60 protein-coding genes (2 of these 60 cut by a window edge) are annotated in these 57,671 nt (G+C 30.7%); 36 read left to right on the forward strand and 24 right to left on the reverse strand.

The genetic code is table 11. The annotated features are described in order from the left end of the window. On the forward strand, positions 1-218 hold the end of the coding sequence (locus Q0945_RS00275; protein WP_299429607.1) for a carboxymuconolactone decarboxylase family protein. 235 nt of this gene lie to the left of the window's left edge; 218 of the gene's 453 nt are visible here — the last part of the coding sequence; its start codon lies off the left edge, out of view; the stop codon is at positions 216-218. A 54-nt stretch (positions 219-272) separates the two neighbouring features. On the opposite strand, the gene Q0945_RS00280 is transcribed toward Q0945_RS00275, so the two are convergent. Then, positions 273-482, reverse strand: a complete 210-nt coding sequence (locus Q0945_RS00280) for a hypothetical protein (protein ID WP_299429609.1) — start codon at positions 480-482, stop codon at positions 273-275. A gap of 277 nt (positions 483-759) precedes the next feature. On the opposite strand from Q0945_RS00280, the gene Q0945_RS00285 reads away from it, so the two are divergent. Together Q0945_RS00285 and Q0945_RS00290 are read left to right on the forward strand one after the other, a co-directional pair. Continuing rightward, a complete protein-coding gene (locus Q0945_RS00285) occupies positions 760-1,434 on the forward strand; it encodes a DUF2490 domain-containing protein (RefSeq protein WP_299429611.1) in 675 nt (224 codons plus the stop codon). A gap of 11 nt (positions 1,435-1,445) precedes the next feature. Beyond that, complete coding sequence (locus Q0945_RS00290) at positions 1,446-1,937, forward strand: GyrI-like domain-containing protein (RefSeq protein WP_299429613.1); 492 nt, start codon at positions 1,446-1,448, stop codon at positions 1,935-1,937. On the opposite strand, the gene Q0945_RS00295 is transcribed toward Q0945_RS00290, so the two are convergent. Next, the gene (locus Q0945_RS00295; RefSeq protein WP_299429615.1) at positions 1,929-2,150 is read right to left on the reverse strand and encodes a hypothetical protein; all 222 of its coding nucleotides are present in this window, start codon (positions 2,148-2,150) and stop codon (positions 1,929-1,931) included. The two genes, Q0945_RS00290 and Q0945_RS00295, sit on opposite strands and share 9 nt — an antisense overlap. Positions 2,151-2,378: 228 nt before the next feature. Here Q0945_RS00295 and Q0945_RS00300 point away from each other — a divergent pair, with 228 nt between their 5' ends. Continuing rightward, positions 2,379-2,948 carry a Crp/Fnr family transcriptional regulator gene (locus Q0945_RS00300; RefSeq protein WP_299429617.1) on the forward strand — a complete coding sequence of 190 codons (570 nt, stop codon included), beginning with the start codon at positions 2,379-2,381 and terminating at the stop codon, positions 2,946-2,948. 68 nt (positions 2,949-3,016) lie between these two features. Next, positions 3,017-3,610, forward strand: a complete 594-nt coding sequence (locus Q0945_RS00305; RefSeq protein ID WP_299429619.1) for a hypothetical protein — start codon at positions 3,017-3,019, stop codon at positions 3,608-3,610. 137 nt (positions 3,611-3,747) lie between these two features. Here the strand turns inward: Q0945_RS00305 and Q0945_RS00310 are convergent, their stop codons facing one another. Both Q0945_RS00310 and Q0945_RS00315 read right to left on the reverse strand, forming a co-directional pair. Continuing rightward, a complete protein-coding gene (locus Q0945_RS00310) occupies positions 3,748-3,969 on the reverse strand; it encodes a hypothetical protein (protein WP_299429621.1) in 222 nt (73 codons plus the stop codon). 178 nt (positions 3,970-4,147) lie between these two features. Next, positions 4,148-4,834, reverse strand: coding sequence for a peptidoglycan DD-metalloendopeptidase family protein (locus Q0945_RS00315; RefSeq protein ID WP_299429623.1), 687 nt, complete (start codon positions 4,832-4,834; stop codon positions 4,148-4,150). A 121-nt stretch (positions 4,835-4,955) separates the two neighbouring features. Here Q0945_RS00315 and msrA point away from each other — a divergent pair, with 121 nt between their 5' ends. From msrA to Q0945_RS00335, 4 genes are all read left to right on the forward strand, one after another. Then, positions 4,956-5,642: a peptide-methionine (S)-S-oxide reductase MsrA gene (gene msrA, locus Q0945_RS00320; protein ID WP_299429625.1), complete on the forward strand. Its 687-nt coding sequence runs from the start codon at positions 4,956-4,958 to the stop codon at positions 5,640-5,642. Positions 5,643-5,864: 222 nt separating this feature from the next. Further along, positions 5,865-7,250 (forward strand): DUF1080 domain-containing protein, encoded by a 1,386-nt coding sequence (locus tag Q0945_RS00325; RefSeq protein WP_299429627.1) that lies wholly within the window; start codon positions 5,865-5,867, stop codon positions 7,248-7,250. A 3-nt stretch (positions 7,251-7,253) separates the two neighbouring features. Beyond that, positions 7,254-8,582 (forward strand): Gfo/Idh/MocA family oxidoreductase, encoded by a 1,329-nt coding sequence (locus Q0945_RS00330; RefSeq protein ID WP_299429629.1) that lies wholly within the window; start codon positions 7,254-7,256, stop codon positions 8,580-8,582. 3 nt (positions 8,583-8,585) lie between these two features. Next, the gene (locus tag Q0945_RS00335) at positions 8,586-9,773 is read left to right on the forward strand and encodes a Gfo/Idh/MocA family oxidoreductase (RefSeq protein ID WP_299429631.1); all 1,188 of its coding nucleotides are present in this window, start codon (positions 8,586-8,588) and stop codon (positions 9,771-9,773) included. Positions 9,774-9,776: 3 nt separating this feature from the next. Here Q0945_RS00335 and Q0945_RS00340 read toward each other — a convergent pair whose 3' ends face one another. Genes Q0945_RS00340 through Q0945_RS00350 form a run of 3 tightly spaced genes read right to left on the reverse strand, consistent with a single transcriptional unit; the run spans position 9,777 to position 12,247 of the window. Then, entirely contained in the window at positions 9,777-11,168 is a 1,392-nt protein-coding gene (locus Q0945_RS00340; protein WP_299429633.1) for a hypothetical protein, read from the reverse strand. Then, positions 11,152-11,721, reverse strand: a complete 570-nt coding sequence (locus tag Q0945_RS00345) for a hypothetical protein (protein WP_299429635.1) — start codon at positions 11,719-11,721, stop codon at positions 11,152-11,154. The genes Q0945_RS00340 and Q0945_RS00345 overlap by 17 nt, the downstream gene beginning before the upstream one ends. Then, positions 11,705-12,247 (reverse strand): RNA polymerase sigma factor, encoded by a 543-nt coding sequence (locus Q0945_RS00350; RefSeq protein ID WP_299429637.1) that lies wholly within the window; start codon positions 12,245-12,247, stop codon positions 11,705-11,707. Before Q0945_RS00350 ends, Q0945_RS00345 begins: the two co-directional genes overlap by 17 nt. Before the next feature lie 109 nt (positions 12,248-12,356). Here Q0945_RS00350 and Q0945_RS00355 point away from each other — a divergent pair, with 109 nt between their 5' ends. The 4 genes from Q0945_RS00355 to Q0945_RS00370 all read left to right on the forward strand — a co-directional run bounded on the left by Q0945_RS00355 (position 12,357) and on the right by Q0945_RS00370 (position 15,737). Further along, entirely contained in the window at positions 12,357-13,265 is a 909-nt protein-coding gene (locus Q0945_RS00355; protein ID WP_299429639.1) for an aldose epimerase family protein, read from the forward strand. A 20-nt stretch (positions 13,266-13,285) separates the two neighbouring features. Beyond that, positions 13,286-13,843, forward strand: a complete 558-nt coding sequence (locus tag Q0945_RS00360; RefSeq protein ID WP_299429641.1) for a DUF2911 domain-containing protein — start codon at positions 13,286-13,288, stop codon at positions 13,841-13,843. Between the two features lie 78 nt (positions 13,844-13,921). After that, the gene (locus Q0945_RS00365) at positions 13,922-14,881 is read left to right on the forward strand and encodes a glycosyltransferase family 2 protein (RefSeq protein WP_299429643.1); all 960 of its coding nucleotides are present in this window, start codon (positions 13,922-13,924) and stop codon (positions 14,879-14,881) included. Next, entirely contained in the window at positions 14,865-15,737 is an 873-nt protein-coding gene (locus Q0945_RS00370; RefSeq protein ID WP_299429644.1) for a lysylphosphatidylglycerol synthase transmembrane domain-containing protein, read from the forward strand. The genes Q0945_RS00365 and Q0945_RS00370 overlap by 17 nt, the downstream gene beginning before the upstream one ends. Here the strand turns inward: Q0945_RS00370 and Q0945_RS00375 are convergent. The 5 genes from Q0945_RS00375 to mazG form a co-directional block, all read right to left on the reverse strand. Further along, entirely contained in the window at positions 15,734-17,392 is a 1,659-nt protein-coding gene (locus tag Q0945_RS00375; protein WP_299429646.1) for a glycosyltransferase family 39 protein, read from the reverse strand. The genes Q0945_RS00370 and Q0945_RS00375 overlap by 4 nt on opposite strands. Further along, complete coding sequence (locus tag Q0945_RS00380) at positions 17,389-17,958, reverse strand: phosphatase PAP2 family protein (RefSeq protein ID WP_299429648.1); 570 nt, start codon at positions 17,956-17,958, stop codon at positions 17,389-17,391. The genes Q0945_RS00375 and Q0945_RS00380 overlap by 4 nt, the downstream gene beginning before the upstream one ends. 5 nt (positions 17,959-17,963) lie before the next feature. Beyond that, the gene (locus Q0945_RS00385) at positions 17,964-18,191 is read right to left on the reverse strand and encodes a hypothetical protein (protein WP_299429650.1); all 228 of its coding nucleotides are present in this window, start codon (positions 18,189-18,191) and stop codon (positions 17,964-17,966) included. 30 nt (positions 18,192-18,221) lie between these two features. Next, complete coding sequence (locus tag Q0945_RS00390) at positions 18,222-19,598, reverse strand: MATE family efflux transporter (protein ID WP_299429652.1); 1,377 nt, start codon at positions 19,596-19,598, stop codon at positions 18,222-18,224. Between the two features lie 66 nt (positions 19,599-19,664). Further along, complete coding sequence (gene mazG, locus Q0945_RS00395) at positions 19,665-20,438, reverse strand: nucleoside triphosphate pyrophosphohydrolase (protein ID WP_299429654.1); 774 nt, start codon at positions 20,436-20,438, stop codon at positions 19,665-19,667. 78 nt (positions 20,439-20,516) lie between these two features. Here mazG and Q0945_RS00400 point away from each other — a divergent pair, with 78 nt between their 5' ends. Beyond that, a complete protein-coding gene (locus Q0945_RS00400; RefSeq protein ID WP_299429656.1) occupies positions 20,517-21,413 on the forward strand; it encodes an SMP-30/gluconolactonase/LRE family protein in 897 nt (298 codons plus the stop codon). A gap of 54 nt (positions 21,414-21,467) precedes the next feature. Here the strand turns inward: Q0945_RS00400 and Q0945_RS00405 are convergent, their stop codons facing one another. Next, on the reverse strand, positions 21,468-21,800 hold the full coding sequence (locus Q0945_RS00405; RefSeq protein WP_299429658.1) for a DUF2853 family protein: 333 nt from the start codon (positions 21,798-21,800) through the stop codon (positions 21,468-21,470). 166 nt (positions 21,801-21,966) lie between these two features. On the opposite strand from Q0945_RS00405, the gene Q0945_RS00410 reads away from it, so the two are divergent. Beyond that, entirely contained in the window at positions 21,967-22,614 is a 648-nt protein-coding gene (locus tag Q0945_RS00410) for a GDSL-type esterase/lipase family protein (RefSeq protein WP_299429660.1), read from the forward strand. Positions 22,615-22,620: 6 nt separating this feature from the next. Next, positions 22,621-24,237 carry a family 20 glycosylhydrolase gene (locus tag Q0945_RS00415; RefSeq protein ID WP_299429662.1) on the forward strand — a complete coding sequence of 539 codons (1,617 nt, stop codon included), beginning with the start codon at positions 22,621-22,623 and terminating at the stop codon, positions 24,235-24,237. 65 nt (positions 24,238-24,302) lie between these two features. Here the strand turns inward: Q0945_RS00415 and Q0945_RS00420 are convergent, their stop codons facing one another. The 3 genes from Q0945_RS00420 to ruvX are packed head-to-tail and all read right to left on the reverse strand — an operon-like array spanning position 24,303 to position 25,786. After that, entirely contained in the window at positions 24,303-24,725 is a 423-nt protein-coding gene (locus Q0945_RS00420; RefSeq protein WP_299429663.1) for a DUF5606 domain-containing protein, read from the reverse strand. 60 nt (positions 24,726-24,785) lie between these two features. After that, complete coding sequence (gene def, locus Q0945_RS00425) at positions 24,786-25,376, reverse strand: peptide deformylase (RefSeq protein WP_299429666.1); 591 nt, start codon at positions 25,374-25,376, stop codon at positions 24,786-24,788. Next, complete coding sequence (ruvX, locus tag Q0945_RS00430; RefSeq protein ID WP_299429668.1) at positions 25,376-25,786, reverse strand: Holliday junction resolvase RuvX; 411 nt, start codon at positions 25,784-25,786, stop codon at positions 25,376-25,378. Before ruvX ends, def begins: the two co-directional genes overlap by 1 nt. A gap of 101 nt (positions 25,787-25,887) precedes the next feature. Between ruvX and Q0945_RS00435 the strand changes: the two genes are divergently transcribed. Continuing rightward, positions 25,888-26,703, forward strand: a complete 816-nt coding sequence (locus tag Q0945_RS00435) for a 2,3,4,5-tetrahydropyridine-2,6-dicarboxylate N-succinyltransferase (protein WP_299429670.1) — start codon at positions 25,888-25,890, stop codon at positions 26,701-26,703. 88 nt (positions 26,704-26,791) lie between these two features. On the opposite strand, the gene Q0945_RS00440 is transcribed toward Q0945_RS00435, so the two are convergent. After that, entirely contained in the window at positions 26,792-27,754 is a 963-nt protein-coding gene (locus Q0945_RS00440) for a hypothetical protein (RefSeq protein ID WP_299429672.1), read from the reverse strand. 281 nt (positions 27,755-28,035) lie between these two features. On the opposite strand from Q0945_RS00440, the gene Q0945_RS00445 reads away from it, so the two are divergent. From Q0945_RS00445 to Q0945_RS00495, 11 genes are all read left to right on the forward strand, one after another. After that, positions 28,036-28,839: a glycosyltransferase family 2 protein gene (locus Q0945_RS00445; protein WP_299429674.1), complete on the forward strand. Its 804-nt coding sequence runs from the start codon at positions 28,036-28,038 to the stop codon at positions 28,837-28,839. 109 nt (positions 28,840-28,948) lie between these two features. Then, the gene (locus tag Q0945_RS00450; RefSeq protein WP_299429675.1) at positions 28,949-29,989 is read left to right on the forward strand and encodes a hypothetical protein; all 1,041 of its coding nucleotides are present in this window, start codon (positions 28,949-28,951) and stop codon (positions 29,987-29,989) included. 55 nt (positions 29,990-30,044) lie between these two features. Beyond that, on the forward strand, positions 30,045-31,163 hold the full coding sequence (locus Q0945_RS00455; RefSeq protein WP_299429678.1) for a glycosyltransferase family 1 protein: 1,119 nt from the start codon (positions 30,045-30,047) through the stop codon (positions 31,161-31,163). Continuing rightward, on the forward strand, positions 31,156-32,247 hold the full coding sequence (locus Q0945_RS00460; protein WP_299429680.1) for a glycosyltransferase: 1,092 nt from the start codon (positions 31,156-31,158) through the stop codon (positions 32,245-32,247). Before Q0945_RS00455 ends, Q0945_RS00460 begins: the two co-directional genes overlap by 8 nt. Beyond that, positions 32,240-33,010 (forward strand): glycosyltransferase family 2 protein, encoded by a 771-nt coding sequence (locus tag Q0945_RS00465; RefSeq protein WP_299429682.1) that lies wholly within the window; start codon positions 32,240-32,242, stop codon positions 33,008-33,010. The genes Q0945_RS00460 and Q0945_RS00465 overlap by 8 nt, the downstream gene beginning before the upstream one ends. A 9-nt stretch (positions 33,011-33,019) precedes the next feature. Next, a complete protein-coding gene (locus Q0945_RS00470) occupies positions 33,020-33,589 on the forward strand; it encodes an L-threonylcarbamoyladenylate synthase (protein ID WP_299429684.1) in 570 nt (189 codons plus the stop codon). A gap of 1 nt (position 33,590) precedes the next feature. Then, positions 33,591-35,015 (forward strand): HD domain-containing protein, encoded by a 1,425-nt coding sequence (locus Q0945_RS00475; protein ID WP_299429686.1) that lies wholly within the window; start codon positions 33,591-33,593, stop codon positions 35,013-35,015. Positions 35,016-35,329: 314 nt separating this feature from the next. Further along, positions 35,330-35,500 carry a hypothetical protein gene (locus tag Q0945_RS00480; protein WP_299430314.1) on the forward strand — a complete coding sequence of 57 codons (171 nt, stop codon included), beginning with the start codon at positions 35,330-35,332 and terminating at the stop codon, positions 35,498-35,500. Between the two features lie 154 nt (positions 35,501-35,654). Further along, on the forward strand, positions 35,655-36,668 hold the full coding sequence (locus Q0945_RS00485) for a COX15/CtaA family protein (RefSeq protein WP_299429688.1): 1,014 nt from the start codon (positions 35,655-35,657) through the stop codon (positions 36,666-36,668). Between the two features lie 43 nt (positions 36,669-36,711). Further along, complete coding sequence (locus tag Q0945_RS00490) at positions 36,712-37,215, forward strand: hypothetical protein (protein WP_299429690.1); 504 nt, start codon at positions 36,712-36,714, stop codon at positions 37,213-37,215. 66 nt (positions 37,216-37,281) lie between these two features. Then, complete coding sequence (locus tag Q0945_RS00495; RefSeq protein ID WP_298487684.1) at positions 37,282-38,340, forward strand: nucleoid-associated protein; 1,059 nt, start codon at positions 37,282-37,284, stop codon at positions 38,338-38,340. A 55-nt stretch (positions 38,341-38,395) separates the two neighbouring features. Here Q0945_RS00495 and Q0945_RS00500 read toward each other — a convergent pair whose 3' ends face one another. Further along, positions 38,396-39,472: a hypothetical protein gene (locus Q0945_RS00500; protein WP_299429692.1), complete on the reverse strand. Its 1,077-nt coding sequence runs from the start codon at positions 39,470-39,472 to the stop codon at positions 38,396-38,398. 172 nt (positions 39,473-39,644) lie between these two features. Here Q0945_RS00500 and Q0945_RS00505 point away from each other — a divergent pair, with 172 nt between their 5' ends. From Q0945_RS00505 to uvrB, 5 genes are all read left to right on the forward strand, one after another. Further along, the gene (locus Q0945_RS00505; protein ID WP_299429694.1) at positions 39,645-40,547 is read left to right on the forward strand and encodes an ABC transporter ATP-binding protein; all 903 of its coding nucleotides are present in this window, start codon (positions 39,645-39,647) and stop codon (positions 40,545-40,547) included. A 24-nt stretch (positions 40,548-40,571) separates the two neighbouring features. Next, on the forward strand, positions 40,572-41,405 hold the full coding sequence (locus Q0945_RS00510; protein WP_299429697.1) for an ABC transporter permease subunit: 834 nt from the start codon (positions 40,572-40,574) through the stop codon (positions 41,403-41,405). Positions 41,406-41,604: 199 nt separating this feature from the next. Continuing rightward, a complete protein-coding gene (locus tag Q0945_RS00515) occupies positions 41,605-46,758 on the forward strand; it encodes a T9SS type B sorting domain-containing protein (protein ID WP_299429699.1) in 5,154 nt (1,717 codons plus the stop codon). A 170-nt stretch (positions 46,759-46,928) separates the two neighbouring features. After that, on the forward strand, positions 46,929-47,696 hold the full coding sequence (locus Q0945_RS00520; RefSeq protein WP_299429701.1) for a M48 family metallopeptidase: 768 nt from the start codon (positions 46,929-46,931) through the stop codon (positions 47,694-47,696). A 143-nt stretch (positions 47,697-47,839) separates the two neighbouring features. Further along, positions 47,840-49,828: an excinuclease ABC subunit UvrB gene (uvrB, locus tag Q0945_RS00525; RefSeq protein WP_299429703.1), complete on the forward strand. Its 1,989-nt coding sequence runs from the start codon at positions 47,840-47,842 to the stop codon at positions 49,826-49,828. Positions 49,829-50,085: 257 nt separating this feature from the next. Here uvrB and Q0945_RS00530 read toward each other — a convergent pair whose 3' ends face one another. Continuing rightward, positions 50,086-50,523, reverse strand: a complete 438-nt coding sequence (locus Q0945_RS00530) for an Hsp20/alpha crystallin family protein (RefSeq protein ID WP_299429705.1) — start codon at positions 50,521-50,523, stop codon at positions 50,086-50,088. A gap of 223 nt (positions 50,524-50,746) precedes the next feature. Between Q0945_RS00530 and Q0945_RS00535 the strand changes: the two genes are divergently transcribed. Continuing rightward, entirely contained in the window at positions 50,747-51,124 is a 378-nt protein-coding gene (locus Q0945_RS00535) for a DUF1456 family protein (protein WP_299429707.1), read from the forward strand. A gap of 32 nt (positions 51,125-51,156) precedes the next feature. Here Q0945_RS00535 and Q0945_RS00540 read toward each other — a convergent pair whose 3' ends face one another. From Q0945_RS00540 to Q0945_RS00550, 3 genes are all read right to left on the reverse strand, one after another. Then, on the reverse strand, positions 51,157-51,477 hold the full coding sequence (locus tag Q0945_RS00540) for a hypothetical protein (protein ID WP_299429709.1): 321 nt from the start codon (positions 51,475-51,477) through the stop codon (positions 51,157-51,159). Positions 51,478-51,867: 390 nt separating this feature from the next. Then, complete coding sequence (gene sucC, locus Q0945_RS00545; RefSeq protein ID WP_298487700.1) at positions 51,868-53,061, reverse strand: ADP-forming succinate--CoA ligase subunit beta; 1,194 nt, start codon at positions 53,059-53,061, stop codon at positions 51,868-51,870. Positions 53,062-53,140: 79 nt separating this feature from the next. Beyond that, positions 53,141-53,779, reverse strand: coding sequence for an LON peptidase substrate-binding domain-containing protein (locus Q0945_RS00550; protein WP_299429712.1), 639 nt, complete (start codon positions 53,777-53,779; stop codon positions 53,141-53,143). Positions 53,780-53,944: 165 nt separating this feature from the next. Between Q0945_RS00550 and lysA the strand changes: the two genes are divergently transcribed. Both lysA and Q0945_RS00560 read left to right on the forward strand, forming a co-directional pair. Next, the gene (gene lysA / locus Q0945_RS00555; protein ID WP_299429713.1) at positions 53,945-55,195 is read left to right on the forward strand and encodes a diaminopimelate decarboxylase; all 1,251 of its coding nucleotides are present in this window, start codon (positions 53,945-53,947) and stop codon (positions 55,193-55,195) included. A 203-nt stretch (positions 55,196-55,398) separates the two neighbouring features. Continuing rightward, the gene (locus tag Q0945_RS00560; RefSeq protein WP_299429715.1) at positions 55,399-55,926 is read left to right on the forward strand and encodes a DUF255 domain-containing protein; all 528 of its coding nucleotides are present in this window, start codon (positions 55,399-55,401) and stop codon (positions 55,924-55,926) included. Between the two features lie 67 nt (positions 55,927-55,993). On the opposite strand, the gene guaB is transcribed toward Q0945_RS00560, so the two are convergent. Together guaB and Q0945_RS00570 are read right to left on the reverse strand one after the other, a co-directional pair. Next, positions 55,994-57,466, reverse strand: coding sequence for an IMP dehydrogenase (gene guaB, locus Q0945_RS00565; protein WP_299429717.1), 1,473 nt, complete (start codon positions 57,464-57,466; stop codon positions 55,994-55,996). Positions 57,467-57,584: 118 nt separating this feature from the next. Then, a protein-coding gene (locus Q0945_RS00570) for a hypothetical protein (RefSeq protein WP_299429719.1) crosses the window boundary here: on the reverse strand, positions 57,585-57,671 show its end. It continues 411 nt past the right edge of the window; 87 of the gene's 498 nt are visible here — the last part of the coding sequence; its start codon lies beyond the right edge, outside the window; the stop codon is at positions 57,585-57,587.

Here is a 57,671-nt window from a genome sequence, read left to right on the forward strand (position 1 = left end):
ATTTTTCAGAAAAAGAAAGGGCTGTTTTAAATTTTTCGGAAACTTTAACGCAAATAGACAATACACCTATTAATAATGAAATTTATAAAACCTTAGAAGATTATTTTTCTAAATCTGAAATATGCTATATAACACTTGCTATTACGCAAATAAATACTTGGAATAGACTTATGAAAACTTTTTTATTTACTCCAGGTAATTATAAAGTTTCATTGTAATCGTAGTATTTTAAGAAAACAACATGTAATAGAAACTAAAATACTAAAATTAGATTAAGCCAATTTAGCTTTGTTTCTTTTAGTAGTAAAAGTTAAAGCCTTTTTTACTTTAGCATTTGTTCTTTTATATAAACGTGCAACCTCTGTAGTTTCTGTTACAATTGTTTTTTCTATAGTAACCACTTTAACTTCTTGCGTGTTGTTTTGCGCTTGTGCAGCTACTGTAATAAAAAGAACAAAAATTAAAGTTAAGATAGTTTTCATGACTTGCGTTTTATATATAATTAAAACGCCCAAAGCCGTATACAGCTAGGTTACAAAACGCTGAAAACCCCTTATTTTTCGGTAATCGACACTAATACAGATAAAGTGTAAAAAATGCTCGATAAACGTACACACACCTAAAAACCTCTTATCGAAAGAAAGTGTTTTTAAACGACATTTATAGATTGGATTTTACTTACTTGTTGTATAAAAAAGAATACAGAAATATAATTTTCCTTATCATGTTACTATATTTGCTTGCCAAAAAAACTATACTATGAACTATCAGTATTTAAAAAATAAAATCCCTGCATTACTATTATTAGTAACTCTTACATTCCCGGCTTATGTACAAAGTCAGGAAAGTAATTTTGGAAATTGGCTTATCTATATTGGAAATAAAAAATTAAATAGTAAATGGAATCTTCATAACGAAGTACAACTAAGAAGCTATAATGCTATAGGAGATTTAGAACAATTACTACTAAGAACAGGCTTAGGCTACTCGCTTAATGAAAACAAAAATAATATCTTATTAGGCTATGGCTATATTACTTCTGAAAACTACATAGCTAATACAAATGATAAGTTTACCGTAAATGAGCATCGAATTTTTCAGCAATTTACATCTAAACAAAGTATAGGAATTGTTTCAGTTAACCATAGATATAGATTTGAACAGCGTTTTGTTGCTAACGATTTTAAAATGCGTTTCCGATATTTCTTAGCTATTAATGTACCGTTAAGTAAAGAAAAGGATAAATACTACTTTTCTGCTTATAATGAGATTTTCTTAAATACTAAAACTTCTATTTTTGATAGAAATAGAGTTTATGCAGGTCTTGGATATAAAATAAACAAAAACATACGTCTAGAAGCTGGTTACATGAATCAGTTTTTTGAAACTACTAGCCGCGATCAGTTTAATATTATAAGCTTTGTTAATTTTTAAGAATAGTACGTTTGATTCCAAGAATAGAAATTAGTAAAGACAAGAAACTAATTGGCAAACAATTAAAAATGTCTTTGGTAGATAATAAAACCCCTACACTATGGAAAAGTTTTATGCAGCAAAGAAAAGAGATTTCTAATATAGTAAACGCTGCTTTATATTCTATTCAGGTTTATGATGCCTCATTAGATTTTAAAAACTTTAATCCGCATACAGTTTTTACCAAATGGGCTGCTGCCGAAGTAACAGATTATAATGCTATACCAAATGCAATGGAATCTTTTATTTTACCAGGAGGTATGTATGCCGTTTTTATTCATAAAGGAAAAACAAGCGACTTTCCTAAAACCATGCAATACATATTTGGTACTTGGCTACCGCAATCTAAATATAATTTAGACCAAAGACCACATTTTGAAATACTATGCGAAAAGTACAAAAACAATTCTGAGGATTCTGAAGAAGAAGTTTGGATACCTATTAAAGATAAAGTCTTAAGCTAATTTTGCTTTGTTTCTTTTAGTAGTAAAAGTTAACGCCTTTTTTACTTTAGAATTTGTTCTTTTATATAAACGTGCAACTTCCGTTTTCTTAACTGTAGTTTCTTTTACAATTGTCTTTTCTATAGTAACTACTTTAACTTCTTGCGTGTTGTTTTGTGCTTGTGCAGCTACTCCGATAAAAAGAACAAAAATTAAAGTTAAGATAGTTTTCATGACTTGCGTTTTATATATAATTAAAACGCCCAAAGCCGTATGTAGCTAGGTCATAAAACGCTGAAAACCCCTTATTTTTCGGTAATCGACACAATTACAGATAAAGTGTAAAAAATGCTCGATAAACGTACACACACCTAAAAACCTCTTACCGAAAGAAAGTGCTTTTAATCGGAAAATAAGATGCTTTTCTTTTGTGAAAGAAGATAAGATTACTACCTTAAAAAAATGAAAGACAAGATTACTCCTATTATTCACTCCGTAACTCCCCTACCTATTTCATCTTTAGAGAAAATAAATAAACTGGTTACCTATAGTTTTTTAAAAAAAGGAGAACCAATAACTAAGGTTGGTCAAACTAATAACTCAGAGTACTTTTTAATTAAAGGTATTTGCAAGAGTTTCCTTTATACACCAGAAGGAGAAGATATAACAATTTCCTTCTTTATGTCTGGCTCTATCTTATCACCAAACACAACAAGAAGTTTAGAAGGAAAATCTATATTAAATATAAGTACATTAACAGATGTAGAAATTGCAACAATTGATGCCGACAAGTTAGAAAGATTAATGATTGAAGATCTAGAAATTAGACATTTTGCAAATACCGTATTAAGGAAAGAACTAATGACAAAAGTTCAAAAAGAAATAGGATTAGCCTCTCTTAAAGGCAAAGACCGATTAGAACGTCTAAGAAAACAATTTCCTAATATTGAGAATCTTATACCACATACAGATATTGCTTCTTATTTAGGAATAACAACTATTTCTTTAAGCAGACTAAGAACACAATCGTAACTCTTATCATTTGTTAATGGACACAATTAATTTAAGGATCACTTTTGTTGTGTAATAAAACAAACTTTATGTCATTTTTAAACTCCATTCTTTTAAAAACTTCGTCTGTTAAAAAAATAGGTGTCACATTTGTCGCAAGTCACTTTATCTTATTAATAATGATGGTATATACTTTTCCCGTAATTAATAGCCAAATTGGAACTAAAGCATTTGACCTTCAAAATTTAGGTTATTCTTTATCTACAGCAGAATTAATAATAAGTAAGCTTAATAATGAAACCACCAATCTTTACCTATTTCCACAATTAACCCTCTTAGATGTATTTTATCCTTTTCTTTTAGCTTTATTTTTAAGTAGTTTTTTATTTCGTCTTATTAAAATTACAAATAGCAGTACTAGAATAACATTTCCTCTTTTGCTCCTTCCTTTTTTAGCTATGGTGTTTGATTATTCTGAAAACATATGCATTATCTTAATGATTACAAAGTCTGTGGAAATATCTAAATCTTTTGTTTTACTATCTAGCACACTTACCATCTTAAAAAGCTTACTAACTACTTTTTCATGGATAGCTATTTTAATATATGCCATGATGTGGATTAGAATAAAAATCTTGAATAGAAAAGCTAAAACACCTATGGGTAAAACGCAATCTACTTAAACAAGGGTTATATATTATCCAAATTACTAATAGGGAGTAAATAATCTAGAGACAATCCCACTAGGCATTAGAAGAAAAATTAGCATTGATTTAGACGAAAGCGTCGGAGCATTTAAATCTCGATTATCGAGTAAAGATTAAGCCAATTTAGCTTTGTTTCTTTTTGTAGTAAATTTTATTGCTTTCTTTACTCTAGCATTAGAACGCTTATACAAACGTGCAACCTCTGTAGTTTTAACTGTAGTTTCTGTTACAATTGTCTTTTCTATAGTAACTACTTTAACTTCTTGCGTGTTGTTTTGTGCTTGTGCAGCTACTGTAATAAAAAGAACAAAAATTAAAGTTAAGATAGTTTTCATGACTTGCGTTTTATATATAATTAAAACGCCCAAAGCCGTATGCAGCTAGGTTACAAAACGCTGAAAACCCCTTATTTTTCGGTAACTGACACAAATATGGATAAAGTGTAAAAAATGCTCGATAAACGTACACACATCCAAAAACACCTTATCGAAAGAAAGTGTTTTTAATCGGATTCTAAACACCTATAGAAAGTAGTAAATTAGGGTTAGGACAATTCTTAGAATAATACTCTACATCTGCCTTAGAAGATACACCTGGATAATCTCCAAAATTCCCTTGTAAATCTTTTATAATTTGAAAATGTAAATGAGGAGCATAGTTAACATTAATCTCTGGTGCTCCCATTTCAGCAAGAATTTCGCCCTGTTTAAATTCTTTTCCTGTATATAATTCTTCTATGGAAGAAATGGACAAATGTCCATATAAGGTATAAAAGACCTCATTATTTACAGAATGTTCTAAAATTATAGTTGGTCCATAATCACCTGGGGTAGTATTATTTTTAAAACTGTGTACTTTACCATCAATAGGAGTTACTATAAGTGTACCTATTGGTGCCCAAACATCTAATCCTAAGTGAATATTTCTAACAAAATCAGATGCACTATTAAAACTAGGTGTATTAGAATATAAATTTCTTTGCTCCAAGTAACCACCATAAGCAACTTTTGCTTTCGAAGCAGCTAAAACCGTATCTATATATTCTTGACATCCTGCTGGTGTGGTAATATTGTGGTGTTCAAGACTAGTATTTGAAACAGATAAATCTAAAGGAGTATATACATCTAAAGAAAATTTAGAATCAATAATAGGTATAGGTTTTTTAGGAATAGTAACTAATATCTTTTCTAAATCTGTCATATTGTAAACTTAAAACAAGAATAGGTATGTATTAAATTTGATATTAATTTTTAATTAACAACTTTTTAACCCAATACTATTGTAAGGTATTTTATCTTTTGAGTACTAAAACAGAAAAAATATGTCCTTTATAAAATTACTACTAGTATCAACTTCATTTCTTTTTACACTTGGATGCCAATCTAAAATAAAAAAAGAAATTCCTGTTACACAAGAAATGCAAGAAGTAACAGAAGTAAAACTAACACCCCAAGAATTAAGCGACTATGAAACTGCTTATTTTGCTAGCGGATGTTTTTGGTGTGTAGAAGCTATTTTTGAAAGTGTAAAAGGAGTTAAAGAAGTAGTATCTGGGTATTCTGGAGGAAAAGAAAAAAACCCAACCTATGAAGATGTAGGTTATGGAAAAACAACCCATGCAGAAACAGTTGAAATTTTTTATGACCCAAACGTAATTTCTTTTACCGCTTTAGTTCAAGTATTCTTTGGTTCTCATGACCCAACTACACTAAACCGTCAAGGGCCAGATAAAGGAACACAATATAGATCTATAGCTTTTTATAAAAATGAAAAAGAGAAAGAAATTATTACCTCTTATATAAAAGCTTTAAAAGACCAAAATGTATATGATGGTTTACCTATAACAACGGAAGTAACTGCTTTTTCTAAATTTTACAAAGCAGAAGAATACCATCAAGATTATGAAAAAAGGAATCCTAATAACTCTTATATAAAAAATGTATCTATCCCAAGGCTAAATAGATTTAAAAAGAATTTTGGTGATTTTTTAAAAGATAATTCACATTAAACTGAATTTTAAAAGTTTTTATAAACGCTCCTTTATTATCTAATCTAATAAAGGAGCGTTTTTTTATGAACCTATTTAAAAATAAGATTAATACAACTACAAGATGTACTTTATAGATAAAATGTAAAAATTACGCTAATAATTTGTACTTTAGACTAATTAATGTGTACGAACACGGTAAAACTAAAAACGCTTAAAATAATCAAACAAATTATCTATTTTATGAAAACAGTATTAAAATCACGTTCCATAATTTATCTACTATTATGTGTAATAACAGTTATTGGGTGTACAGAACAAAAGAAAGACACTACACCTTGGGTTTCTATTTTTGATGGAGAAACATTAAACGGCTGGACACAAAAAGGTGGTATTGCTACATACACCGTAAGAGATGGCTCTATAGTAGGAACTACAGTAAAAAATACCCCTAATTCTTTCTTAACATCAGATAAAATGTATGGCGATTTTATTCTTGAGTTAGATTATAAGGTAGATTCTAGCATGAACTCTGGTATACAAATACGAAGTAATAGTTTTCCTTACTATAAAGATGGTAGAGTTCACGGTTACCAAATAGAAATAGACCCTTCTCCACGTGCATGGAGTGCTGGGATTTTTGATGAGGCTCGTAGAGGTTGGCTAAACCCATTAAATAAAAACCCTGAAGCCCAAAAAGCTTTTAAACAAAACGACTGGAATCACTATAGAATTGAAGCTATTGGAGATACTTTAAAAACGTGGATTAATGATGTTCCTGCTGCTTATTTAATAGATGATAAAACAGCAAGTGGTTTTATTGCGTTACAAGTACATAGTATAAATGAAAAAAAGAAAGAAGGAACAGAGATAATATGGAAAAACATTAATATCCTTACAGATAACTTAGCTAAATATTCCAAAAAATCTCCTTTAACTCCTATCAACACAAAAAATAAACTTACTGTAAACGAAAAAAAAGCTGGTTGGGAAATGTTATGGGATGGCAAAACTACAAAAGGTTGGAAAGGTGCTAAATTAGAAGGGTTTCCTGAAAATGGGTGGGAAATAGAAAATGGAGAATTAACCGTAGTAGCTTCTGATGGTGCTGAATCTGCTGCTGGCGGAGATATTGTTACTAAAGAATTATTTGCAAATTTTGAATTATCTGTAGATTTTAAACTAACTCCTGGTGCAAATAGTGGTATTAAATACTATGTAGATACTAATCTAAATAAAGGAGCAGGCTCTTCTATTGGCTTAGAATATCAAATTTTAGATGACACTTTACATCCAGATGCTAAAAGAGGAAATCATGAAGGAAGTAGAACAGTATGCTCTTTGTATGATTTGATTAAAGCTGACCCAAACAAACCTGTAAATCCAATAGGAGAATGGAATACAGCATATATTTCTTCTATAGACAATCATGTAGAACACTGGATAAACGGCGTAAAAGTTTTAGAATATGAAAGAAAAAGTCCAGAATATTTAAAATTAGTCTCTGAAAGTAAATATAATAAGTGGCCAAATTTTGGAGAACTTGAAAAAGGCCAATTATTATTACAAGATCACGGAAATAAAGTTTCCTTTAAAAATATAAAGGTTAACAAATCTCCTAAAAAATAAAACATGAATTCAAGAAGGGATTTTATAAAAAAAACTACTGCGGGAACTGCAGCAGTAACTATAGGAGGCTTGGTATTACCTAGTTCTAGTTACGCAGGAATACTTGGTGCAAACGATAAAATAAATTGTGCAATTATAGGTGTTCGCAGTAGAGCTAAGGCTCATGTATTAGCTATAAACAAAGATAAAAATGCCAAAATACTATATAACTGTGATGTAGATGATACTATTATAGAAGAGCATAATATATGGTGCAAAAACAATATTGGGTATGTACCTAAAGTAGAGAAAGACTTTAGAAAAGTATTAGAAGACAAAAGGGTAGATGCCGTTTTTATTGCAACTCCAGAACACTGGCATGCACCAATGGCTATAATGGCTTTACAAGCAGGAAAACATGTTTATGTAGAAAAACCATGTAGCCATAACCCATATGAAAATGACTTACTAGTTGAAGCACAAAAGAAGTACGGTAAAAAAGTACAGATGGGAAACCAACAGCGCTCTGCTAAAAGCTCTATTCTTGCTATAAAAGAAATAAGAGAAGGTATTATTGGAGACGTTTATAAAGGCGAAGCTTATTACTCTAACAACAGAGGTTCTATTGGAGTAGGAAACGTTATAGACGTTCCAAAAACATTAGACTGGGAGTTATGGCAAGGTCCAGCACCAAGAAAAGAGTACAAAGATAATATTCACCCATATAACTGGCATTGGTTTCATAACTGGGGAACAGGAGAAATTCATAATAACGGAACCCATGAAATAGATATTTGCCGTTGGGCTTTAGGAGTAAATTTACCAGAAAGTGTTACTTCTTTTGGAGGTAAATATACATATGAAGATGACTGGGAATTTGTAGATAACCAACAAGTAACTTACAAGTTTAAAGACGATAAATTCTTAACATGGACTGGTCATAGTCGTGGAAAAATACAACCTAAACAACCTGGAAGAGGTGCTACAATATATGGTAGCAAAGGTTCTATTACTCTAAGTAGAAATGCTTATAATTTATATGCTTTAGATGGCTCTCTTATAAAAACAGAAAAGGAAGCAGGACAAAGCGCTACAACAAACACCAGAGGTGAAGGTAGTTTAGACGTGTCTCATGTTGGAAATTTCTTTGACGCTATTCGCGAAGATAAGAGTTTACATTCAGACATTCAGGACGCAAGTATATCTACAATGTTATGCCACTTAGGAAATATGGCGCAAGACGCTGGAGAAACCTTGAAAATTGATACCTTAACAGGAAAAGTAACCAACAATGCAAAAGCTATGGAAAGCTGGAAAAGAGAATATGCCGCAGGTTGGGAACCTAAATTATAACACATGAAAAGAAGAGATTTTGTATTAAAAGGAGCTTTAGCAACCGCAGGTATTGCTACCTCAACAAATGTTGTGGCCAATATTCTTAGTTCTAAAAACACTCTAGATAAAGTAACTATTGGAGTAATTGGCACAGGAAATCGTGGCAGCGGGTTAATCCCTTTAATAAATGAAATTAAAAATTTTGATGTTATAGCCTGTTGTGATACGTTACCCTTTAGATTAGAAAAAGGATTAAGTAACACAGCTAAAAAAGCTAAAGGATATTCGGATTATAGAAAACTATTAGATAATCCAGATATTGACGCTGTTTTAATTTCTACTCCTTTTAATACCCATTCTAAAATTGCTATTGATGCTTTAGAAACAGGAAAACACGTTTACTGTGAAAAAACAATGGCAAAAGGTTTAGATGGTATTCAAAACCTAATAAATAAAACAAAAATATCTAATACTGTATTTCAAACAGGGCACCAATACCATAGTTCTCGTTTATATACCCATGTAGTAAATTTACTAAAAGACGGGAAAGTTGGTAAAATAACTTCTTTTGAATGCCAATGGAATAGAAACGGAAACTGGAGAAGACCAGTACCAAAACCCGAATTAGAACGTGCAATTAACTGGAGAATGTATAAAGAGTTTTCTGGTGGCTTAGTTGCTGAACTATGCTCACATCAAATAGATTTTGTGAATTGGGTACTAGGTGCTACTCCAAACAAAGTAATGGGTATTGGCGGTATAGATTATTGGAAAGATGGTAGAGAAACATATGATAATGTAAATTTACTATATGATTATCCTAACGGAGTAAAAGCCAAATTTACTTGCTTAACAAGTAATTCTAAAGATGGTTATCAAATAAAAGTAAAAGGAGACAAAGGAACTATTATTATGGGGCCTAGAAATGCTTGGTTTTATCCTGAAGGAACAAAAAACAAAAAACTAGGAATCGTAGATGGTGTTGCAGGAGCTACTGTTACTTTTGATAAAAATAAAGGGTATCCAATAAAAGTAGAACATTTAAACCCAAGTAAGCAGGCACTACAAGATTTTAGAGATAGTATTACTCTAGATTCTTCTCCTATATCTAATATAACAACAGGAGCCAATACAGCTATTGCTGTGCAAATGGGGTTAGAAGCTATGTATACAGAAAGCATTGTAAAATGGCCTTATAAAATAAGTTAGCAATTATTTTAAAACAACTTCGCTAAATTTAGCATCCACAGTAATATTTTTTTTAGAGGAGTTGTTTTTATGATAACCATTTATCATCGTAGTATTAGAATTACAGTCTTTTTTTACATGTACACTTTCCGGATAAGAAATTTCCGAAGCATACATAAGACCTTCTAAATTACATGCCGAATTTGGTAAATTACACTCTAGCTCTGCATTTTGCATAGTTATACTTATATCTTTAAAATCACTATCAACATAATTAATTTTAAGAGGGCCAAACTTATTATTAATAACTACTTTTTTAAATATTTTATTTATTGTAACATCTGAAGAAGTTGTGTTAAGGTTTAAAAATAACACTTCGTTTAAGGTTATATAATCTGAGTAATCCGCCTTTAAACTTCCATAATTCCATTTTTGAATAACCACTGGAGAATACGATGCATTTACCATTGTATTATTACCCTCTATAATGTTGCCAGATAAATTAGAATATGACAAAGTTGCCCTTAAATTAAACGTTTGTTGGGCAAGTTTAACCTCACCGTGTCTAATATTTAGATACATTTTGATAGATTTTGGCACCTTAATTTTTAATTTCTTCTTTATATTAAAATTCTTTGCCTTACCGTCTTTAGTTAAAAAAACTTTTCTTTTGGCGGCAGCATCATTTCTATGACGCTCCTCCTCTAGCCTATGTTCATGCTCTATCTCCTTATGAAGCCTTTCTATTTCTAAATGTACAGCTTCCATTTTCTCATGCGCCTTCTCTCTTTTAATTTCTGCTTTTTCCATCTTAGCTTCCATTTTTTCGCTCCAAGCTTCTATTTTTTCTTGATAATCCTTATCAAAATTTTTATCAAAATCTTTCTGCCATTTTTTTAAATATGCATCCCCCTCTTCTTCATACGCTTTGTAATCAAATTTAAAAGCAGAAACTGAAGACAATGGTGGCATTTCTGGTAGCTCTGGCAACTTAGGCATTTCTGGTAACTCAGGAAGTTCAACAACAATATGTTCTATAGCATTAACCTCTGGCATATTAAAACTAAAATCGTCCATATTATAATGGCCACTGCTAAATGCGGAAAGGCCTTTGTTATTAGATGTCACAACTATTCTTTTACTACTTCCTAGTATTTGTATAGGATCATCCTTAAAGTACATAGCTGCATCTTCCTCTGTTGCTCCTTCCAAAATAACTGTTGCTTCTATAGATACTTCGTTCTTGTCCCAAGTATCAAATTCTATATCTGCATAGCTTGTTTTTATATCTAGAATAGCACTATCTACTACTTTAAAAGTCTCTTTATATACCTTATTATTTTTTTGTCCGCTACATATAAACACAGACAATACTATAATTAATAATAAATACTTTGTTTTATATAATTTGGTCATTTTCTTCTATTTTTAATTGATCTAATTTCCTTTTCAGCTTTTGTAACAACTGTAATCTTAATTGCAAATTTTTAATTAATGCATTAATAGTATGGTTATTAGGTCCAGATTCATTTAATTCTTTGGTTAAAATTTCATATTCAGAATTTAACTTTGTAAGCTGTTCCATATAACCATCTACAAGCATTTTATTTTTATCAGAAACCTGCAAATTAGATAGTGATACGTTTATTGTTGCTGTATAATAATCTTCTACTTTTTTTAAATCTGGAGAAAGGTCTCCTAATGAAATTGGTTCTTTATTAACTGGCGTTTTAGTAACTACAATTGTCTCTATTGTTTCCTGTTTGTTATATTCTTTATACCCAAAAACACCTGCAGTTATTAGTAATAAAATTGTGGCTGCTATTTTTAATAAACTATAACTTTTCTTTTTTTCTTTAAAAACAACATTATCTAACCGCTTTAAAAAACGTTCTTCATGACCATCTTTTAGTTTTGATTTATGTGCTTGCTGTTCTTTTTTAAATAATTCTCTAAGATCCTGTTTCATAATCTTTTCCTTTTAAAATTTCTTTTAAATATCCTTTCCCTCGTAATAACCTAGTTCTACAGGTACTATGCGTAATATTTAAAACTTCAGATATTTCTAGATGATCATAACCTTCTATCAAAAACATCATTACTACATATTTATAATTTTCTGGCAACTGATCTATTGCTTTGCGTACATCATTAATTGTATACTCTGGAGCAATACTCCAATCTTCATCTTCTACAATATGTACATAGCTTTCATCTAGAGCTACTATTTTTTCTTGCTTCTTTTTTAAAAAATCTATACTCTTATTTACTACTATTCTCTTTAACCACGCACCAAACGTTACTTCTCCTTTAAATTGCTCTATTTTCTGAAAAGCTTTAATAAATGACTCTTGCAAAACATCTTCTGCATCATCTGCATTTTTCACAAAACGCATGGCTATACAGTACATACCATCACAATATTGCCTATACAATTTTACCTGAGCTTTACGGTTATTTTGCTTACACTGTTCTACTACATCTATTTGAAACATTGGCCAGTTTCTGTCTTTTTTGGTTGCTTTGTTAAACTAAGGACGAAAGAATTATACCGATGTTGCAGAAAACGATTATTTTTATATCGATTTTTAAAATTTTGTCCTTTTGAAACAAGTTACTATTAATAATAGTTTTATCACATTAATTGTATTAGACTATGGCGCAGTTATACAAAAAATATTGGTAAAAGATAAAAACGGGGTATCTACAAATGTTGTTGTTGGCTATGATTATCCCAATAAATACTTAAAAGACGAGTTTTTTCTTGGAGCTTGCATTGGCAGATATGCCGGAAGAATTTCTAATGGAGGGTTTGAGCTAGATAGAGAACAATTTCATTTACATTCTAATAATGGCGTACACTTACATGGAGGTAAAAATAGTTTTAGTAAACAGTATTGGAAAATTATTGAAGTTAATTATAAAGAAGACCCATTTGTTAAACTACAATACCATAGTAAACATTTAGAAGAAGGGTACCCAGGAAACCTAACAGCCACAGTAACTTATAAACTGGTAGATAATGCTTTACATGTTATTCATGAAGCAACTACAGACCGTACAACGGTAGTAAACTTAACAAATCATTCTTATTTTAGATTAGATGATGAAACGTTTATTGATGATTATAAGCTACAACTTAATTGTCCTGAAATGTTAGAAACAACAGAGCAGTTAATTCCAACGGGAGTATCTAAATCTGTTAGAGGAAGTGAGTATGACTTTGTTAAACAACGTAGAATTGGCAGCACAAGATTAGATACTCCTTTTGCGATAGATTTAAGTAATGATAAAGCTGCAGAGGTAAGCTCTAAAAAAACAGGAATTGGAATGAAAGTTTACACCAACCAACCAGCAGTTGTAGTGTATACACCAGATGGGTTTCCTGCTATTTGTTTTGAAACTCAAAACTATCCTGACGCACCAAACAAGAAACATTTTCCTAGTAGTGTTTTAAAACCGGGAGAAAAGTACCATAACATTGCGATTTTTAAGTTTGATTTAGTACTTTAGAACATCCTTAAACATTGATTATGAAAAAGTTAAAATGGATTTTAATCGTATTTATTGGTATTGCATTACTTATGAAATTTATTGCAATGCCATATATGCAAAAGCAAACAAAAAAACATAGTCCAGAACAGACTGCAAACTATCATAAAAACAATAAAGATTTAAAGGTGATATATTCTAGTCCGTCCAAAAAAGGAAGAGTATTATTTGGAGAATTAATTCCTTATAATCATGTATGGCGTACAGGTGCAAATGAGCCAACTTCTTTTATAACAGAAACAGATATTAAAATAGTAGATAAAAACTTACCTGCAGGTATATATTCTTTATGGACCATACCAAATAAAGAAAAATGGAATGTTATTTTTAATAGTGAAGTTCCAGAATGGGGGGTTACTATCTTAAGTGGCGGAAAAGAAACTACTAGAAACCCAGAAAATGACGTGGTAAACATAACTGTCCCTACCGAAAAGTTATCTAAAGTAACCGAAAAATTTACTATAGATTTTGATGATTCTAATGAACTTGCACTATTTCTTGCTTGGGACACTACTAGAGTAAATATCCCTATTAATTAACACGAAATTTTCATTACAAAATTGTTAAGCTCACTTGCAATAAAAAACATAACTTTGCCCCGATTTTAAATTAAATAAATGGAGCCTGTTACTACTTCTTTATTATCTATTGTTGTTCCCTTATATAATGAGGAGGACAATGTTGTTTTATTAACACAAAAAATACATGAAAGCTTGGTTGGTTATACCTACCAGATTATTTATGTAGATGATTTTTCTACGGATAAAACAAGAAAGATTGTAAAAGACATGCAGGATGACACAGTTCATTTTATAGAATTAAAAAAGAATTATGGTCAAAGTTTAGCTCTTGCTGCTGGTTTAGATTACGCAGAAGGAGAATATATTATTACTATGGATGGCGATTTACAAAACGATCCTAGCGATATTCCTCAAATGTTAACCTACGCCGTTTCTGGAGAATATGACCTTATTACAGGAATTAGACAAAAAAGAAAAGATTCTCTAGTTAAAAAAATACCTTCTAAGATAGCTAATTTTCTAGTTAGGAGGGTTACAAAATTAGATATAAAAGATAATGGTTGTGCTTTAAAAGTATTTAGCAAAGATATTGCTAAGGAACTTAATTTATATGGCGAAATGCACCGATTTATTACCTTATTAGCCTACCTAGAAGGCGCACAAATAAAACAAGTTCCAGTAAAACACCATGCCAGAAATGCCGGAGTTTCTAAATATGGCTTAGAACGTGTTTTTAAGGTGGTTGCAGATATGGCTTTACTTCTTTTTATACGTAAGTATTTCCAAAGACCTATTCATCTATTTGGCATTATAGGTGCTCTTTTAATATTTGCTGGGTTAGGAATTAACGCCTATTTACTTATAGTAAAATTTGGCCTTGGAGAAGATATTGGCAGTAGACCATTACTAACAGCTGGTATGATGTTTATTTTTGCTGGTATACAATTATTTACTATTGGTATTGTTATGGAACTTCTTATTCGTACCTATTACGAATCTCAAAACAAACGTCCTTATAGAATTAAAAAAATATTTGTAGGTGACAAAGCCTCCTAAACACTTACTTACAGCACTTAAAATTATTATTAGTGCCATTCTAATCTATTTTATTTTTACCAAAATAGACAGTAAAGAAATAGGTACTGTATTAAAGCAAGCTAACCTCGTTTATGTTGCTGTTGCTATACTCTTATTTGTTTTATCTAAAGTAACTGCATCTATTAGACTTAACCTTTATTTTCATCAATTAAATATAAATTTATCTGAAAAAAGCAACCTAAAGCTCTATCTACTAGGTATGTTTTATAATTTGTTTTTACCAGGAGGTATTGGCGGTGATGCATACAAAGGATATGTAATTAAAAAGAAGTTTAATGTTGTAACAAAAAAAGTAATTTCCGTCTTAGTATTAGACCGTTTAAGTGGTTTATTGCTTTTGTTTATCTACACCTGTATCTTGACTTTCTTTGTACAAATAGATTGGCTTCAAAATTTTAAAATACTATTTATTCTAGGTATATTTTTAAGTGTTATTACATTTTGGTTCCTGAATAAAAAGTTCTTTAGTTATACTTTACCAATTTTCTGGATCTCTTTTATTTTTTCTGCATTGGTACAAATAGCGCAACTGGCAAGTATTTTTCTTTTATTAAAAGCTTTAGGTATTAATACCAATATTTTAGGTTATTTATTAATTTTCCTTATCTCTTCTATAGTATCTGTTATTCCACTTACTATTGGTGGGATTGGAAGTAGAGAGGTTACTTTTTTTTACGGCGCAACTCTTTTAAATTTAAACGAAACTGTATCTATAAGTGTAAGTATGCTCTTTTTTTTAGTAACAGCTTTTGTTTCTCTTTTTGGTATTTTTTATCATATTAAAAAACCCACTCTAGAACTAAAAAAGAATTAGTCTACATGAATTAAGTGCATTTTATTAAGCACTTTTTTACGTGTTGTAGGGTTTAAAAATTTAGCTTGTAGCCTAGTTATTCTAAATTGCTTTACTGTTAATTGCTTGTTCCAATCTAAGCCAGATTCTTTAATTTGCACCAAATCAGCATCAGTACAATATACCCAAATATTATTCTTGTTTTTTAATTTTTCAATTGTAATTATGTTTACAGGGTTTTGATTATAAAAATCTAAAGACCAAGAAAATTTAGAAGATATTTTGTAAATATTATCTACAGAAATATTATGCTCTTCTATTTTTTGAGCCATAGAAGAACCTCCCTGATATTCTAATAGATTTGGATAAAAATGGGTATTTAACACAAAATTTAAAAGTATAGCACTACCAACTGCAATACTAATTATTCTATAATAGTATGCCTCTCTTTTTAAACAATAGTACAAAATAATGCCAGCTACTATTAATAATCCAATACACACATAAATTGGTTTATCCTTAAAAACAAAAAAGCAAAATAGACTAGATGCTATAAAAACAATTCCCAATATAAAATACTGTACCCCTAAAATTATTTTTATAGTCTTTGCGTTTTTTACTTCATATAAGTGTATCAAATACGAAGCAGTAAGAACAGCAAATAAAGGCATGGTTACGTTTAAATAATGTGGTAGTTTAAATTGCGCAAAACTTATAATTAAAAAAATTATTGTAATTCCTCCTAAAGTTAAAAACTCTTGATTTGGTTGTCTTTTAAATTTACACTGAACAAGCTCTTTTGCCTTATTCCAATACGCAACTAATCCTATAACTGTCCAAGGCAAAAATACCCATAAGAAAGTATGAAAAAAGAAAAAATAATCACTACTATTTTTTCCAATACCATCGCCACTTAAACGCTCAAAGCTTTGCTCCCAAAAAATAAAAAAGATACCACTTCTATGGTCTTTACCTCGGATTACTTTTTCTGGATGCAAATCAAACTGATGGTAATAAGCATACAACATTGGTGCTATACATATACCAAAAACAACTAAAGCTATAAGCACTCTCCAGTTTAAAAATGCCATGAAATTTCTAGAATATGCCATATGACATACTAAAGGCAAACCTAAAACTAAAATAGCTATTTGCCCCTTAGTAGAAAAAGCAATTGCAGCTCCAAAAGCTCCCAGAAATATTGCCAAAATAGATTTTGTTTCTATATACTCTGCTAGTTTCCAAATAGCAAAAATGGTAAATCCTGTTAAAACAGCATCTGTCCTGACATCTATATTAGACAAAAATATTGTCTGCGCAGTCATAAAAATTAATGCTGCTAATTTTCCAGTAGATTTGTTATACAATAAGTTTCCTAGGCCATAACAACTGTATGCTCCCAGTAAAGATGCTAATATTCCGGGAATTCTATATGCCCAATCATGTAGTCCAAATATCTTAAAAGACAATGCAGCCAACCAGTAATGCATATGAGGTTTATCTAAATACTCATTAGGTCCTTTAAATAAATTAAAAAAGTCATTTTCTTGCACCATTCGCATTGCCATTACAGCAAATTGAGCAGAATCGTTCTCAAAAAGAGTTACAAACATTCCAGTTATATACACTAGAATTATTAGGAGCATAAAAAACCAATATCTTTTGTTAGATATCATATAGGAAATTTCTGAAGTGCAAATATATATAACTTTGTAAACAACCAACCTAAAAACAATCCTATACCTGTACCGGTTATTATATCTAAAGGAAAGTGAACTCCAATATACACCCTGCTATAAGCAACCATTGCTGCCCAGAATAATAGAAAAGTTCCTATATATTTATATTTAGAAGTTAAAAGGTTCGTAAAAAAAGTTGCTACCGCAAAAGAGTTAGCAGCGTGGGCAGAAAAATAACCATATTTACCACCGCAATAACTTTTTACCAAACGCAAAAACGTATTTACCTCAGAATCATGACATGGTCGTAATCTTTGCACTCCATATTTAAAAAAATTTGCTAATTGATCTGTAACGCCAATCATAATACCAACGGTAACTAATAAAAAAAATGTTTTTTTAAGTCCTAATTGTCTGTACGACAAAAAAAGTAAAACCACATAAAGAGGGATAGAGCTAAGCTTATTGGTTACGGTTAACCAAAAGAAATCCCACGTTGGTGTTCCTAAATTATTTAGGCACAGAAAAAGGGTTTTATCTAGCTTTATAAGTTCTTCTAGCATAGTAGTTATTGTTCGTACCTAGAAACTTCTCTGTCATAAAAAGCAGATGCTTCTTCTATTAAAGACTCCGCTTCTGCTTCTAATTCTTTTTGGTCTTCTTTAGAAAAATCTTCTAACCATTCTACCTCATCATCCTCTAAATTAATAATGAATCTTGGGTACTCTGTATGCACAACAAAAATTGCTGTTGGATAATCTGTATTATCTCCTAATAAAAATTTTGGAAATTCCATGGTAACTATTTTATAATAATTAATTATATACTAAGCCTTTGAAGAGCTTATTAATTTTTTTGTTAAATAATTAAACCGAATATACAACATAATGCCAGAAGCGGTTAAACCTGTAAGTAAGCCAATCCATATACCAGTACTCTTAAAATTTGTATATAATCCTAAATAAAATGAAATTGGGAAACCTATAACCCAATAGGCTATAAAAGTAATTAGGGTTGGGATTTTCACATCTTGCAAACCTCTTAATGCTCCTAAAACTACAACTTGTACTCCGTCTGATATTTGAAAAAAAGCGGCAACTAATAAAAGTTTTGCTGCAAGGGTAATTACTATTGTATTATCTGCTAAATTAATAGCATCATCTAAATCTAAATATAAAGTTGGAAACCAATTTCTACATACCAAAAACAGAATAGCAAATACTATTTCTAACAATAGTGTTAGAAAAAATATAGATTGCCCTATTCTTCTTAATTCTTTAAAATTTTGTAATCCTTTTTGGTTCCCCACGCGTATCATAGCTGCCACGCCTAACCCCATACCAAACATAAATGTCATACTACTTAAGTTTAGTGCTATTTGGTTGGCTGCTTGCGCATTTTTACCTAAAACACCACTTAACCATATTGCGGCTGTAAATATTGCAACTTCAAAAAACATTTGTAATGCAGAAGGAAAGCCAAGCGAAATCATTTTTTTTATAACTTTCTTTTCTATTACTCTAAAATTAAAGTTTGTAACATATCCTCTAAACTTCTCTTTACTTTTTAGTAAAAACCATATATAAACAATCATAATGACTCTAGAAACCAATGTTCCTATTGCAGCACCAACTATTCCCATTTTAGGAAAACCAAAAGTTCCAAAAATAAGAAGATAATTAAGAATAATATTAATAACATTCCCTATTATGGTTGCGTACATTGGGTATTTTGTTTGCGACAAACCATCGGAAAATTGTTTAAACGCTTGAAAAATAACCAACGGAATTAAAGAAAAAGCAACCAGGTTTAAATAAGGCATAGCAAGTGCTACTACCTCATTAGATTGTTTCATAGAGTACATTAAAGGCTTTGCTAAAAAGACTGCGCCAAACAAAATTATTCCTAAAATTGTACATAAGAACAGCCCGTGCTTGAGCGCACTTTTAGCATCTTTCTTGGCTCCTGCCCCATCTGCTTCGGCAACAAGTGGAGTAATTGCCGTAGAAAAACCAATTCCAAGAGACATTGCTATAAAGACAAAACTATTTCCCAAAGAAACTGCTGCTAACTCTGCTGTTCCTAATTGCCCAACCATAATATTATCTGCCAACTGCACAAATGTATGGCCCAACATACCCATAATTACAGGTACAGAGAGCTTTATGTTATAACGAAACTCTTTTGTGTATTGCTTAAACAAAACGTAATGGATTATTAATGAGCAAAGATAAGATTTAGGAAAGGGAAAACTTATTAAAAAAAGAAATTACAAACCTTTTGCTTCTTCCCAATACACATCCATTTCGGCAAGTGTCATATCTTCTAGAGCTTTACCTAATTCCTTCGCTTTTTTCTCTAAATATTGAAAACGACCAATAAATTTTTTGTTGGTCCTTTCTAAGGCATTTTCTGGGTTTACTTTTAAAAATCTAGCGTAATTAATCATCGAAAATAAAACATCGCCAAACTCTGCTTCTATCTTATCAGTATTTCCTGCATCTATTTCTACTTGTAACTCTGCTAATTCTTCTTGCACTTTCATAAATACTTGTCGGGGCTCTTCCCAATCAAAACCTACACCTTTTACTTTATCTTGTATTCTACTTGCTTTTACTAACGCAGGTAAACTCCTAGGAACTCCTTCTAAAACACTTTTCTTCCCTTCTTTTAGTTTTAGCTGCTCCCAATTACGTTTTACATCTTCTTCATTTTCCACTTTTACGTCGCCATAAATATGTGGATGTCTATGAATTAATTTTTCACAAATTTCATTAGCCACATCTGCTATATCAAAAGTATTTGTCTCGGATCCAATCTTTGCATAAAAAACAATATGCAGCAGTAAATCTCCAAGCTCTTTTTTTACTTCCTCTAAATCATTATCCAGAATAGCATCACCCAACTCATAAGTCTCCTCTATAGTAAGGTGTCTTAAGGTCTCCATGGTCTGTTTTTTATCCCAAGGACATTGTTCTCTTAGCTCATTCATTATAGTTAATAAACGGTCTATAGCTTTTAACTGAGTTTCTCTACTGTTCATAAAAAAAGTTTGCGCTAAGTTACAAAGTAGTACTCTTTTGCGGTGTCAAAAAAAACATCTAATTTTCATAAAAAAATCATGCTAAAAAAAGCAAATATCATTTTATACATTATATTATTATTCATCTCATCTTGCAAAACATCGCAAAAACTAATTGCTAAGAATGCCAAGTTACAATTAGTGTCTGATGCTTTTATGTTTACCGAAGGACCAGCAGCTAATAAAAAAGGAGATGTTTACTTTACAGACCAGCCAAACAATCGTATTCACATTTGGTACGCACAAAATAATAGTATTAGTACTTTTATGGAAAATGCTGGTAGATCTAACGGGTTATACTTTGACAATGAAGATAATTTAATTAGTTGTGCTGATGAAAAATTTGAATTATGGAAAATAGACACATTAAAAAATATATCTGTCCTTCTAAAAGATTATAAAAACCTAAAGCTTAATGGCCCCAATGATTTAGTTGTAACACCAAAAGGCGGTATATATTTTACCGATCCTTATTACCAAAGACCTTATTGGAAAAGAAAAAAGAAAGAAATAGAAAAAGAACAAGTTTATTATATTTCTCCAGATAATAACACAACCAAAGTTGTTATTAATGACTTGGTACAGCCCAACGGAATCATAGCTACTCCAGATGGCGAAAAACTTTATGTAGCAGATATAGGAGCTAAAAAAACATATAGTTTTACTATTAAAAAAGATGGTTCTTTAGTAAACAAAACTCTCTTTGCTAATATGGGCTCTGATGGTATGACCATAGACAATCTAGGCAACATTTACTTAACTGGTGATGGGGTTACCATATTTAATTCTAAAGGTAAAAAAATACACCACATTAAAGTGCCTCAAGATTGGACAGCGAACGTAACTTTTGGTGGACCAAAACAAGACATTCTTTTTATTACTGCTCTTCATAGTATTTATACCCTAAAAATGAATGTAAATGGTGTTAGATATTAAAAAAGCCACTTTAAAAGTGGCTTTAAGCATATTAATAAACGACTGTGTACAATACTATCCTAATTCCGCTTGAACTAAATAATAAAAAGCAGGTCTACTCTTCATTCTTATTCCAGACATTTTAGTTGCAACACTTTGTATTGCTTCCATTGCCTTATCTTTATCTGTAACGCCAAGCTTCTTTTCTACAAAGTTTCTACGAACAGTTTCTAATTCAGAAGCATCTTGCCCAGAAACTAATGTAGCATCTTTATTATTTACCATAGACTTTAAGCTATTTACATAGCCATCTAATTTATCTTGATCAATGTCTGTAACACCACAATCGTTTAATTGACTAACTGCTGTGGCTTTTAATTTTGCTAGCTTTTCTGCTAATTCACTCATAATAGATATTGGTTTTTAGTTAATATTTTATTCTGCTTAGTAAGATAATTAAAAGTAAATAAAATTCATAAAACCTCAGGATATAAAATATTTATTATTAAAATTAAAGTTTCTTGTATATCTTTAAAAAACCATTTAACTGGTTTTATCTATTTCCTAATAAAATATGCCAAAAAAAATTTTAGTAACCCTTTTTTTTTTAAGTAGTATTTTTTCTATTTATAGTCAAAACAGGTTTCAAGAAGAAGTTAATTTTATTCAAGAAAAAAATAAATTCCTCTGGAATAAAAACGAAGAAACCATTGTATTTACAGGGAGTTCTAGTATACGACTTTGGAAAAACCTAGATACTATTTTTCCAAAAAATCAAATAATAAATACTGGATTCGGAGCTTCTCTATCTGGAGACTTATTACACTATGTACAAGAGTTAATACTAAATTACAAACCTGTAAAAGTATTTATTTATGAAGGTGAAAATGATATTGCTTATGACAAAACACCAAAAAAAATCATACAAAACATTAACAATATAATTAAAAAAATTAGAAATCAAAACAGCCAAACATACATTGTATTAATTTCTGCTAAACCAAGTATTAAGAGATGGCATTTAAGAAAAAAGTACAAACGCTTTAATAGAAAACTTAAGAGGGTAACAAAAAAGGACAGACTATTACATTTTGTTAATGTGTGGAAGCCTATGCTAAACAGTAATAAAATAAATACTAAAATATTTAATAAAGATGGTTTACACATGAATAAAGAAGGATATAATATTTGGTATTCTGTTATAAAAAAACACTTAAATTAAAAGCAAATGAAGTTCAAAAACTTTTGCCAACTAACTATAATGGTAATCCTAACAATATTAGTTTTAGGGTGTAAAAAACAACAAAAACCAAGAATTAAATTTCCGATAACAGATTTATCTAAGGAAAATATAATCCCAAAACCATTAAAAACAATTGCAACAAATAATGCTTTTGGGTTAGATATGCATACTGCAATTTACACAACAAAAGGCGCTGCAGGTTTTGAAGACATTGGTATCTTTCTAGCTAAAAAAATTAAATCAAAAATTAATCTAGAAATTCCTGTAAATTCTGAAGGACTAGAAACTATTGAACGTGTTATTTACATTAACAAATCAGACAGTTTAGATCTAGATACTCCAGAAGCATACCAACTATATATAAACCAAGATTCTATTATTCTTAATTCTAATACTGCAGAAGGTGCCTTTAGAGGTATACAAACACTAAGGCAAATTATTCCCGAAGTAAGTAACGATACTCTAGCGAAACATAAGATTTGGCCTATAGCCTCTGGAAAAATAATAGATGCTCCAAATTTTGAATATAGAGCCTCAATGCTAGACGTTGCTAGGCATTTTTTTAGTGTAAAAGATGTAAAAAAATACATAGACCTTTTAGCTTACTATAAAATAAATGTATTACATCTTCATTTAACAGATGACCAAGGTTGGCGTATAGAAATAAAATCATGGCCTAAACTAACTAAAATAGGTGGAAGCACAGAAGTAGGCGGAAAATCTGGAGGCTTTTACACGCAAGAAGATTACAAAGAGATAGTTGCTTACGCAGCAGAAAGATACATTACTATAATCCCTGAAGTAGATATGCCCGGCCACACTAATGCAGCGTCTGTCTCCTACCCTATTTTAAATGGTAATGGGAAAGCACTTAAATTATATGAAGGCATGCGTGTTGGTTTTAGCACATTTAACACAAGAAAAGATACTGTATATAGCTTCATTAATGATGTAGTTAAAGAAATTTCAGCTATTACTCCAGGGCCATATTTTCATATTGGAGGAGACGAAAGTCATGTAACTAAGAAAAAAGATTATATCTATTTTGTAAATAGAGTAGAAAAAATTGTCCAAAAACATGGAAAAAGGATGATTGGGTGGGAAGAAATTGTAAATGCTAATGTAGACTCTACCTCTATATCTCAATATTGGAAACACTCTAAAAACGCTAAAAGAGCAGTAAAAAAAGGTATGAAAGTGATTATGTCTCCCGCAGAAAAAACGTATTTAGATATGGAATATGATACACTTTCTAAACATGGCTTACATTGGGCTGCTTATATTCCTGTGGATACTGCATACGTATGGACTCCTGAAAATTTTAAAGGTATACCAAAAGAAAGTATTTTAGGTATAGAAGCTCCCTTATGGTCAGAGACTATTAGCACTATAGAGGAACTAGAATATTTAGCTTTCCCAAGAATCATAGGCTATTCTGAATTAAGTTGGAGCACCAAAGAAAATAGAGATTGGGAAGATTATAAAGTTCGTTTAGGAAACCAAGCACCATTTTTAGATCGTATGGATGTAAAATATTACCAATCTAAATTAATAGATTGGAAGAAAAGCAAACGCACCTATGAAACTATAGAAAAAGATTAATTTTCTTCCATAAAAAAAGCCTTCATTATACCATAATGAAGGCTTTTTCTTTTTATAAATTTGGTTTATTCTTCCTCAGAAGCGTCCCCTTCTTTTTTCTCATCAAAATCTATAATACCCTGGTCATGTAGTAAATTATACCATTGCACTACCTTTTTAATATCACTAGCATATACTCTATCCTCATCATAATTTGGTAAAACTTCAAAAAAGTACTCTTCTAACTTTATTTTATCTGCTTTATGAGAAACACTAGTTTTACCTCCTTTTTCTTTTACTTGTATTTTTAAGAATACTTCTCTTAAAGGTAATTCTTCATCTAAAGTATAAATAGCAATTTCAGATAATACACTTACATTGCTACGCAAACTAACGCTTATCTTTTTTCCGTCTAATAAAGACTCTGCTACAAAACCTGTTCTTGTTTGCGTTAACAACTTATATAATCCTGGTTTACCAGAAATGGATAAAATTTTATCTAACCCCATACTACTATTAAATTTTTAAGACCGCAAATATGCTACTTTTACTTTAATTAATTAAGCTATTTAACGACGTTTTTTCATTTCGGGAAAACGCATTCTATAATCTGCCTTAATTTTCCCTTTAGATATATTGCTTAGTCTCCCCTTAAGCAATCGCTTTTTTAAACTAGATATCTTATCTGTAAAAAGTATTCCTTCTATATGATCATATTCATGCTGAATAACTCTAGCTAGCAATCCATTATAAGATTCTTTATGCTCTTTAAAGTTTTCATCTAAATAAGATATTTGTATAGTATCTTTCCTAGAAACATCTTCTCTTACATCTGGAATACTAAGGCACCCCTCATTAAAACTCCATTCTTCTCCTGCTTCTTCAGTTATTTTGGGGTTAATAAATACTTTTTTAAATCCCTCTAATTGCTTTTTTTCTTCGGCAGACATATCATCATCTTCTGCAAAAGGAGATGCATCTACTAAAAACAAACGAATAGGAAGACCTATTTGAGGTGCCGCCAAACCTACTCCATGTGCATTATACATTGTTTCCCACATATTTTCTAACAACGTATCTAGCTTAGGATAATCTTTATCTATTTCTTTGCCAACTTTTCTTAACACTGGGTCTCCGTAGGCTATAATTGGTAATATCATTACTTTCTGTTTAAATATGCTTGTAAAATTATAGTAGCACTAATTTCGTCTACTAAAGCTTTATTTTTTCTTTTATTTTTTTTTAATCCGCTATCTATCATGGTTTGGAATGCCATTTTAGAAGTAAACCTTTCATCTTGCCTTTCTACAGGCATATTTGGAAAAACTTTAGCTAATCTATTTAAAAAAGGAATTATATATGCTTCTGATTCTGATGGCGTATTATCCATTTGTTTAGGTTCCCCTACAATAATTATATCTACCTTTTCTTCTGCAACATACTTTTGCAAAAAAGGAACCAAATCATGTGTTGCCACAGTTGTAAGTCCAGAGGCTATTATCTGTAACTCATCGGTAACTGCAATTCCAGTTCTCTTTCTACCAAAATCTATTGCTAAAATTCTTCCCAAATTAATTTTTGGCAAAAATAAAGGATAAATTGTTATAACTATAAATTTGAAAGAGGTATTCCCATACTTCCACTTATATTTGTGGAAATTTTAGATACAAAATGACAGAATTACAAAATATTATAGAAAAAGCGTGGGATAATAGAGACCTATTAAAAGAAAACGCTACACAAGATGCTATTAGAAAAGTTATCGATTTATTAGATAAAGGAAAATTACGTGTTGCAGAACCTACTACAGATGGTTGGCAGGTTAATGAATGGGTTAAAAAAGGTGTAGTACTTTATTTCCCTATCCAAAAAATGGAAACATTAGAAGCAGGTGTATTTGAATACCACGATAAAATGCCTCTTAAGACAGATTATGCTGGCCAGGGTGTTCGTGTTGTTCCTGGAGCTTCTGCTCGCCAAGGTTCTTACCTTTCTCCCGGAACTATTTTAATGCCTAGTTATGTAAACATAGGTGCTTATGTAGATGAAGGTACCATGGTAGATACTTGGGCAACTGTAGGTAGCTGCGCACAAATTGGTAAAAACGTTCACTTAAGTGGTGGTGTTGGTATTGGCGGTGTTTTAGAACCTTTACAAGCTGCTCCAGTTATTATTGAAGATGGTGTTTTTGTTGGTTCTCGTTGTATTGTTGTAGAAGGGGTTAAAGTAGAGAAAGAAGCAGTTTTAGGAGCCAATGTAGTTTTAACTATGAGTACAAAAATTATAGATATAACTGGAGATAAGCCGGTTGAAACAAAGGGTGTTGTTCCTGCACGTTCTGTGGTTATTCCTGGAAGTTATACTAAAAAGTTTGCTGCTGGAGAATATAATGTTCCTTGTGCTCTAATTATTGGTAAACGTAAAGAAAGTACAAATAAGAAGACTTCTTTGAATGATGCTCTTAGAGAATATGATGTAGCTGTTTAGACTCATTTTAAAATTCATAATTAAACAAAAGCCATGAGATTGACCTCATGGCTTTTTTTGGTTATTGTATGAAACTTTTAGAATTAAACTACCAATTTACAGGAGCTGTCCAACTATAATAATCTCCATTAATTTGATGTTTTATAGACCCTGATAGATTTATATTCCATGGAGTAAGATTATTTACTGGAAAAGCACTTGCTATTTGTTTCCTATTCCATCTAGATCTTGTACATTTAATTCTGTCTTGAGCCCCCATAGCTATATTTTTTGTAATATAACTTCCAAAAGGACCGACTTTAATTGATACAGTACCATTTATATTATAATCATAATTTCTTTGTTCTAATTCAGCATATCTCAATTTACCTTTACTGTTTCTCCAATAAAGTTTAGTTTCGATCCACAAAAAAGCAGTATTACCTACCATTGTTGCTTTGAGCTGTTGAACATACCTCATTTGTCTACTAGAGAGCCCAGCCATATAATCATTAGTATAGCATTCAAGGTATCTTTCCCGATAAAAATCTTTATGAGTAGTACCAGCAGTACCATGCCCATTATTAGATAAATTAATTCTTGAATTTAAAGTAGCATTTTTATTTTCAGAACTTAATTCAATTGTAGTTATTTGAAGATTATCAATTTTTTTAAGCTCAGAATCTAAATCCGAATTTGCCATAAAAACACCATCAACAAAACTTATTGTTTGATCCGCAACTTTAAACTTATAATCTACATTCATAATAGCCATTAATGCAAAAGTAAGTTGATCAGCTATCTCTAATTCTGCATCATCATCTGTAGTAAAAGCTTTGATAAAAAAAGCATTTTCGTTATTATCTAATGACCAATCCACTACCTCTTCCTCTGAACTTAACTGGTTTATCTCTGTATGTAAAGCATAAAAGCTATCCCAATCAGTAAAAGTTAATCCCTGAAATTTTTGAACAGTGTTTTCAATTTCCAAATTTTCTTGATTAACATTGTTTCTTTCACAAGATGTTGATAAACCAAGAACTAATAATCCTAGTAATACAATTTTTTTCATTATCTATTTAATATTTATTAATAATTAGAGTAAAATTACTTCTTTAAATTCTTGATGACGCATAAAATCCTACAAAAAAAAGAAGGATAAACCTTCTATTTTTTATTGAAAAATTCTTTATGAATATAAATATATTACGTATCGTTTTCTCTAAATAGAATTAATCTTTATTAATACTAAAATTAAAATTCTTCCGTTATATAATCTACAGAATTTAATTTTACATACGCAACCTTTGTGTAATAATAGAATCTATAAAAAGACTATCTGTTAGTTCAAGAATGAAACAGCAAAATAAAATATCTGCTTTAATTATTACCTATAATGAAATGGGGTACATTGAAAAATGTATTGAATCTATTGCATTTGCCGATGAAATTATTGTGGTAGATTCTTATAGTACAGATGGCACTTACGAGTTTTTAGTTGAGCATCCTAAGGTAAAGGTAATTCAACACCCATTTTCAAATTTTACAGCGCAAAAAGCATTTACTTTAAAACAAGCTGCTAATGATTGGGTATTGTTTTTAGATGCGGATGAAGTGGTTTCTAAAAAATTAAAGACTGAAATTACTACTACTGTTAATTCTAACAACACTAAAGAAGCTTATTGGTTTTACAGAAAATTTATGTTTCAGAACAAAGCTTTAAACTATAGTGGGTGGCAAACAGATAAAAACTATCGCCTTTTTAGAAAAAGTAAAGCTACCTTTTGTAATAAAAGAATAGTTCATGAAACTTTAAATATTGATGGCGCTACAGGGAAATTAAAAAATAAGTTAGATCATTATTGCTATAAAAATTATAGCGTTTATAAAAATAAAGTAAAGCTTTATGGTCAGTTAAAAGCATTAGAAGCTTTTAATAAAAATAGAAAATTTAATTATTTATTGCTAGCAATAAAACCAAGCTGGAAATTTCTTTTTAATTATTTTATTAGATTAGGAATTTTAGACGGAAAAAAGGGTTTAACCATTTGTTATTTAGACGCCCTAGGAGAAGTAGAAAGATATCAAAAACTTAGACAATTAGAAGTTGAAAGTAGACAACTATCTAATATTCAAATAAAAGCTCTTAGTAAATAGCATTTTTATACTTCCTTTTTTAAAATAAACCTCTCTTTCATTCGACATTTTATATCTACTTAAAATTTTCAATTATATAGTAATACATTATATTGCAATATATTTTTTTATGAAAATTGCAATAATAGAAGTTAGTTCATCGCATGAAGAATGTATTTACACCCAAGTAAAATTCTTAACGGATTCAAAAAACAAAGTAACTCTTTTTTTACATCTATCTTTAGAAGCGCAAATACAAGAATATAAAAATCTTTTAACTGAAGTAAATTATTTTGATTTTGATTCCTTCTTAGGTTTAAAAAAAATTAAACTACAGTGGAAACTCTTACAACAATTAAAAGGTTTTGATATATTAATTTTTAATACAGCTAGCTCCTCTAAAATTGTTAGAAACCTTGCTTTCTTACTAAATTTTTATTCTGTGCAATGTATAGGTATCCTACACAATACAAAAAAACTTAATTCTAGCTTTACACAGAAAATAATATCAACTAAAATTAAAAAATACTATGTCTTAAATGACTATTTGGAGTTAAAACATAAGAAATTAAAAATTTGCAGTTTCTACCCTATTTTTTTTCCCAATTACTCATTTATAAATAAAAAAAAAGATAATGAAATATGGATTTCTATTCCAGGTAGAATTGATTACAACAGAAGAGATTATTCTTTTTTAATTAACTCCTTATCAAAAACAAAACCGCTTACTAAAATTAAATTCATTTTTTTAGGAAAGATAGACAATAACTCCGCGCAAGGGAAACAATTAATACATGAACTTAAACAAAATAATCTACTCAATCAGTTTATCGTTTTCAATAATTTTATTCCCAATAAAAAATATCATAGTATTTTAAAATCCTCTGATTATATTTTACCATTATTACAAACTGAAAATGATTACTTAAACCACAAAATCTCAGGAAGTTTCAATTTAGCTTTTGCCAATAAGACGCCATTAATATGTAATTCTTTCTTCCAAGAAATACCCGATTTAAAGGAAAACAGTTTGTTCTACTCATCTTCTACTCTAATTAATCTTTTAAAAGAAATTGATCAAGGAAAAGAAATAGGATTAAACAAATACATAAATTCAAAGTGGGTATATAAATTTCAAAAAAATAAATACTTAAACTTTATTAAAGAATAGTTACACTAACATTTTGGTTATCTTTGATATCGGTTGATACATTAAAATAAGTTCCATGAAAATCGGTTTTGACGCCAAAAGAATTTTTCATAATAATACTGGATTAGGAAACTACGGTAGAGACATATTGAGGATACTTCATGAGTATACGCCTATAAATGAATTTATTCTTTATAATACAAAAAAACCTAAAGCCTATAAAATTCCAAAATATCAAAAAATAAACATCCAATATCCAGAAAAATGGTTATGGAAACTTTTTCCTTCTCTATGGCGACTAACAGGGGTAAAACATCAAATTAAAAAAGACAAATTAAATATTTATCACGGTCTTTCAGGCGAAATACCTAAAGGGATATCAAAAAAAAACACCATAACTATAGTCACTATTCATGATTTAATTTTTCTATCACATCCTCACTATTATTCTTTCTTTGACAGACTCATTTATAAATCAAAGTTTAAATATGCTGCTAAAAATGCCCATAAAATAATAGCAATTAGTGAACAAACAAAAAGAGACATAATAAAATATTTCGATATTAAAACCGACGACATAAAAGTTATTTATCAAGGTTGCAATACAGCTTTTAAAAAAGAATATTCAAAAGAGGCTCAGAATAAAGTCAAGGATAAATACCAGCTTCCAGAAAAATATATTCTTAACGTTGGCACCTTACAGGAACGTAAAAATGCTTTATCCATTGTTAAAGCAATAAAAGATACAAATATTCAACTTGTTTTAATTGGTGGTGAAAAAAAATACGCCAAAAGTATACACGCCTATATAAAAAACAATCAATTAGAAAATCAAATATATTTTTTAAAAAATGTTGAAGTAAAAGAGCTTGCTATTATATATCAATTAGCATCTATCTTCTGTTACCCTTCTATTTGTGAAGGTTTTGGTATCCCCATTATCGAAGCTATGTACAGTAAAACCCCTGTAATAACTTCTACTGGTAATTGTTTTTCAGAAGCTGGTGGTCCTAATTCTATTTATGTTTCGGCATTAGATAGTCTTGCTCTAAAAAAAGAAATACTATTCTTATACAAAAACCCTGATGCATGTAATGAAATAGCTAAAAAAAGTTATGAGTACGTACAACGATTTAACGATGAGAATGTAGCAAAGAATATTTTTGAATTATATAATTCTGTTTCAAATGAGTAACATTTGTTTTTTTAATAGTGCTATAGAATGGGGTGGTGGGGAAAAATGGCATTTTGAAACTAGTTTATATATGCACAAAAAAGGACATAATGTTATTGTTATTGCTCATGTAAATAGTGTTCTTATAAAAAAACTTGAAGAAAACAACATTCCTTGTATAGGTTTAAACATAAATAACCTAAGCTTTATTAATCCATTAAAAATATACCGTATTAAAAAATATTTAATAAAAATAAATATTGAAACTATTATTATTAACCTATCTAGAGACCTGAAAATAGCTGGGATAGCTGCAAAAAAAGCCAAAACAAGAAGAATAATTTATAGAAGAGGAAGTGCTATACCCATAAAAAACAATTTTTTGAATCGTTTTTATTTTAAAAATATTATTACAGATATTTTGGCTAATTCTATAGCTACAAAAAAAACAATCTTAGAAAATAACAAATATTTATTCCCCGAAAATAAAATCAAGGTAATTTACAATGGGCTAGATATAGACCTCTTCGTAAACAACAAAGTCTCTCCACTTATTCCAGACAAAAAAAACGATAAAATTACATTAATAAATCTAGGAAGATTAGAATATCAAAAAAACCAAAAATTTCTTATTTATGTTGCTCAAGAATTAAAAAAGAGAGAAATGCAATTTAGAATTTTAATTGGTGGAGAGGGTAGTCTAAGAAATGAATTACAACAATTAACAAAAGAATTAGAAGTTACTCAGGAAGTAGAGTTTTGTGGGTTTATTGATAACCCAAAGGCATTCATGCTATCAGGAGACATCTTCTTACTTCCATCACACTGGGAAGGATTTGGATATGTACTTGCAGAAGCCTCTTTGTGCAAAAAACCTATCGTTGCATTTAACTTAAGTAGCAACCCTGAAGTTGTTATTAATAAAAAAACAGGAATTTTAACCGCAACACAGGATATAAAAGCCTTTTGCAATGCAATAGTAAAACTTTCTAAAGATAGTAAACTACAATATGAAATGGGATTACAAGGCTCTTATTTCATACGTAAAACATTTGATAAAAATCTTATATTAAGTAAGATAGAAAAGTACCTATTAAATGAGTAAAAATAAAATAAAATTATCAGCATTGTTAATTACTTACAATGAAGTATTACATATAGAAGAGGTTCTTAAAAATTTATCCTTTACCGATGAAGTAATAGTTATTGATTCTTTCAGTACTGACGGTACAATTGAAATAATAAAAAAATTCCCTAATGTAGAATTAATACAACGACCATTTATAAATTTTACTGATCAAAAAACTTATGCATTAAACCAAGCAAGTAATGACTGGATACTTTTTCTTGATGCTGACGAAAGAGTAACTGAATCTCTAAAAAAAGAAATACTAAATACAATAAATGACTCCAAAAAAAAAATAGTTGCGTACTATTTTTATAGAACCTTCATGTTTAAAAATAGAACACTTCGTTTTAGTGGTTGGCAAAGTGATAAAAACTATCGTTTATTTAAAAAAAGTAAAGTACATTTTGATTCCTCAAAAATTGTACATGAAACTCTAATAGTTAATGGTAAATCGGATGTTTTTAAAAACAAACTAATCCATTATTCCTATAAAGATTATAATGATTATAAAAACAAAATGATTAAATATGGAAAAATGAAAGCTAAAGAAGAATTTGATAAAAATAAAAAAGCTCATTTTTATCACTTCATATTTAGACCTTTATATAAGTTTGTAAATCATTATATTTTAAGATTAGGATTTTTAGATGGTATTAAAGGTATTAAAATATGCTATTTAAATGCTTTAGGAGTATATTCTAGATATAAAGAATTAAAACGTTTAAACAGTCTCCATTAAAACTATACTATGGATAATTTATCTATTGAACTTAAAAAAACAGTTGAAATTTTACAAAATGGTGGTCTTATCTTATACCCTACAGATACTGTTTGGGGTATAGGTTGCGACGCTACAAATGAAGAAGCCGTAAAAAAAATATATGCACTTAAGCAAAGAGAAGATAGTAAAGCTCTGATTTGTTTGGTTGGTAATGATGCTATGTTAGAACGCCATATTGAAAATGTTCCAGATTTAGCTTACGACATTATTGATTTAGCTACAAAACCAACTACAATTATCTATGATAACCCAAAGGGTATTGCTAAAAATTTAATTGCGGAAGATAATACACTTGCTGTAAGAATAGCTTCCGATAAATTTTGTCAATATTTAATTAACAAATTTAAGAAACCTATAGTTTCTACATCTGCCAATATTTCTGGCAAACCCACTCCAAATAGTAAAAGTGAAATTAGCAATGTTATTTTAAAAGGTGTAGACTATATTGTAAATTTGCAGCCACAACAAAATTTTGGATCACCATCTTCTATTATTAAATTAAGTAATGACGGACGGGTGAAAGTGATTCGTGAATAAAATGCAAGAAAATTACAAAACCGCTTTACAAGACCCAATATTTACAATTTTATCCCAAGCTACAGAAGAATTAGCATTAGAATCCTATGTTATCGGAGGCTATGTACGTGACTTTATACTAAAAAGAGGCTCACATAAAGATATAGATATTGTAACTGTTGGTAGTGGTATTGAGCTTGCAAAAAAAGTAGCATCTTTATTACCTAACAACCCTCAAGTTTCTGTATTTAAGAATTTTGGTACCGCCATGATTAAATACAAAAATTTAGAATTAGAATTTGTTGGTGCTAGAAAAGAAAGCTACCATAGAGACAGTCGTAAACCTGTGGTAGAGAATGGAACATTAGAGGATGATCAAAAAAGGCGAGATTTTACTATTAATGCTCTAGCACTTTCTTTAAACAAAACGTCTTTTGGAAACTTAGTAGATCCTTTTTCTGGAATAAGAAATTTAAAACAAAAAAGTATACAAACACCTTTAGAACCAGGCATAACGTATTCCGATGACCCTTTACGAATGATGCGTGCCATACGTTTTGCTACACAATTAAACTTTACAATAGAAAAAGAATCTTTAGATGCTATTACGAAACATAAAGATCGCATAAAAATTATATCTAAAGAACGTATTGTAGATGAACTTCATAAAATATTAGCAAGTAAAACTCCCTCTATTGGATTAGCTTTATTACATAAAACTGGATTATTACCTTTTATTCTTCCAGAACTTGTGGCGTTACAAGGTATTGAAGAAATAGAAGGACAAAAACACAAAGACAACTTTTGGCACACCTTAGAAGTTGTAGATAATATAGCCAAAACTACAGAGAATTTATGGCTACGTTGGGCAGCATTACTACATGATATAGGCAAAGCTCCTACCAAAAAATTTCATAAAAAAATTGGCTGGACCTTTCACGGACATGAGTTTGTAGGATCCAAAATGGTCTACAAATTATTTAAAAGACTTAGAATGCCTTTAAACGACAAGATGAAATTTGTACAAAAAATTGTACTCATGAGTTCTCGTCCTATTGTAATATCTGAAGATTTTGTTACAGATTCTGCAGTAAGAAGGTTAATTTTTGATGCTGGAGACCATATAGAAGACCTAATGACGCTATGTGAAGCGGATATTACTACTAAGAATGCTAGAAAGCAAAAAAAATACAAAAACAACTTTAAAATTGTTCGCCAAAAAATAGTAGAAGTTGAAGAAAGAGATAAAATAAGAAACTTTCAACCTCCAATCTCTGGAGAAGAAATTATGAATACTTTTGGACTACAACCTTCTAAAGAAATAGGAATTATTAAAGATGCTATTAAAGAAGCCATTTTAGAAGGTAAAATTTCTAATAATTATGAAGATGCTTATAATTTCATGCTAGAAAAAGGAAAAAAAATAGGGCTTAACATTACAAAATAATCTCATTAAAATTAGCTTTAAAACCACATATAATAGAAGCATCTAATAAAATCACCTCTTTTAAAAATTATTACATATACAAAAAACGAGGTTTCATATATACACTAACTTTACAAGACAACAAATAATTATTTAAAAACAGACCTTCATATATACATACAGGTAAATATTACCATACTTTTATTGATTTTTTAACAAAATTAAAATGAAATAATTACTACATTCATTACCAACTATCTTACTTACTATTAAGTACTATAAATAATTTAATTGCTCAGCAAGATACTCGGTACACAAAATATATGTATAATACTATGTCCGTGAGCTCTGCTTGGCAGGTTCACGCATTGTATTTAGCATTACTGGAGTACATCTTAATGGGTTTTGGTGAAACAAAACTTACTAATGAATATAGTAATGAGGTAATTTGCTCTAAAGAGAAACATCAAGCCAATAGACGTTCAGAATTTATTATTGTAAAATAGTTTAATTAACATAATAAGAAATAAGGCAGAAGACAATAGTTTTCTGCCTTTACTATTTTATAACAAATTCTTTATTTCTTAAGTCACTTCTATTTTTTATTAAAGCAAAGTATAGTAATTTTGTACTCTACATTTTTTATTATAAAATACATTTATGAAAGAAAACAAATCGGTAATATACTGGCTCCTTACAGGGTGTATTTTAATTTTTATAATGGTCCTTGTTGGTGGCATTACTAGATTAACCCACTCTGGGCTTTCCATATCTAATTACAAACTTATTTCTGGAACCTTACCTCCATTAAATGCGGAAGAGTGGCAAGAAGCTTTTGATTTATACAAACAGTATCCAGAATACCAAAAACTAAATTCACATTTTACCATAGAAGACTTTAAATCTATCTTTTTTTGGGAATGGTTACATCGTGTTATTGGGAGGTTTATTGGTCTAGTTTTTATCATTCCATTTATCTACTTTTTAATCAAAAAAAAATTAAACAAAACCACTCTAAAAAAATGTTTTATTTTATTAGGTTTAGGAGCGTTTCAAGGTTTCCTTGGTTGGTATATGGTTAAAAGTGGATTAATAAACAGACCCGATGTGTCTCATTTTAGATTAGCCGCACATTTAACAACCGCTTTTGTAACATGTGCTTACAGCTTTTGGGTTGCTTTAGATTTAATATACCCGGAACAAAAACCTGCAATACCGCGACTAAAAAAATTATTGCAAATTGCATTGTTTTTATTACTAACGCAAATAGTTTGGGGAGCATTTGTTGCTGGCTTAGATGCTGGGTTTATTCACAATCACTGGCCATTAATGAGTGATGGAAAATTAATTCACGAAACCGTTTATATAGAACAAACTTCATTATTTAAAAATTTTACAGAAGGAAAAAGCGGTGTACAATTTATTCATAGATACCTAGCATATATAGTTGTTGCCATAATAATTTATATAGGGTATAAGTCTAAAAAAATAGAAACCACTTTAGAACAAAAAAAGGGAATTAAATTGTTAATTGGCCTTGTAATATTACAATTTACTTTAGGTGTTTTTACCTTAGTTTTTGCAGTTCCTTTATCGTTAGGAATTGCGCACCAGATTGTTGCCTTTTTGTTACTAGGAGCAATGACCTTTACTTTACATAGATTCTCTAAATAATAAGTATTTATTGTAACTTTGCCTATTCACAAATTTTCAGTAGATGATTTACAAGGTTAGAATAATTTTAGATGCCTCCGAAGACATATTTAGAGATTTAGAAATTGAATCTCAAACGTCTCTAGAAGACTTTCATAATGCTATTACCCAAGCTTTTGGATTTTTAGGTAATGAAATGGCTTCCTTTTACACATGTGACCAAGAATGGAACCAAGAGGAAGAAATTGCTCTTTTTGATCTAAGTGAAAGTGGTTCAGATGTTCGTTTAATGAACGAAACATTTTTGGAAGATATTATTACAAAAAACACTCCTAAACTTATATATGTTTATGATTTTTTAAGCATGTGGACTTTTCTTATTGAACTGGCAGACATTGTTGAAAAAGAAGATGGAAGAGCTTATCCTAATGTTCTTTTCAGTTTTGGCGAATTACCAGAATCTCCACCAGAAAAGAAATTTGAAGCAGCAAAAGATTCTAATGGAATAAATTTTGACGATTCTATTGATAACTATGATGATTTAGATTTTGATGAAAATTGGAATTAATCCCAGTTTTCATCACCCCTTTTTACAATACACTTTTTATACTAATAAAGAACACTACCATTACGTATGATTAACTTATACCCAACTCAAATAGAAAGTATTTCATTGCACCGCGTTGGAAACAAAAATAAAGGAGAAGGTCTTTTCCTTTCTTCGGATGCCTTTGGTTTAAATGATGAAACTACTGGATTACTAAAAGAGTATTTTTTTAAACCTTTTAGAGAAAAAGAAGAGAACTATTTTAAACTTTCTAATGAAATTGACGTTGAATTTAATGAAATCTACAAAATAGTTTCTGATATATTTATAAACCCCTCTAGCTTACACTCTAACTCTAAAAGAATAGCATCACATTTATTTGAGCAATCTAACCACCCGCATATTAAAAGTGGAGAAGTTTATGTTGCGCACTTATCTAATATTATGCTAGACAATGTAAAAGTTGAAGCTGTTGGGATTTTTAAAAGTGAGCTTAAGCATGATTTTCTTCAATTTGAAGAGACTGAGGACAATTTAAATATTTTAGTACAACAAGGAATAAATATTAATAAACTTGATAAAGGTTGTTTAATTTTTAATACTGCTAAAGAAGAAGGCTTTAAAGTCTTATCTGTAGACAGTAATAGATATGACACTAAATATTGGTTAGAAAATTTCTTAGGAGTAGAAGCCCTTGCTGATGAAAATTTCTACACTAAGAATTACATTAAATTATGCCAAGACTTTGCAAAAGATGTTGTTTTACCTGCAGAAGATAAACAACAAGAAGTTCTTTTTATGAACAGAGCGGTAAACCATTTTGCAAAGAATGATGCGTTTGAAGAAACTAACTTCTTAAATGAAGTTATGGAAAACCCTGAATTAATCCCTGAATTTAAAAACTACAAAGTAGAAAAGGGCCCTAAATATAGTGTTGAAGATGTTTCCACTTTTGATATTGCTAACAAAGCAGTTTCTGATGCTAGAAAGAAAATTAAAAATGTTATTAATTTAGATACCCACATTCAAATTAAAATGGATTTTATAAATCCAGAATCTGCAGAGAAATTTGTAGAAAAGGGTTGGGATGAAGAAAAACAAATGTATTATTACTTAGTATACTTTAATAAGGAAGAGAAGAACTAAATAATAAACTTTACTTTACTATTAAAAAACGCTTTGTATGTCTACAAAGCGTTTTTTAATATCTACTTTCTATAATTTGTTTCATACTTACATCTTCATAGTTTCTTTTTACAAAATCTAACCCTAATTCTAAAACCTCTCCCATGGTTTTACTTTTTCTAAAATCCATATCTAGAATTAACGCATAAATTTGTTCTTTTAGCATTTCTATATTTTCTGGAGTAGAAATCTCATCATCCTTACAAATTTTAATTAATTTTTTAATTCTATTCCCCGAACTTTTTATTCTTTTAGCTACTATAGACCTCTCCTCTACTTTATATTGGTCCACAGATTTTTTCTGCAACTTTTTCCTAACCAACTCTACCATTAAATAATTCTCTTTAAAAAATTGCGGACGGTATACTTTTAATTTACCTTCAAAACACTGTTGGTCAAAATCTATAGCTCTAATCTTATACACCACATGATCAAAATCATGCGTTGGTACAATTACATAGTTATAAGAACGCATATCTCCTAATAAACGAATCATGCAACGCTCATTGAACTTCACAAACTCTTTGGCCAATTGTGATTTCTCGGATTCGGTACATTTTGGCAACATTTCCTTTATAAAAAAATCGCCGGGTATACCTGCAATATGCTCTTCTATTAGAGTATCTTTGTATACTAAAAAATTTAGGTTGTAGGGTGATAACATATGCTCTAATTCTAAGCCATAGACTCTAGAAGCATCAGTTTTTTTTACATAAAAATAAGTAAAGTTATCATTAAGAATATTCCTAACTTTTATTCTAAATGGTTTAGAATTTCCAAATGTACAGTAATCTACAGCATCAATATTTAGATATTGAATAATAGAATTACCACCATCCGAATGTAAAATAGAGTACACTTTTTTTAAACTTAAATCTATTTCTTGTCTTTCAAATTCAGAATAATAAACTCTAATCCACAAGGTATCTTCATCATTAACATCATACACTGTAACAGAGCCAGAAAAACGTAGTAAATCTTCATAAAAAATTGGAATTTCTATTTTTCGGTTATAGTTTTCTAAATAAGCATCTAACCTATCATTTATTGGATAAGCTGGTTTTTTTTTGGACATTAATTTTTCCTCGGACATGTTTCTCTATTTTAATATACCTGAAACTCCAAGTTAAACATAAGTTTACATAAATAAAAAGTTTTAATCCCCTATTACTTATTATGCCTTTATCCTATGTTTTTATCTAAAACTGTAACAAATTTTCACTTTAATCGTCTTGTTACCATAATCGAACTAAATAGCAATCAAATTGGAAAATATTCTTACGGTTACTAATCTCACCAAAAAATACGGTTCTCTTACTGCTGTAAAAAAATTATCCTTTACTATAGAAAAAGGTAATGTTTATGGTATTCTAGGACCAAATGGGAGTGGAAAATCTACAACTCTTGGTATTGTCCTAAATGTAGTAAACAAAACCAAAGGAGAATTTTCGTGGTTTAATGGCGCAACATCTACCCACGAAGCTCTAAAAAAAGTAGGCGCAATTATAGAAAGGCCTAATTTTTATCCATACATGACAGCCTTACAAAACTTAAAGCTAGTCTGTAAAATAAAAGATGTTCCAGAAAATAAAATAGAAGAGAAATTAGAATTAGTAGGCTTATTAGATAGAAAAAACAGTAAGTTTAAAACCTACTCTTTAGGAATGAAACAGCGTTTAGCAATAGCTTCTGCCCTGCTAAATGATCCTGCAATTTTAATATTAGATGAACCTACTAACGGATTAGATCCACAGGGTATACATCAAATAAGAGAAATTATAAAAAAAATAGCTTTACAGGGTACTACCATACTTCTGGCTTCTCATTTATTAGATGAAGTAGAAAAGGTATGCAGCCACGTAGTTATATTAAGAAAAGGAGAAAAATTATACGCTGGTAGTGTAGATAACATGCTTGCAAGCCATGGTTTTTTTGAATTAAAAACGAAAGAAAAAGAAAAATTAAAACAAATATTACAAGAACATAGCAGTTTTGGAGAAATAAAATACGAAGGCGAATTAATTACTGCTTTCTTAAAGGAAGAATTACAAGCCGAGGCTTTAAACCAAATGCTTTTTGAAAAAGGGATTGTATTATCACATTTAGTAAAAAGAAAAGAAAGTTTAGAGGAGCAATTCTTAGCATTAACCAAAAAGAAATCTAACTAAATAACTACCACAAAAAACATTATCATGATTAGATTACTTCAAATAGAATTTATAAAACTTTGGAATAACAGATCTAGCAAAGTATTAATATTCTCCTATTTTGCTTTACTTACATCTATAGCTTTTGTTGCTGCAATAAAATTTGATATTGGTCCTATAAAATTTCATCTAGCAGATATTGGTATTTTTAATTTCCCCTATATATGGCACTTTAACACCTTTATAACTGCATTTTTTAAATTATTCTTGGCCATTGTAATTGTATCTATGATGGCAAATGAATATAGCAACAAAACTATAAAACAAAATTTGATAGACGGATTATCAAAAAAAGAATTTATACTTTCAAAGTTTTTAACAGTATTATCTTTTGCAATAGTATCTACTATATTTCTTGTTATAGTTTCCTTAATCTTAGGGCTCATCTACTCTAACTACAATGAGTTTTCTATAATTTTTTCTGACTTAATATTTGTTTTAGCCTTTTTTGTAAAATTAGTTGGTTTCTTTTCTTTTTGTCTTCTTTTAGGGATTTTAATAAAAAGGTCTGCATTTGCACTAGGTTTTTTAATTCTATGGCAAATTATAGAAGGTCTTTTTAGAGGCTTAATCCGTTGGAAGCTATTTGATGCGGAAACAACAGAAATAGTAATGGGATTTTTTCCTTTACAATCAATGTTTAATCTAATAAAAGAGCCTTTTACACGACTAGATGCTGTACAAACTGTGGCAAATCAAGTTGGAGAAAAAATAACCATGAATTACCAAACACATTGGTATGAAATACTAATTGTTCTTGCTTGGACTGCTATATTTATATACTCTTCTTATGCTTTACTTAAAAAAAGAGATTTGTAATAATAACTAGTCTGTATAATTATATAAATACACTAAAAAGAAATACTCATATATTATTTTATAGTGTAAATCATAAAAAATTAAACTTTTCATACTTTAAGTAGTCTAATTTTACAGATATGCTATATTAGCACATCTATAAAAAGCGTATATTTTACGTTTTTATACTTTTTATAGTATTAGCAATTGAGACTGCCGTATGAAAAATTATCTATTTATAATCTTTATTTTTATCTCTGCACTTGGGCATTCCCAATTAAGTAAAAAGCACTTTATACCACCATTAACCAATGCTGCCTTTGGTAATGCTAACCCTGAAGACCAATATATTTATATTTCTACCCCTAGTGGGTTAGATATTACCTACACAATTATTCCTATTGGGCAACCAACAACAAACCGTATTACAGGAACTGTTTCAAATAATAATCCGGATGAAGTATCTATTGGATATGGAAGCGGACAACTTTTCATCCCATCTAACTCCACAAGTACTATAACCAATGATAAAGGCTATATTATAGAAGCAGATGCCCCAGTTTATGTATCGGTAAGAATGAATGCAGGTGGCGGAGCTCAAGCAGGAGCATTAGTTAGTAAGGGGTTATCTGCATTAGGTAATGTATTTAGAATAGGTAGCTACACCAACCAAAACCCGCAAGACAATTACTTAAACTTTGTTTCTGTAATGGCTACAGAAAACAATACGCAAGTTACTTTTGATGACCTCCCTACTGGTTTAATCATAAAAAATTATACTGGCACAACTCCGGTAACCATAAACTTAAATGAAGGTGAAAGCTATACTATTGCAACAAATAGTTTTGACAGTACAATTAATAGAGACGGACTTATAGGTTCCCTTGTAACCTCAGACAAACCTATTGTAGTAAATTGTGGTTCTACCAATGGTAGCTTTAGTAATGGTGGTGGTAGAGATTATGGTATTGACCAAATAGCTGGGTTATCAAAAGTTGGCACAGAATATATTCTTGTAAAAGGAGATGGTAGTAATGAATGGGAAAACATTTTAGTAGTTGCACATAGCAACAACACTACTATAAGCATTAATGGAAATCCATTGGCAATAACAATTAATGCAGGTAATTACTATTTAATAGAAGGCAATCAATTTAATGCCAGTGGTAATATGTATATAGAAACTTCAGAACCAGTTTTTGTATATCAAGGTGTTGGCGCAACAAATAGCGAAGCTAATCAAGGTATGTTTTTTGTTCCTCCCTTAAGTTGTGAAGCTCGCGGAAATCTAGATAATATTGCTAATATTGGAGATATAGGTAATACCTCTTATACCGGAGGAGTATCTGTAGTTACAAAAGCTGGCGCAACAGTAACTATTAATGGCTCCCCAATTTCTACCTTTTCTACAATAGGTCCTTCACCAGTAACAGGAAAAACAGATTATGTAACGTATAAAGTAACTGGTCTTTCTGGTAATATATCTGTAGAAAGTTCCGATGAATTATATTGCGCTTACTTTAACTATAATGGCGCTGCTACCTCTGGTAGTTTTTATTCTGGTTTCCCATCTGCACCCGAAATTAATTTTGATGCACAATTTACGACACTAGGAAACTGTATTCCTAATGTTACACTCTCTGCAGCTAACACACAAAGTTTTGATAGTTTTGAATGGTGGTTTGACGATGGTACTGGTTTTATAAATTTAAATGATAGCAACACTTCTATAACTCCTACAATTCCAGGAAAATATAAATTAATAGGTATTATAACTTGTACTTTAGAAAGATTAGAATCTACTGAAGTTCCTGTAAGCATTTGTCCAGACGATATAGATAATGACGGTATTATAGATAATGTAGATATTGACAATGATAATGATGGTATTCAAAATTGCACGGAATCTTTAGGCAATGTTACAGTGAATTTATCAAACATAAATACGCCACAATTTATTTTTCAAGATAACTCCACCAATACAACATTAGCCAACTCTGCTACTTATACTCAAAACAATAGCTCAGGAAATACAACCAACACTTTTTCTGGAGATACTAATGGAAACTTTACTAGCACAGTACAACCAGATACAAATGCCGAAAGTGATTATAGTATTCAATTTTCAGAATCTATAAATGTTTTAGTTGCGGAAGATATAACTACATATCCTACTATAACAGATGGGGAGTTTTTTATAGCTAAAATTCTGCCATCAAATAAAAATATAACACTGGTAGACCCAGATAACAGATTACTTATAGATTCTAATTTTGATGGTGCTTTTGAAACTGGTGTAACACAAATATCTGGTTCCGAAATACATTTTAAAATAAACCCATCACCAAATGGTAACACTCCATACTCTTTTCATGCTAACCAAGTAAATGGTTTTTCTTTTACACATAGATTAGCAAATACCGTAAGCCCATCAACATTTACAGCAAATATATCCTTAAGCTGCTACAAATTAGATTCTGACGGAGATGGTCTTAAAGATGAAATAGATTATGATAGCGACAATGATGGTATTCCAGATTTTATAGAATCCTTTGCTCCCAATAACTCTGCCCTATCTAATATAGATGCAGACCAAAATGGTTTAGATGATGTCTATGATATTAATATGCTTCCTATTGATAGTGATACCGATGGTGTTCCTGATTATTTAGATTTAGATAGCGACAATGATGGTATTTATGACGTCCTAGAATCTAACAGTGGTTTGCCAGATACAGATTTTAATGGTGTTATTGATAACGTAAATACTACTATTGGAAGTAATGGCTGGGATAACAACGCGGAAACCAATGCCGATGACAATACTTTAGGATATACCATAGGGGATTTAGATACAGATGGAATTTATAATTATATAGATTTAGAAAGTGATGGAGATAATTGTAATGATGTAATTGAAGCAGGTTTCTCTGAAAGCACTACAACGCCAGGACATTTACAAGGAACAGGTATAAATACTACAACAGGTGTTGTAACTGGTAATACAGATGGTTACACAACTCCAAGTATTAATTATGCGACAGATGGTACAATTGCAATTACAACGCAACCTACAGATACAGAAGTATGTGAGAATGGCACTACGCAATTAACTTTAGTGCACAACCCAACAAGTACTATACAATGGCAAGTAAGTACAGATAATGGCACTAACTGGAATAACATACTAAACAATGCAATATACTCAGGTGTAGATACTAATATGCTAACTATTACAAATACTCCTTTAACCTATAATAATTATCTATACCGGGCTTTTTTAAACAGAGTAGATTACATCTGCGGAACCTATTCAGATGAAATTACACTTACCGTAAACCCTTTACCTGTTGTAAATGCAAATGTTATTTTAACACAATGCGATGATGATATTGATGGCTTTAGCCCTTTTAATTTAACCGAAGTAAACACAAAAATATCAAACAATGTAGCTAACGAAACTTTTACATATTACACTTCGCAAGCTGCGGCTATTATTGGAGATACTACAAGCCCAGATTATATTAATAATCCAACCACATATATAAATACAACAGTAATTACAGACGTAGTTTGGGCAAATATTGAATCCTCTTTAGGTTGCACCTCTATTTCTGAAGTACAATTAAATGTATCTGCTACTCAAATACCTGCAACATTTCAACGCATGTTTAATGTATGTGATGATTTTTTAGATGTTGATGGAAATAATACTGCCGATAACGATGACAGAGATGGCGTTTCTTCTTTTAATTTTAGTAGTGTAACCAATGATATAGTTAATCTTTTTCCTGCTCTAACAAGACCAAATTTATCTGTTTTTTACTATAGAAATGAAGCAGATGCCTTAGCTGAAATTAACGAAATAACAGATATTACCAATTACAGAAATATTGGATATCCTAATAGTCAAGAAATTTATATCCGAATAGATAACAGTCTTTCTAATGATTGTCTAGGATTAGGCTCTCATATTACTTTAACAGTAGAACCGTTACCAATAGCTAACACCACGACTATTATGCGACAGTGTGACGATGACCAAGACGGACTCTTTGCGTTTGATACCTCCACAATACAACCAAGCATCCTTAATGGACAAAGTTTAGCAGATGTTACAGTAACTTATTTTGATGAAAATAACACAGTTTTACCAAGCCCATTACCTAATCCATTTATTACGGCAACTCAGACTATAACCATAAGAGTTACTAACAATGTTACCGCTGACCCAAATGGTGCATGCTACGACGAAACCACCATAGACTTTACCGTAGATAGCCTCCCAATTGCAAACTCTATTCCTCCCCAAATATACTGTGATGGTGACTTTGGAGATATAGATAATGATGGACTAATCCCTTTAGACACCTCTACATTTACCGCTACTATTTTAGGCAGCCAGCAAGGAATGAATATTCTTTACACCTATGTAGATCAACTAGGAAACACTATAAATAATAGTAATTCTTTACCAAACCCATTGCTAAGTAGTTCACAAACGATAGAAGTTACAGTTGTAAATCCAGAAAACAACACCTGTTTAGATAATACTACAATAGAGTTAACTGTAAATCCATTGCCAGAATTTTCTATAGAAGACACTTTTATTGTATGCACATCCGACCCTAATTTTACAGTTCTTCTGGACCCTATAGAAAATAACCCTAATGAAAACTTTAATTACCAGTGGGCATGGACAAGTTTAGATGGTTTGGTTACACAAGAAATATTACCAGAAACAACGCCAACACTATCCGTTTCTATACCTGGAACCTATCATGTTACATTAATAAAAACAGATGGCACCATGTGCTACAGAACTAGAGATGTTTTTGTAAATGCTTCTGAAATTGCTACTATTACTTTAGAAGATGTAACTATTAAAGATATATCAGAAAGTAATACGGTCACTATTAATGACGCCAACAATAATTTAGGACTCGGAGACTATGAATATGCCCTAGAGGATGAATTTTCCACACTCCAAAACGAAGCTTTTTATACCTATCAAGACTCCCCTATTTTTCAGGATGTTTTTCCTGGTATATATAAATTATACGTCAGAGATAAAAATGGATGCGGTACCGTAGACCTAAAAATATCTGTAGTTGGACACCAAAAGTTTTTTACACCAAACAATGACTCTATTAATGATTATTGGCAAATTAAGGGTATTAACAACCAATTTCAACCAAACTCAGTAATCTATATATTTAATAGGTATGGCCAATTACTAATTCAAATAACACCAGACTCAAATGGTTGGGACGGTACTCTTAATGGAAAACCAATGCCAGCTTCAGATTATTGGTTTAAAGTAAATTTAGAAGATGGTAGAACCTACAAAGGTCATTTTGCTTTAAAAAGATAAAAGTGTTTTCTTTTAAAAACTCAAAATTTTCAATACTAACATAAATATAGTACTAAAAGAAAAGTAATTTATAAAAAATGTTTTTCCCAATTTTCAGGGAGTATTATAAATACTTATATGCCTATCTTTGGGTTATATTTTAATTATAAAAACAAACACTTCCCTTTAAAATGAAAAATTACTTTTTAATTTTATTCTGTTTAGTAACCACTATTAGTGCAAATGCCCAATTTGGTAAAGTTTTAAAAAAAGGAAACATATCTGCTGGTAAAAAATTAGTAAAAGCTGCTACGTTGTCTGATGAAGATATGGCTACACTTTCTTTACAATCTGTTCAATGGATGGATGACAACAATCCCGTAGCTGGTCCTGGAGACCCATACGGCGAGCGTTTAAAAAAATTGGTTAGTGGGTTAGAAACAGAAGATGGACTTACTTTAAATTTCAAAGTATATTTAGTAGTAGATGTTAATGCTTTTGCAACGCCAGATGGCAGTGTAAGAGTTATGGCTGGTTTAATGGATTTAATGACAGACGATGAAATATTAAGCGTTATAGGACATGAAATAGGGCATGTTAAATTAGGACATTCTAAAAAAAGATACCAATCTGCCTATGCTATTTCTGCTGCTAAAGATGTAGCTACTGCAAACACTGGAGCTGGAAAAATTTTGGCCGATGACGAAATAGGAAATTTTGTTGAAACAGTTGCTAATGCACAATTTTCGCAAACCCATGAATCTGATTCTGATACTTATGGATTTAAGTTCTTAGTTTCTAAAGGATACAATTACCATGCTATGGCAGGAGCTTTTCAAAAACTTGCAGATTTAAGTGGCAATGGAGGTAAAGGTTCAATCACTTCTTCGCATCCAGGTTCTGCTAAACGTACAGAACGTGCTAAAAAATGGGCTAAAGAGCAAGACGCGAAAAAATAACCCTCAATAACAAAAAATTAAAAACAAAAGGCAATGGTTTAATACCATTGCCTTTTGTTTTAACAAGTACTAATTACCCTTGTTAATATAAGTTGCTTACTCCTAAGCCATAATAAATGAGGTTACTTTTGTACTTTTAGCAAATGAAATTTAAGGTAGTATCAGAGTTTAGACCAACAGGAGACCAACCACAAGCCATTAAACAATTAGTTAATGGCATTAATGAAAAAGAACAGTACCAAACCCTTTTAGGAGTTACTGGTTCTGGAAAAACTTTTACTGTAGCAAATGTTATAGAAACAGTACAAAAACCTACCTTAATTCTTGCACACAATAAAACTCTTGCAGCGCAATTATATTCGGAATTTAAACAGTTTTTTCCAGAAAATGCTGTGGAATATTTTGTGTCTTACTATGATTATTACCAACCAGAAGCATATATTCCTACTAGTGGAACTTATATAGAAAAAGACCTTTCTATTAATGAAGACATTGAAAAATTAAGACTAAGCACTACATCCTCCTTATTATCTGGCCGTAGAGATGTTATAGTAATTGCATCCGTATCCTGTCTTTACGGTATTGGAAATCCTATTGAGTTTCAGAAAAACGTCATTTCTATAAAAAAAGACCAAGTTATTGCCAGAACAAAGTTTATGCACCAACTAGTACAAAGTCTTTATTCACGTACAACAACAGACTTTAAAAATGGTAATTTTAGAGTAAAAGGAGATGTTATAGACGTTTTTCCTAGCTATGCCGACCATGCATTTAGAATTCACTTCTTTGGTGATGAGATAGAAGAAATAGAGGCGTTTGACCCTTTTAATAACAATGTAATAGAGTTATACGAAAATCTTAATATATACCCTGCTAATATGTTTGTAACCTCACAAGATGTGTTACAAAATGCCATACACCAAATTCAAGAGGATATGGTTAAGCAAGTAGCGTACTTTAAAGAAATAGGAAAACACTTAGAAGCAAAACGTTTAGAAGAGCGCACAACGTTTGATCTAGAAATGATACGCGAACTTGGGTATTGCTCTGGAATAGAAAACTATTCTCGCTATTTAGATGGCAGGCAACCTGGTACAAGACCTTTTTGTTTGTTAGATTATTTTCCAGATGATTTTTTAATGGTGGTTGATGAAAGTCACGTTACTATTCCTCAAGTACATGCCATGTACGGAGGAGACCGTTCAAGAAAAGAAAACTTAGTAGAATATGGCTTTAGATTACCTGCAGCTATGGATAATAGACCCTTAAAGTTCGAAGAATTTGAAATATTACAAGGACAGGTTCTTTACGTTAGCGCTACTCCTGCAGATTATGAACTAGAATTAAGTCAAGGGGTGGTTGTGGAACAAGTAATTAGACCTACAGGTTTATTAGACCCAATAATTGAAGTACGCCCAAGTGAAAATCAAATTGATGACTTAATTGAAGAAATACAACAAAGAGTAGAAAAGGATGAACGTACTTTAGTAACTACACTTACTAAAAGAATGGCAGAAGAACTTGCAAAATACCTTACAAGAATAAATGTTAGGTGCAGATACATACATAGTGATGTAGATACTCTAGAAAGAGTAGAAATTATGCAAGACCTTAGAAAAGGGATTTTTGATGTGCTAATTGGCGTGAATTTATTACGTGAAGGATTGGATCTACCAGAGGTATCTTTAGTAGCAATTTTAGATGCAGATAAAGAAGGATTTTTACGTAGTCACAGATCCCTTACACAGACCATTGGAAGAGCTGCAAGAAACCTAAATGGACTTGCAATTATGTATGCAGATAAAATCACAAAAAGCATGCAAAAAACTATGGACGAAACTACTTACCGAAGAGAAAAACAAATTGCTTATAATTTAAAAAATAATGTGACACCAAAAGCATTAAATAAAAGTTTAGATAGTGCTCTTGCAAAAAATTCAGTCTCAACATACCACTTCCAAAAAGAAGAATTACGAGCTGCAGAACCAGACATGGATTATCTAACAAAAGAGCAAATTGAAAAATTAATAAAGGACAAAAGAAAGCAAATGGAAGCTGCTGCAAAAGAATTAGATTTTATGCAAGCTGCAAAACTAAGAGATGAAATAAAATTACTCCAAGAACAAAAATAAGTGTATATTTCAACTATAGTAAAGTGGTTTTTCCTGAAAAACTTAAAAAGCAAATAAAAACTTTATATAAAATAACACAAAGTACTGGTTTAAAATATTTTAACATACATTTTTAGACAAGACTAAACCTTCGAAATAGACAATTTTAAGCAAAAAAAAGAGCGTTTCAATTTCCTGAAACGCTCACAAATCAACCAACCAAAAAAATCACTTAAAAATTCTAGCCTTCAGCGCAAACTAAAATAAAAAGCAAAAAATTATTGCAAAGATATTTTCCTTTTCTCCTTTGGTAAAGCCTCTTCTTTTTTAGGTAAAACAAACTTTAAAATTCCATCTTCATAAGAAGCACTCACCTTCTCTTCTACGATACTATCTGGCAAATTAAAAGCCCTTTTAAAAGCTAATTTTTTAAATTCTCTTTTAGTATATTTACGATTAGATTGCTCTTTTTCATCTTCCTTTTTCTCTTCATTTGAAATAGAAACAGACAAAATATTCTTATCAATTTCTATTACAAATTCTTCTTTTTTTCTTCCAGGAATTAGCAATTCTATCTCAAAAAATTCATCACTTTCCGAGATATTAACAGGAGGTATTTTTGCTGCATGATTTTCAATTCCACCAAACCAATCTGGCTTAAAAATTTCATCTAATAAAGAAGGCAAAAACACTTCATTTTTTCTTACTATACTCATAACTATTATCTTTTAATATTAATTTTAATTTATACTTTCTAAATAGTCAAAATACATACCAATTAAATAACAATGACATTTTGTCTTGATTTCAACCTTCCTTAATGACGTTTTGTCTGTATAATTATTTTAACACCTCTAGATAAAAACTACAGAAATTAAAAACCTCAAAAAGTAGTTATTAAACATTTTATAATACCTTGCAAAAAATAAGATTACGCAAATGACGAATAATGATATTTTTAAAAAGCTTAGAGTTGCCCTAATGCTACGTGATGATAATATTGTAGAAATACTAAAGCTAGTAGATTTTAATATCTCTAAGAGCGAGCTAGGCGCCTTTTTTAGAAATGAAGATCATCCCAAATATATGGAGTGCGGAGATCAAGTATTACGTAACTTCTTAAATGGATTAGTAATTCATTTAAGAGGAACAAAAGAAAACCCAAAAACTCCAGCGGAAGCTCTTGCTAATAACTTTAAACCAAAAGCTACAACTTCCACATCAAAAAGCAAAAGACCAGACTTTAAGACACAACAACGAAAAAAAATGAATAATGATTTAAGTCCTGTGAAATACAAAAACAAAAAAAAATCCTGATTTTATCAGTATTTTTTTGTTCCTAATAGAGCTTAACCTTTAATTCTAACAGGTATTATATACACTTTACCCGCTATCATTTTAGTTACATCTACTTTTTGATAATTTAAACCAGCCTTTACAAAGCTCTCTACAACAGCATTATCAGTCTTTACAGATAACACTACAATTTCACTGTCAGCATTTACAGTAAAGCGCACATATGCCGTAGCATCTACTTCACTCTCTGTTAATGTGTTCTTAGAAAGAAGTTTTGAAATTTGCGTTACCATAGTTTTATTTGGCTTATCTTCATCGCTAGTGTTGCTTGCTAAAAGATTCCCTACTGAAAGTAACATTGCAGCTACTACCACTAAACTAATTTATCTCATGACTTTTTGTTTTTAATAAATGATTGATGAGATGCTCAAAAGACGATCTAGGGCTACAAAATGTTACACTAGAATTATTTTTTAACAGTTTTTTAATTCTTTTAAAACTTTTTATCACATTGAAAACAAAACAACAAGCTGAACCACTGTAACTATTATGGTTAGTAAACTACCTCGGGGCAAGCCCGCGAGGTATTAGAAGGAAAATTAGCATTGATTTCGACGCAAGCGTCGGAGCATTTAAATCTCGATTATCGAGTAAAAAATTAATTCCCCCAACAAAGAGATATCTTTTACTTTTTCATTTTATAAAATAAAAAAAAGGGCAACGTTTAAAAAACATCGCCCTTTTACAATAAAATGTATGTGTTTTTAGCTTAAAACTGCTTTTACTTTATCTGCTGCTTCTTGGAATTGAACCGCAGATTGCACAGCTAAACCAGAATTATCAATAATCTCTTTAGCCAATTCTGCATTGGTTCCTTGTAAACGAACAATAATTGGAACTTTAATTGCATCTCCCATATTCGTATAAGCATCTACAATACCTTGCGCCACTCTATCACAACGCACAATACCTCCAAAAATATTAATTAGAATAGCTTTAACCTCTGGGTCTTTTAAAATAATTCTAAAAGCTTCCTCTACTCTTTTTGCATCTGCAGTACCACCAACATCTAAAAAGTTAGCTGGCTCACCACCTGCCATTTTAATTAAATCCATTGTAGCCATTGCTAAACCAGCTCCGTTAACCATACAACCAACATTACCATCTAAATCTACATAATTAAGACCTAAAGCACCTGCTTCTACCTCAATAGCATTTTCCTCACGTAAATCACGCATTTCCGCATATTGCTTTCTTCTGTATAGCGCATTATCATCTATAGACACTTTAGCATCTACAGCCATAATTTTATCATCCGATGTTTTTAATACAGGATTAATTTCAAACATACTAGAATCACTTTCTACATATGCTTTATATAATGAAGCCACAAACTTTGTCATTTCTTTAAAAGCTGTACCAGATAAACCTAAGTTAAAAGCTATTTTTCTTGCTTGAAAAGGTAATAAACCTGTTGCAGGGTCAATTTCTTCTGTAAATATTAAATGAGGAGTACTTTCTGCTACCTCTTCAATATCCATACCTCCTTCTGTAGAATACATTATCATGTTTCTACCAGTTCCTCTATTTAAAAGAACAGACATATAAAATTCACTTGTTTCACTATCCCCTGGATAATACACATCCTCAGCTACTAATACTTGATGTACTTTTTTCCCTTCAGCAGATGTTTGCGGAGTAATAAGGTTCATTCCTATTATATTTCCAGCAATTTCTTCTACTTCTTTTAAATTTTTAGCCAGTTTAACACCGCCACCTTTTCCACGACCACCTGCATGAACCTGAGCTTTAATAACATGCCATCCAGTACCTGTTTCTGCAGTTAATTGCTTAGCAGCATCTACTGCTTCTTTTGCATTATGCGCAACAACACCTCTTTGTATGCGTACGCCAAAACTTGCTAATATTTCTTTTCCTTGATATTCGTGAAGATTCATGTATCTAGTTTCTTAATGTTTCTAAGCAAAAATAATAAACCAAATGCATTTACCCTAATGAAAAAAGCATACGAAACCATTAATCCTCAAAACCATCAAAATCTAATGGATCAAAATTTCTAAAATGACCATTTAATTCAATTGTTTTCTTAGTTCTATTCACCTCTTCTAAAACAGCTATCGTTTGTAATAAATGATTTTTTAGAAAAATTAATCTATCCTGCTCTTTCACAATTTGCAAGAGTTTATACTCTTGCTTAAAAGACAATCCTATTTTATGCGCTAGCATATAACTGTTAAATTTTGAAATTGCTATTGGCGTAAATGCAGCACCCATTAAAGAGTATAACTCCTTTATTCCCTTCAGAACTTCTTTTTTCAACTTCTCCTCTGCAACATAATCTATCTCTAAAAAAGTAACTTTACCACTAGGGTACAACTTTCCATTTGTTTGTCTATTAAAATCTTCCACAACAAAAACTTGTCTAGCAATACAAACAACATCCATTTCACCACCCTCATAACTAGTAACAACCTCCACCAACTGCGCTTCTATACCATAGTTAATTTGACCATCAAAAAAGACAGGAATACCAAATGTTATCGCCTCATTCCTACAATCATTTATTAACTCTTTATATCGATCCTCAAATACATGAAGAGGAACGGTCTCTCCAGGAAAAAAAATAGATTGTAAAGGGAACATAGGTAAAATCATAGTACTTTTTTAATTAAAGATAAGACCAAAATTAGCTGTTTACAAATATAACAGATGTAAATCGTGTTGCAAATATCACAAATTGTTGCATTTCTAAAATTAGACGCTACTTTTTTTGTGGGTACAGAATTAGTATTCTAAATTTGTTTAAAATTATGACTAATTATGAAGCATTCTGATTTGCTTAAAATCGCTAAAAAGTTTGGCGACCCTGTATATGTTTATGATTCTGAAAAGATAATTTCTCAATTTCAGAGATTAACAAACGCATTTAAAGGAGTAAAAAAACTTAAATTAAATTACGCTTGTAAAGCACTATCTAACATAACTATACTAAGACTTATGAATAGCTTAGGTAGTGGTTTAGATACTGTTTCTATCCAAGAAGTACAACTAGGTTTATTAGCTGGCTTTAAACCAGAGTCTATTATATTTACTCCTAACGGTGTCTCTTTAGAAGAAATTGAAGAAGCAGCAAAATTAGGAGTACGTATTAATATAGACAACCTATCTATATTAGAACAGTTTGGAAGTAAACACCCAACTATTCCTGTATGTATTCGTATAAACCCACATGTTATGGCTGGCGGAAATTCTAATATTTCTGTAGGCCATATAGATTCTAAATTTGGAATAAGTATACATCAAATACCTCATTTATTGCGTATTGTTGAGCTTACCAAAATGAATATTAATGGTATACACATGCATACTGGAAGTGATATTCTAGATATTGATGTTTTCCTTTACGCTTCTGAAATACTTTTTGAAACTGCTAAAAACTTTAAAAATTTAGATTTTATAGATTTTGGCAGCGGATTTAAAGTTCCTTATAAAGAAGCTGATATTGAAACCAATATTGAAGAACTTGGAAAAAAACTAAGTACACGTTTTAATGAGTTCTGTAAAGAATATGGCAAAGAATTAACGCTTGCTTTTGAACCTGGTAAATTTTTAGTGAGTGAGGCTGGTTCTTTTTTAGCAAAAGTAAATGTTGTTAAACAAACAACTTCTACAGTTTTTGCGAGTATAGATTCTGGTTTTAATCATTTAATACGCCCTATGCTTTATGGTTCTTACCATAAAATACAGAACATTTCTAATCCAGAAGGAAGAGAACGCTACTATTCTGTTGTAGGTTACATTTGCGAAACAGACACTTTTGCAAGTAACCGAAGAATAAACGAAATAGCAGAAGGAGATATTCTACAATTTAAAAATGCTGGTGCCTATTGTTTTACAATGGCTAGCAATTATAATTCTAGATTTAGGCCTCCAGAGGTATTATGGCACAAAGGAAAAGCTATATTAATTAGAGAAAGAGAAACGTTTGATGATTTAATACGCAATCAAGTAGATGCATCAGATTTATTTCCTAGCGCTAAAGAAGACAAGAAATTAACCACCCAACCATAACCAAAGTTAAAAAGGAGAGCCATTTGCTCTCCTTTTTATTTTAAATCATTTAATAACTATTAACCTATTTCAGCACGCTCCAACCATAACATTAAATAGTAAAAACTGTTACATATTAGGTTCTTAAACACGGAAAATAAAATATTAAATCTATATTTTCGTTAGTTTTACATTACTATTAAGACAAATAGATAAAAATTGTTATGAATACAAAAAGTCCATTAAAATATATACTTATTGCTATTATTACTTTACTTAGCACATCAATTTCTGCTCAAGAAGTTACATGGTTAACTTGGAATGAAGCCGCTGAGTTAGCAAAAACAGAAGAAAATCCTAAGAAAATATTTATTGATGTTTATACAGATTGGTGTGGTTGGTGCAAGAAAATGGATAAAGACACGTTCCAAAATGCCGAGGTTGCTGCATACATGACCGAAAAATATTATATGGTAAAGTTAGATGGTGAAGGAAAAGAACCAATAGAGTTTAAAGGGAAAACTTTTAAATTTGTACCAAGTGGAAGAAATGGTTATCATGAATTTGCTGCAGCTTTAATGCAAGGAAAAATGAGCTACCCTACTACCATATTCTTAGATGAAAAAATGAATATGCTTTCTCCTGTTCCTGGATATCAAAAACCAGAACCTTTTTTAAAAATTGCTAAATATTTTGGGGAGGACACACATAAAGAGAAAAATTGGAAAGCCTACGAGGAAGAAGGAAAATAAAATCGAAATTTAATTTCATAAAAAAGAGCTGTTAAATTACAGCTCTTTTTTATACCCAATAATAATTTTATCTACTATAATTAGGAGACTCTTTAGTTATTGTCACATCATGCGGGTGGCTTTCATTAATACCACTAGCAGTTATTTTCACAAATCTTCCAGTCTCTTTAAGAGTTTCTATATCCTTTGCTCCACAATATCCCATACCAGCTTTTAAACCTCCAACAAACTGATGTATACTTTCATACAATTCTCCTTTATATGGTACACGTCCTACAATACCTTCTGGTACTAATTTTTTAATATCATCTTCTACATCTTGGAAATAACGATCTTTAGAACCTTGTTTCATAGCTTCTACAGAACCCATTCCTCTATACGACTTAAACTTACGCCCTTCATATATAATAGTTTCTCCCGGAGATTCTTTCGTTCCTGCCAAAAGAGAACCTAACATTACGGTATCTGCTCCTGCTGCAATTGCTTTTGGAATATCTCCTGTATAACGAATACCACCATCTGCAATAACTGGCACACCAGAACCTTTTAATGCCGAAGCAACTTCTAATACTGCTGAGAATTGAGGAAAACCAACTCCTGCAACTACTCTTGTTGTACATATAGAACCTGGACCAATACCAACTTTAACAGCATCTGCACCAGCATCTGCTAAATACTTTGCTGCTTCTGCCGTAGCAATATTACCAACAATAACCTCTAACTCAGGAAATTTACTTTTAACTTCTTTTAAAACAGCAACCACCCCTTTGGTATGTCCATGAGCCGTATCTATCACCACTGCATCTACCCCCGCATTTACTAAAGCTTCTGCCCTATCTACAGCATCTGCAGTTACTCCTAAAGCTGCAGCTACTCGTAGCCTACCATATTTATCTTTATTAGCAATTGGCTTCTGGGTTAGCTTAGTTATATCTCTAAATGTAATTAAACCTACTAGTTTATTATTCTTATCTACTACAGGTAGTTTTTCTATCTTTTTCTCTTGAAGAATACCTTCGGCTTGCTCTAAAGAAGTGCCTTCTGCTACAGTAACCAAATTAGTAGAAGTCATAACCTCAGCAATTGGCCTATTGTTATTTTTTTCGAATCTTAAATCTCTATTGGTAACTATCCCAATTAATTTACCTTCATCATCCACTATTGGAATACCACCAATACTGTGTTCTTTCATATTTGCTTTTGCATCACTCACAAAAGAATTTAATGGTAACGTTACTGGATCTATAATCATTCCGCTTTCCGCACGCTTAACTTTACGCACTTTCATAGCTTGCTGCTCTATGGTCATGTTTTTATGCAAAACACCTATACCACCTTCTTGCGCCATTGCAATTGCCATTCTAGATTCTGTAACCGTATCCATGGCCGCAGAAATAATAGGAACGTTTATAGTTATATTTCTTGTAAGTTTTGTCTTGATGCTTACTTCTCTTGGAAGAACTTCGGAATAAGCAGGAACTAAGAGTACGTCATCATAAGTAAGACCTTCTCCAACAATTTTATTGAGGTGTGCTTGCATAGCAATTATAGATTTAATTGCAGGCAAATATAGTCATTTTTATTGTACGTTTAGGAAATATAATTAAGTAGTTCTTTAAGCTATTATTCCTATTTTATTAATTACAAAAATTATAAAACTATTTATTGATTTTTGTAAAAGCTAATTGATAAAGTACCAATAAAGAAGAAACAGTAAAAGTGACTGTCATTAAAATTCCAGATAA

This window comes from uncultured Maribacter sp., assembly GCF_947500405.1.
Lineage (GTDB): Bacteria > Bacteroidota > Bacteroidia > Flavobacteriales > Flavobacteriaceae > Maribacter_B.

Excerpts from the sequence above, each read along its gene's own strand:
- Q0945_RS00345 (WP_299429635.1), bottom strand. The coding sequence starts at position 11,721 with ATGAAACAGGATCTTAGAGAATTATTTAAAAAAGAACAGCAAGCACAT.
- Q0945_RS00415 (WP_299429662.1), top strand. The coding sequence starts at position 22,621 with ATGAAGTTCAAAAACTTTTGCCAACTAACTATAATGGTAATCCTAACA.
- Q0945_RS00325 (WP_299429627.1), top strand. The coding sequence starts at position 5,865 with ATGAAAACAGTATTAAAATCACGTTCCATAATTTATCTACTATTATGT.
- mazG (WP_299429654.1), bottom strand. The coding sequence starts at position 20,438 with ATGAACAGTAGAGAAACTCAGTTAAAAGCTATAGACCGTTTATTAACT.
- Q0945_RS00435 (WP_299429670.1), top strand. The coding sequence starts at position 25,888 with ATGACAGAATTACAAAATATTATAGAAAAAGCGTGGGATAATAGAGAC.
- Q0945_RS00500 (WP_299429692.1), bottom strand. The coding sequence starts at position 39,472 with ATGTCCGAGGAAAAATTAATGTCCAAAAAAAAACCAGCTTATCCAATA.
- Q0945_RS00285 (WP_299429611.1), top strand. The coding sequence starts at position 760 with ATGAACTATCAGTATTTAAAAAATAAAATCCCTGCATTACTATTATTA.
- Q0945_RS00515 (WP_299429699.1), top strand. The coding sequence starts at position 41,605 with ATGAAAAATTATCTATTTATAATCTTTATTTTTATCTCTGCACTTGGG.
- sucC (WP_298487700.1), bottom strand. The coding sequence starts at position 53,061 with ATGAATCTTCACGAATATCAAGGAAAAGAAATATTAGCAAGTTTTGGC.
- Q0945_RS00360 (WP_299429641.1), top strand. The coding sequence starts at position 13,286 with ATGAAAAAGTTAAAATGGATTTTAATCGTATTTATTGGTATTGCATTA.
- Q0945_RS00445 (WP_299429674.1), top strand. The coding sequence starts at position 28,036 with ATGAAACAGCAAAATAAAATATCTGCTTTAATTATTACCTATAATGAA.
- Q0945_RS00280 (WP_299429609.1), bottom strand. The coding sequence starts at position 482 with ATGAAAACTATCTTAACTTTAATTTTTGTTCTTTTTATTACAGTAGCT.
- msrA (WP_299429625.1), top strand. The coding sequence starts at position 4,956 with ATGTCCTTTATAAAATTACTACTAGTATCAACTTCATTTCTTTTTACA.
- Q0945_RS00510 (WP_299429697.1), top strand. The coding sequence starts at position 40,572 with ATGATTAGATTACTTCAAATAGAATTTATAAAACTTTGGAATAACAGA.
- Q0945_RS00520 (WP_299429701.1), top strand. The coding sequence starts at position 46,929 with ATGAAAAATTACTTTTTAATTTTATTCTGTTTAGTAACCACTATTAGT.
- lysA (WP_299429713.1), top strand. The coding sequence starts at position 53,945 with ATGAAGCATTCTGATTTGCTTAAAATCGCTAAAAAGTTTGGCGACCCT.
- Q0945_RS00335 (WP_299429631.1), top strand. The coding sequence starts at position 8,586 with ATGAAAAGAAGAGATTTTGTATTAAAAGGAGCTTTAGCAACCGCAGGT.
- Q0945_RS00450 (WP_299429675.1), top strand. The coding sequence starts at position 28,949 with ATGAAAATTGCAATAATAGAAGTTAGTTCATCGCATGAAGAATGTATT.
- def (WP_299429666.1), bottom strand. The coding sequence starts at position 25,376 with ATGATATTACCAATTATAGCCTACGGAGACCCAGTGTTAAGAAAAGTT.
- Q0945_RS00400 (WP_299429656.1), top strand. The coding sequence starts at position 20,517 with ATGCTAAAAAAAGCAAATATCATTTTATACATTATATTATTATTCATC.
- Q0945_RS00465 (WP_299429682.1), top strand. The coding sequence starts at position 32,240 with ATGAGTAAAAATAAAATAAAATTATCAGCATTGTTAATTACTTACAAT.
- Q0945_RS00315 (WP_299429623.1), bottom strand. The coding sequence starts at position 4,834 with ATGACAGATTTAGAAAAGATATTAGTTACTATTCCTAAAAAACCTATA.
- Q0945_RS00485 (WP_299429688.1), top strand. The coding sequence starts at position 35,655 with ATGAAAGAAAACAAATCGGTAATATACTGGCTCCTTACAGGGTGTATT.
- uvrB (WP_299429703.1), top strand. The coding sequence starts at position 47,840 with ATGAAATTTAAGGTAGTATCAGAGTTTAGACCAACAGGAGACCAACCA.
- Q0945_RS00385 (WP_299429650.1), bottom strand. The coding sequence starts at position 18,191 with ATGGAATTTCCAAAATTTTTATTAGGAGATAATACAGATTATCCAACA.
- Q0945_RS00440 (WP_299429672.1), bottom strand. The coding sequence starts at position 27,754 with ATGAAAAAAATTGTATTACTAGGATTATTAGTTCTTGGTTTATCAACA.
- Q0945_RS00300 (WP_299429617.1), top strand. The coding sequence starts at position 2,379 with ATGAAAGACAAGATTACTCCTATTATTCACTCCGTAACTCCCCTACCT.
- Q0945_RS00295 (WP_299429615.1), bottom strand. The coding sequence starts at position 2,150 with ATGAAAACTATCTTAACTTTAATTTTTGTTCTTTTTATCGGAGTAGCT.
- Q0945_RS00340 (WP_299429633.1), bottom strand. The coding sequence starts at position 11,168 with ATGACCAAATTATATAAAACAAAGTATTTATTATTAATTATAGTATTG.
- Q0945_RS00455 (WP_299429678.1), top strand. The coding sequence starts at position 30,045 with ATGAAAATCGGTTTTGACGCCAAAAGAATTTTTCATAATAATACTGGA.
- Q0945_RS00330 (WP_299429629.1), top strand. The coding sequence starts at position 7,254 with ATGAATTCAAGAAGGGATTTTATAAAAAAAACTACTGCGGGAACTGCA.
- Q0945_RS00495 (WP_298487684.1), top strand. The coding sequence starts at position 37,282 with ATGATTAACTTATACCCAACTCAAATAGAAAGTATTTCATTGCACCGC.
- Q0945_RS00460 (WP_299429680.1), top strand. The coding sequence starts at position 31,156 with ATGAGTAACATTTGTTTTTTTAATAGTGCTATAGAATGGGGTGGTGGG.
- Q0945_RS00380 (WP_299429648.1), bottom strand. The coding sequence starts at position 17,958 with ATGCTAGAAGAACTTATAAAGCTAGATAAAACCCTTTTTCTGTGCCTA.
- guaB (WP_299429717.1), bottom strand. The coding sequence starts at position 57,466 with ATGCAAGCACACCTCAATAAAATTGTTGGAGAAGGTCTTACTTATGAT.
- Q0945_RS00410 (WP_299429660.1), top strand. The coding sequence starts at position 21,967 with ATGCCAAAAAAAATTTTAGTAACCCTTTTTTTTTTAAGTAGTATTTTT.
- Q0945_RS00480 (WP_299430314.1), top strand. The coding sequence starts at position 35,330 with ATGTCCGTGAGCTCTGCTTGGCAGGTTCACGCATTGTATTTAGCATTA.
- Q0945_RS00420 (WP_299429663.1), bottom strand. The coding sequence starts at position 24,725 with ATGGGGTTAGATAAAATTTTATCCATTTCTGGTAAACCAGGATTATAT.
- Q0945_RS00375 (WP_299429646.1), bottom strand. The coding sequence starts at position 17,392 with ATGATATCTAACAAAAGATATTGGTTTTTTATGCTCCTAATAATTCTA.
- Q0945_RS00530 (WP_299429705.1), bottom strand. The coding sequence starts at position 50,523 with ATGAGTATAGTAAGAAAAAATGAAGTGTTTTTGCCTTCTTTATTAGAT.
- Q0945_RS00475 (WP_299429686.1), top strand. The coding sequence starts at position 33,591 with ATGCAAGAAAATTACAAAACCGCTTTACAAGACCCAATATTTACAATT.
- Q0945_RS00535 (WP_299429707.1), top strand. The coding sequence starts at position 50,747 with ATGACGAATAATGATATTTTTAAAAAGCTTAGAGTTGCCCTAATGCTA.
- Q0945_RS00490 (WP_299429690.1), top strand. The coding sequence starts at position 36,712 with ATGATTTACAAGGTTAGAATAATTTTAGATGCCTCCGAAGACATATTT.
- Q0945_RS00310 (WP_299429621.1), bottom strand. The coding sequence starts at position 3,969 with ATGAAAACTATCTTAACTTTAATTTTTGTTCTTTTTATTACAGTAGCT.
- Q0945_RS00350 (WP_299429637.1), bottom strand. The coding sequence starts at position 12,247 with ATGTTTCAAATAGATGTAGTAGAACAGTGTAAGCAAAATAACCGTAAA.
- Q0945_RS00470 (WP_299429684.1), top strand. The coding sequence starts at position 33,020 with ATGGATAATTTATCTATTGAACTTAAAAAAACAGTTGAAATTTTACAA.
- Q0945_RS00550 (WP_299429712.1), bottom strand. The coding sequence starts at position 53,779 with ATGATTTTACCTATGTTCCCTTTACAATCTATTTTTTTTCCTGGAGAG.
- Q0945_RS00560 (WP_299429715.1), top strand. The coding sequence starts at position 55,399 with ATGAATACAAAAAGTCCATTAAAATATATACTTATTGCTATTATTACT.
- Q0945_RS00365 (WP_299429643.1), top strand. The coding sequence starts at position 13,922 with ATGGAGCCTGTTACTACTTCTTTATTATCTATTGTTGTTCCCTTATAT.
- Q0945_RS00305 (WP_299429619.1), top strand. The coding sequence starts at position 3,017 with ATGTCATTTTTAAACTCCATTCTTTTAAAAACTTCGTCTGTTAAAAAA.
- Q0945_RS00405 (WP_299429658.1), bottom strand. The coding sequence starts at position 21,800 with ATGAGTGAATTAGCAGAAAAGCTAGCAAAATTAAAAGCCACAGCAGTT.